Annotated in this window: 53 protein-coding genes (2 of these 53 running past the window's edge); 3 read left to right on the top strand and 50 right to left on the bottom strand. The window is 55.7% G+C overall.

Translation table 11 applies throughout. The features are described from left to right. The 19 genes from ACS3QZ_RS18395 to ACS3QZ_RS18305 form a co-directional block, all read right to left on the bottom strand. Window positions 1–1,172, bottom strand: the 5' portion of a protein-coding gene (locus ACS3QZ_RS18395; protein ID WP_456039120.1) for a glycosyltransferase family 4 protein. The gene continues 109 nt to the left of window position 1, outside the view; only the first 1,172 of its 1,281 coding nucleotides appear in the window; its start codon is at window positions 1,170–1,172; its stop codon lies off the left edge, out of view. An 87-nt stretch (window positions 1,173–1,259) separates the two neighbouring features. Beyond that, window positions 1,260–1,766, bottom strand: coding sequence for a hypothetical protein (locus tag ACS3QZ_RS18390; protein ID WP_456039119.1), 507 nt, complete (start codon window positions 1,764–1,766; stop codon window positions 1,260–1,262). Between the two features lie 129 nt (window positions 1,767–1,895). Next, a complete protein-coding gene (locus tag ACS3QZ_RS18385) occupies window positions 1,896–2,621 on the bottom strand; it encodes a DUF2334 domain-containing protein (RefSeq protein ID WP_456039118.1) in 726 nt (241 codons plus the stop codon). Between the two features lie 13 nt (window positions 2,622–2,634). Further along, entirely contained in the window at window positions 2,635–4,326 is a 1,692-nt protein-coding gene (locus ACS3QZ_RS18380) for an ATP-grasp domain-containing protein (RefSeq protein ID WP_456039117.1), read from the bottom strand. Then, window positions 4,326–4,808 (bottom strand): serine O-acetyltransferase, encoded by a 483-nt coding sequence (locus ACS3QZ_RS18375; RefSeq protein ID WP_456039116.1) that lies wholly within the window; start codon window positions 4,806–4,808, stop codon window positions 4,326–4,328. The genes ACS3QZ_RS18380 and ACS3QZ_RS18375 overlap by 1 nt, the downstream gene beginning before the upstream one ends. A gap of 95 nt (window positions 4,809–4,903) precedes the next feature. Next, window positions 4,904–5,671 carry a formyl transferase gene (locus ACS3QZ_RS18370; protein ID WP_456039115.1) on the bottom strand — a complete coding sequence of 256 codons (768 nt, stop codon included), beginning with the start codon at window positions 5,669–5,671 and terminating at the stop codon, window positions 4,904–4,906. Window positions 5,672–5,699: 28 nt separating this feature from the next. Further along, window positions 5,700–6,752, bottom strand: coding sequence for a glycosyltransferase (locus ACS3QZ_RS18365; RefSeq protein WP_456039114.1), 1,053 nt, complete (start codon window positions 6,750–6,752; stop codon window positions 5,700–5,702). A 297-nt stretch (window positions 6,753–7,049) separates the two neighbouring features. Beyond that, the gene (locus ACS3QZ_RS18360; RefSeq protein WP_456039113.1) at window positions 7,050–8,006 is read right to left on the bottom strand and encodes a polysaccharide deacetylase family protein; all 957 of its coding nucleotides are present in this window, start codon (window positions 8,004–8,006) and stop codon (window positions 7,050–7,052) included. Continuing rightward, the gene (locus ACS3QZ_RS18355; RefSeq protein ID WP_456039112.1) at window positions 8,003–9,163 is read right to left on the bottom strand and encodes a glycosyltransferase family 4 protein; all 1,161 of its coding nucleotides are present in this window, start codon (window positions 9,161–9,163) and stop codon (window positions 8,003–8,005) included. The genes ACS3QZ_RS18360 and ACS3QZ_RS18355 overlap by 4 nt, the downstream gene beginning before the upstream one ends. Continuing rightward, entirely contained in the window at window positions 9,163–10,026 is an 864-nt protein-coding gene (locus tag ACS3QZ_RS18350; protein WP_456039111.1) for a putative nucleotide-diphospho-sugar transferase, read from the bottom strand. The genes ACS3QZ_RS18355 and ACS3QZ_RS18350 overlap by 1 nt, the downstream gene beginning before the upstream one ends. Beyond that, window positions 9,930–10,784: a sulfotransferase gene (locus tag ACS3QZ_RS18345; protein ID WP_456039110.1), complete on the bottom strand. Its 855-nt coding sequence runs from the start codon at window positions 10,782–10,784 to the stop codon at window positions 9,930–9,932. The genes ACS3QZ_RS18350 and ACS3QZ_RS18345 overlap by 97 nt, the downstream gene beginning before the upstream one ends. A gap of 208 nt (window positions 10,785–10,992) precedes the next feature. Then, complete coding sequence (locus ACS3QZ_RS18340) at window positions 10,993–11,766, bottom strand: sulfotransferase (RefSeq protein WP_456039109.1); 774 nt, start codon at window positions 11,764–11,766, stop codon at window positions 10,993–10,995. Window positions 11,767–11,823: 57 nt separating this feature from the next. Next, window positions 11,824–12,720, bottom strand: a complete 897-nt coding sequence (locus ACS3QZ_RS18335; RefSeq protein ID WP_456039108.1) for an ATP-grasp fold amidoligase family protein — start codon at window positions 12,718–12,720, stop codon at window positions 11,824–11,826. Between the two features lie 127 nt (window positions 12,721–12,847). Next, on the bottom strand, window positions 12,848–14,704 hold the full coding sequence (locus ACS3QZ_RS18330; protein WP_456039107.1) for an ABC transporter ATP-binding protein: 1,857 nt from the start codon (window positions 14,702–14,704) through the stop codon (window positions 12,848–12,850). Window positions 14,705–14,864: 160 nt separating this feature from the next. Then, complete coding sequence (locus ACS3QZ_RS18325) at window positions 14,865–15,608, bottom strand: YdcF family protein (protein ID WP_456039365.1); 744 nt, start codon at window positions 15,606–15,608, stop codon at window positions 14,865–14,867. 247 nt (window positions 15,609–15,855) lie between these two features. Next, window positions 15,856–16,986 carry a glycosyltransferase family 4 protein gene (locus tag ACS3QZ_RS18320; protein ID WP_456039106.1) on the bottom strand — a complete coding sequence of 377 codons (1,131 nt, stop codon included), beginning with the start codon at window positions 16,984–16,986 and terminating at the stop codon, window positions 15,856–15,858. An 11-nt stretch (window positions 16,987–16,997) separates the two neighbouring features. Then, on the bottom strand, window positions 16,998–17,390 hold the full coding sequence (locus ACS3QZ_RS18315) for a MarR family EPS-associated transcriptional regulator (RefSeq protein ID WP_456039105.1): 393 nt from the start codon (window positions 17,388–17,390) through the stop codon (window positions 16,998–17,000). A 425-nt stretch (window positions 17,391–17,815) separates the two neighbouring features. After that, window positions 17,816–19,093: a Vi polysaccharide biosynthesis UDP-N-acetylglucosamine C-6 dehydrogenase TviB gene (tviB, locus tag ACS3QZ_RS18310; protein ID WP_456039104.1), complete on the bottom strand. Its 1,278-nt coding sequence runs from the start codon at window positions 19,091–19,093 to the stop codon at window positions 17,816–17,818. Window position 19,094: 1 nt separating this feature from the next. Then, on the bottom strand, window positions 19,095–20,108 hold the full coding sequence (locus ACS3QZ_RS18305) for an NAD-dependent epimerase/dehydratase family protein (protein WP_456039103.1): 1,014 nt from the start codon (window positions 20,106–20,108) through the stop codon (window positions 19,095–19,097). 230 nt (window positions 20,109–20,338) lie between these two features. On the opposite strand from ACS3QZ_RS18305, the gene ACS3QZ_RS18300 reads away from it, so the two are divergent. Then, a protein-coding gene (locus tag ACS3QZ_RS18300; protein WP_456035993.1) for an IS3 family transposase occupies window positions 20,339–21,498 on the top strand; the annotation gives its coding sequence in 2 pieces (ribosomal slippage) (window positions 20,339–20,588 and window positions 20,588–21,498; 1,161 coding nt in all). 165 nt (window positions 21,499–21,663) lie between these two features. On the opposite strand, the gene ACS3QZ_RS18295 is transcribed toward ACS3QZ_RS18300, so the two are convergent. The 4 genes from ACS3QZ_RS18295 to ACS3QZ_RS18280 all read right to left on the bottom strand — a co-directional run bounded on the left by ACS3QZ_RS18295 (window position 21,664) and on the right by ACS3QZ_RS18280 (window position 27,504). Next, entirely contained in the window at window positions 21,664–21,897 is a 234-nt protein-coding gene (locus tag ACS3QZ_RS18295) for a hypothetical protein (RefSeq protein ID WP_456039371.1), read from the bottom strand. Window positions 21,898–22,202: 305 nt separating this feature from the next. Next, entirely contained in the window at window positions 22,203–23,309 is a 1,107-nt protein-coding gene (locus ACS3QZ_RS18290) for an EpsG family protein (protein WP_456039102.1), read from the bottom strand. Window positions 23,310–23,484: 175 nt separating this feature from the next. Then, on the bottom strand, window positions 23,485–25,935 hold the full coding sequence (locus ACS3QZ_RS18285) for a tetratricopeptide repeat protein (RefSeq protein ID WP_456039101.1): 2,451 nt from the start codon (window positions 25,933–25,935) through the stop codon (window positions 23,485–23,487). Between the two features lie 438 nt (window positions 25,936–26,373). Further along, on the bottom strand, window positions 26,374–27,504 hold the full coding sequence (locus tag ACS3QZ_RS18280) for a polysaccharide biosynthesis/export family protein (RefSeq protein WP_456039100.1): 1,131 nt from the start codon (window positions 27,502–27,504) through the stop codon (window positions 26,374–26,376). Window positions 27,505–28,075: 571 nt separating this feature from the next. Between ACS3QZ_RS18280 and ACS3QZ_RS18275 the strand changes: the two genes are divergently transcribed. Then, a complete protein-coding gene (locus ACS3QZ_RS18275) occupies window positions 28,076–29,647 on the top strand; it encodes a hypothetical protein (RefSeq protein ID WP_456039099.1) in 1,572 nt (523 codons plus the stop codon). Window positions 29,648–29,869: 222 nt separating this feature from the next. Here ACS3QZ_RS18275 and ACS3QZ_RS18270 read toward each other — a convergent pair whose 3' ends face one another. The 10 genes from ACS3QZ_RS18270 to ACS3QZ_RS18225 form a co-directional block, all read right to left on the bottom strand. Then, complete coding sequence (locus ACS3QZ_RS18270; protein ID WP_456039098.1) at window positions 29,870–32,518, bottom strand: aminotransferase class III-fold pyridoxal phosphate-dependent enzyme; 2,649 nt, start codon at window positions 32,516–32,518, stop codon at window positions 29,870–29,872. A 514-nt stretch (window positions 32,519–33,032) separates the two neighbouring features. Then, window positions 33,033–33,671 (bottom strand): YdcF family protein, encoded by a 639-nt coding sequence (locus tag ACS3QZ_RS18265; protein ID WP_456039097.1) that lies wholly within the window; start codon window positions 33,669–33,671, stop codon window positions 33,033–33,035. Window positions 33,672–33,948: 277 nt separating this feature from the next. After that, the gene (xrtD, locus tag ACS3QZ_RS18260) at window positions 33,949–35,556 is read right to left on the bottom strand and encodes a VPLPA-CTERM-specific exosortase XrtD (protein ID WP_456039096.1); all 1,608 of its coding nucleotides are present in this window, start codon (window positions 35,554–35,556) and stop codon (window positions 33,949–33,951) included. Between the two features lie 782 nt (window positions 35,557–36,338). Continuing rightward, window positions 36,339–36,677, bottom strand: coding sequence for a RidA family protein (locus tag ACS3QZ_RS18255; protein WP_456039095.1), 339 nt, complete (start codon window positions 36,675–36,677; stop codon window positions 36,339–36,341). After that, complete coding sequence (locus ACS3QZ_RS18250) at window positions 36,674–38,083, bottom strand: FAD/NAD(P)-dependent oxidoreductase (RefSeq protein ID WP_456039094.1); 1,410 nt, start codon at window positions 38,081–38,083, stop codon at window positions 36,674–36,676. The genes ACS3QZ_RS18255 and ACS3QZ_RS18250 overlap by 4 nt, the downstream gene beginning before the upstream one ends. Continuing rightward, on the bottom strand, window positions 38,080–38,379 hold the full coding sequence (locus ACS3QZ_RS18245) for a (2Fe-2S)-binding protein (RefSeq protein ID WP_456039093.1): 300 nt from the start codon (window positions 38,377–38,379) through the stop codon (window positions 38,080–38,082). Before ACS3QZ_RS18245 ends, ACS3QZ_RS18250 begins: the two co-directional genes overlap by 4 nt. Beyond that, the gene (locus tag ACS3QZ_RS18240; RefSeq protein WP_456039092.1) at window positions 38,354–39,454 is read right to left on the bottom strand and encodes an NAD(P)/FAD-dependent oxidoreductase; all 1,101 of its coding nucleotides are present in this window, start codon (window positions 39,452–39,454) and stop codon (window positions 38,354–38,356) included. Before ACS3QZ_RS18240 ends, ACS3QZ_RS18245 begins: the two co-directional genes overlap by 26 nt. Before the next feature lie 63 nt (window positions 39,455–39,517). Then, window positions 39,518–40,516: a TRAP transporter substrate-binding protein DctP gene (gene dctP / locus ACS3QZ_RS18235; RefSeq protein ID WP_456039091.1), complete on the bottom strand. Its 999-nt coding sequence runs from the start codon at window positions 40,514–40,516 to the stop codon at window positions 39,518–39,520. A 36-nt stretch (window positions 40,517–40,552) separates the two neighbouring features. After that, window positions 40,553–41,863, bottom strand: a complete 1,311-nt coding sequence (locus tag ACS3QZ_RS18230; protein ID WP_456039090.1) for a TRAP transporter large permease — start codon at window positions 41,861–41,863, stop codon at window positions 40,553–40,555. Beyond that, window positions 41,860–42,330, bottom strand: a complete 471-nt coding sequence (locus tag ACS3QZ_RS18225; RefSeq protein ID WP_456039089.1) for a TRAP transporter small permease — start codon at window positions 42,328–42,330, stop codon at window positions 41,860–41,862. Before ACS3QZ_RS18225 ends, ACS3QZ_RS18230 begins: the two co-directional genes overlap by 4 nt. 108 nt (window positions 42,331–42,438) lie before the next feature. Between ACS3QZ_RS18225 and ACS3QZ_RS18220 the strand changes: the two genes are divergently transcribed. After that, on the top strand, window positions 42,439–43,374 hold the full coding sequence (locus tag ACS3QZ_RS18220; RefSeq protein WP_456039088.1) for a LysR family transcriptional regulator: 936 nt from the start codon (window positions 42,439–42,441) through the stop codon (window positions 43,372–43,374). Between the two features lie 251 nt (window positions 43,375–43,625). Here ACS3QZ_RS18220 and hypE read toward each other — a convergent pair whose 3' ends face one another. The 17 genes from hypE to hypF form a co-directional block, all read right to left on the bottom strand. Beyond that, complete coding sequence (gene hypE / locus ACS3QZ_RS18215) at window positions 43,626–44,663, bottom strand: hydrogenase expression/formation protein HypE (protein ID WP_456039087.1); 1,038 nt, start codon at window positions 44,661–44,663, stop codon at window positions 43,626–43,628. A gap of 4 nt (window positions 44,664–44,667) precedes the next feature. Beyond that, complete coding sequence (gene hypD, locus ACS3QZ_RS18210; protein ID WP_456039086.1) at window positions 44,668–45,810, bottom strand: hydrogenase formation protein HypD; 1,143 nt, start codon at window positions 45,808–45,810, stop codon at window positions 44,668–44,670. Then, on the bottom strand, window positions 45,807–46,097 hold the full coding sequence (locus tag ACS3QZ_RS18205) for a HypC/HybG/HupF family hydrogenase formation chaperone (RefSeq protein WP_456039085.1): 291 nt from the start codon (window positions 46,095–46,097) through the stop codon (window positions 45,807–45,809). The genes hypD and ACS3QZ_RS18205 overlap by 4 nt, the downstream gene beginning before the upstream one ends. A 2-nt stretch (window positions 46,098–46,099) precedes the next feature. Further along, window positions 46,100–47,584: a sigma-54-dependent transcriptional regulator gene (locus ACS3QZ_RS18200; protein WP_456039084.1), complete on the bottom strand. Its 1,485-nt coding sequence runs from the start codon at window positions 47,582–47,584 to the stop codon at window positions 46,100–46,102. Window positions 47,585–47,588: 4 nt separating this feature from the next. Next, the gene (hypB, locus tag ACS3QZ_RS18195) at window positions 47,589–48,425 is read right to left on the bottom strand and encodes a hydrogenase nickel incorporation protein HypB (RefSeq protein WP_456039083.1); all 837 of its coding nucleotides are present in this window, start codon (window positions 48,423–48,425) and stop codon (window positions 47,589–47,591) included. Continuing rightward, the gene (hypA, locus tag ACS3QZ_RS18190; protein WP_456039082.1) at window positions 48,425–48,766 is read right to left on the bottom strand and encodes a hydrogenase maturation nickel metallochaperone HypA; all 342 of its coding nucleotides are present in this window, start codon (window positions 48,764–48,766) and stop codon (window positions 48,425–48,427) included. Before hypA ends, hypB begins: the two co-directional genes overlap by 1 nt. After that, the gene (locus tag ACS3QZ_RS18185) at window positions 48,759–49,640 is read right to left on the bottom strand and encodes a hydrogenase expression/formation protein HupK (protein WP_456039081.1); all 882 of its coding nucleotides are present in this window, start codon (window positions 49,638–49,640) and stop codon (window positions 48,759–48,761) included. The genes hypA and ACS3QZ_RS18185 overlap by 8 nt, the downstream gene beginning before the upstream one ends. Next, the gene (gene hybE / locus ACS3QZ_RS18180) at window positions 49,641–50,441 is read right to left on the bottom strand and encodes a [NiFe]-hydrogenase assembly chaperone HybE (protein ID WP_456039080.1); all 801 of its coding nucleotides are present in this window, start codon (window positions 50,439–50,441) and stop codon (window positions 49,641–49,643) included. Further along, window positions 50,438–51,277: a hydrogenase expression/formation protein gene (locus tag ACS3QZ_RS18175; protein WP_456039079.1), complete on the bottom strand. Its 840-nt coding sequence runs from the start codon at window positions 51,275–51,277 to the stop codon at window positions 50,438–50,440. The genes hybE and ACS3QZ_RS18175 overlap by 4 nt, the downstream gene beginning before the upstream one ends. Before the next feature lie 11 nt (window positions 51,278–51,288). Further along, a complete protein-coding gene (locus ACS3QZ_RS18170; protein WP_456039078.1) occupies window positions 51,289–51,672 on the bottom strand; it encodes a thioredoxin domain-containing protein in 384 nt (127 codons plus the stop codon). Further along, window positions 51,669–51,989, bottom strand: coding sequence for a HypC/HybG/HupF family hydrogenase formation chaperone (locus ACS3QZ_RS18165; protein ID WP_456039077.1), 321 nt, complete (start codon window positions 51,987–51,989; stop codon window positions 51,669–51,671). The genes ACS3QZ_RS18170 and ACS3QZ_RS18165 overlap by 4 nt, the downstream gene beginning before the upstream one ends. A gap of 3 nt (window positions 51,990–51,992) precedes the next feature. Then, window positions 51,993–52,601, bottom strand: a complete 609-nt coding sequence (locus ACS3QZ_RS18160) for a HyaD/HybD family hydrogenase maturation endopeptidase (protein WP_456039076.1) — start codon at window positions 52,599–52,601, stop codon at window positions 51,993–51,995. A 275-nt stretch (window positions 52,602–52,876) separates the two neighbouring features. Beyond that, on the bottom strand, window positions 52,877–53,653 hold the full coding sequence (gene cybH / locus ACS3QZ_RS18155) for a Ni/Fe-hydrogenase, b-type cytochrome subunit (RefSeq protein WP_456039075.1): 777 nt from the start codon (window positions 53,651–53,653) through the stop codon (window positions 52,877–52,879). Window positions 53,654–53,663: 10 nt separating this feature from the next. Then, a complete protein-coding gene (locus ACS3QZ_RS18150) occupies window positions 53,664–53,858 on the bottom strand; it encodes a hypothetical protein (protein WP_456039074.1) in 195 nt (64 codons plus the stop codon). Window positions 53,859–53,872: 14 nt separating this feature from the next. Next, window positions 53,873–55,663: a nickel-dependent hydrogenase large subunit gene (locus ACS3QZ_RS18145; RefSeq protein WP_456039073.1), complete on the bottom strand. Its 1,791-nt coding sequence runs from the start codon at window positions 55,661–55,663 to the stop codon at window positions 53,873–53,875. A gap of 3 nt (window positions 55,664–55,666) precedes the next feature. Next, window positions 55,667–56,755 carry a hydrogenase small subunit gene (locus tag ACS3QZ_RS18140; protein WP_456039072.1) on the bottom strand — a complete coding sequence of 363 codons (1,089 nt, stop codon included), beginning with the start codon at window positions 56,753–56,755 and terminating at the stop codon, window positions 55,667–55,669. 306 nt (window positions 56,756–57,061) lie between these two features. Beyond that, window positions 57,062–57,671, bottom strand: partial view of a carbamoyltransferase HypF gene (gene hypF, locus ACS3QZ_RS18135; RefSeq protein ID WP_456039071.1) — the 3' portion only. Its footprint extends 1,628 nt past the window's final position; 610 of the gene's 2,238 nt are visible here — the last part of the coding sequence; its start codon lies off the right edge, out of view — the gene reads right to left on this strand; it ends in the stop codon at window positions 57,062–57,064.

Below are 57,671 nucleotides of genomic sequence, written 5' to 3'. Positions count from 1 at the left end.
AAGCTTCGTGCTTGCTCCGGATTGTCCAACAATCCTGCAATTGCTGATTGTAGGGCGTGTACGTCTCGAGAAGGATAGAGAATACCCACATCCGGGGTGACCATATTGGTGACGCCTGAAACGGCGCCCGCAATTACTGGCAACCCGACCGCCATGGCTTGCATGATCGAGTTGCTCATTGTCTCCCCAAGGCTGGCGTGAACGTAAATATCAAGGCTGCGCAACAAGTCGCGAACGCCCTCGGCGCCCAAAGTGCCATGCAAGGTAACGCGGCTTTGTAGTCCACGGCTTTCAATCTCGGCTTCGATTGCGGGAAGCGTTGCGCCATCTCCCGCGATCTCCAGCCGTGCGTCGAGCGAAGGACGATCTGAACAAAGTCGATCAAAAGCATCAATCAGAGTCAGATGATCCTTGCTTGGCTGAAGCCGTGCCACCATACCCAACCGCACAATATCTCCCTCAAGGATCGCATGACTACCTTCCCGCTCCGGGCTAAAGAAATCGATGTCGAGGCCATTCCCTATTATATGGACTTTGCCCGGTCGGTGCAGGGCACGCAGTTTGGCCGACGCCGTCTTGGCAGCATCTTCCGTAAGATGAACTATGGCATCCACATTGGCGTGGGCAACGGCCAACGCTCCCCAGTCCTTTATTGACTTTGTCGATTGAGGTTCAGTTTCACGAACCAAAACCACGGCACGCGTTCGATTCCACACAACCGAGGGGATCGTGGCCAGACCATGGACAAAAACCAAGTCTGGATCGGTTTCGAAAATGGCCCTACGCAAAGCCTTGTAGAACGATGCATAGGCACGTCCGGGCTGTTTGCGAACATAGCGCCACTCAATATTGCGCCGCTCAAGACGGTCGACATAGTCTTGAAGAGGGGGCTCAACGCCCGTCAACAAGACCAGATGGTCGGCATCGGAGTAAAAACCGGCATCCAACATCCCAAACATGACGGCACCATGCCCGCCAAGCCCCGAAAACAGGACGTGGACTACGCGTTTTACTCTTTTCTTCATATCTTCATGGAACTCCGTTGAGTTGTCGTGAGCCGCGCCGTCCATGGCATAAGCACTCAAAAGATTAGAGATTGCCAGGATTTGCCCATTGCATCGAGAAGTGGTCTTGTGCCGATTGCATTTTTTTTCTCCCAGCAGATCAAACAAATGGGTGCGCCACCGATCCGGCACTTTTTTGGCACCCGATGGACTCGCTGCCTAAACCAAAAAGGTAACAGAAGCGGCCGACATGCATCACACCTGAAGTTGTTCGGACTTTCGCGGACGGCGAGGTGGAAACTCATTCAAAAACCGATCGTCTTCTATCGCAAAGAATTCAGCTATGTCCTCTGCACGCGCCCAAATATCGTCAAAGGACAACAACATGAGATTTTCTGAGTTATGGGAATGAAACGAGTCGACTTGCTGCTTAACGACCCTCTCGAACAGTTTTTGTTGTAAACCACCCCACGTAAACTGACATGCAACGGAACCTAATTCGCCGGCATGTTTGTGTAAAAACTGCCTCCGCCTCACTGACCGAAATACGGCTTCGGGTTCATCAAATAAGTAAAGTACCCGCCGATCATTGAGCCATCCAGCCGGAAGTCTAGGCAGATGCTTGAGATGGTCCCTGTCGAAATAGTCGTTGATATGCACAAATTGCGCCAAATGCTTCATGAGAAAAGTTGTGCCTGCCCCCCCCGTCGAAATCACCAAGTTTGGCGGGATCTCGCGCCGGAAGAAAAGTCGCTCCAGCATGACTTGGCGCGCAATCGCAACTGCCCCGTGCCGGAGTGGCCGGAGTGGCACCTTGACTACTGAGATGATACTGTTCGACATCGGAATTTTGGATAGCGTTTTGATATTATGACAGAAAAGAACATCGGATTATTGAAGTCTTCGCTTGGCCGTCAATGCAAGTTTTAGCGACATTCCCAGGGGCCAGACCAATGCAGCGGGCCACTCGCTCCTTTTCGCTTCTTCAAAATCTATGAAGCGTGATGAATTGGCAGTCATGAAGTGGCCGAGTTCGTCAATCTCATTCATTGTCATGTTATTGAGATGAAGACACATCGTGTAAATGCCGATTCCAAAGTTTGCCGGACGTTCAAATAATTGAGGCACAAATCTGAGTCCTCCCGCGCGCCAGGGAAACAACCCATATCCATCAGTCAATGTAGTGAACCCCAAAGATTTCAATGCCGCCAAGGTTTTCCTGTCATAGCTGTGAAAGGGCGCCATGAAATTATCTGTTCCGAGACCTTCACTTACAAGTATTGCTTTCCCTTGAGCCAAATCCTCTCGTTGGACTTCCAGGCTACGGCCAGCAAACTCGCTACGTGCCGTAATGCCAAGCAGTCCGCGATCGTTTGTGTGTATCCGGTGTCTGTAGCCATGTTGCGAAATACCCCACCCACTTGCAGCAAGATCTCGCATCATTTGCCAAAAACTTGGGTCAGGGCCGTGGACGATCAGATCGGGATCCATATTGTCCGGAACGATTCCCATGAGCGGCCTCACGCCAGCAGCTTCAAAATGCGCCCGAGCGCGCGCAAACTTCTCATGATCCATCGTGGGACATATGTCATCTAACCGGATCACGAAGCGTGCCATTGGATTGGTCCTCTTACTCGATTTGATCTTGCAGGGTAACGGAGATACGCTCGAAACATTCAACGTAATTAGCCTCCGACGCGCCGTGGGGATCTGGTAGCTCTCCAGTTTTTTGGCGGGCGAGATTGTCAAAGAGTATGACTTGCTCGCGAAACTCCGGAAACATCATCCAAACATCTGCCATAGTGCGAAAATCGAACACGATAATCCGCGCTCCTTTGGAAACAAACGCCTTGCAACTATGCAAATTGCGTGACCTGTGCTTGGTTCCATCCATTCCCTGCATCTCTAGAAAGCGGGCCGCCGCCGGACTGATCCCGCGTCCATGAAACGGCAGTACCCCGGCGGACAAAACGTGTTCGAAACCGGCCTGTCTGAAGAGGACATCCGCCACTGCACTCCGATTAATATTGCCCTGACACAGAAACAGAATCGGTTCTCTGGGATCAAGCTTCTGAAAGTGATGGCGATACCCAAGACGCGCAGCCGCTATTTTCATCCCCAACTGCCCACGGCGCCAAACCCGTGCGAATACTGGATTGAACTGGCCAATTGCTGGCAACGGATCATTGCCCCGCTCGATATCGAGATATTCCCACCCAAGCGCGGCGCGCGGCAAGGCCCCTAGCCAATCAACCAGCGGCGAGGATCGCGACAACCAACGCCGACGTTGACCAAACACCCATCGCAAATCGTTTTTCAGATTTCTCACTCGAACCGGACGGTCGCTAGTGACCAGGCTTTCAGGCAAGGACAGGCGAAGCGCCTGAGCAACTGCAAGCGCCGGAAAGTCGACCCCTGCGCGAATGGCCGTTTCTATCGATCCCCATGGGCGGCAATTCATCTCCATGATTGTCAAGTGTCCGTCATTGCCTTTCAGTTCGACCATCATCAGGCCGGACCAGTCCAGCCGCCTAGCAATGTCGCGGGCGATTTGTATATCCTCTTCCGCCATTGGAACATTGCACCGAAAACTGCTGCCGCCGCCTTCTGGGGGTTCATGCAGCCGCCGATTCATACTTGCCGCCACCAAGCGTCCACGATCCGCCAAAATGTTCAGCCCAACACCATGCCCTTCCACAGGTCGCTGGACCAGAACCGGCAACCTTGGCAGATCTTCGGAAAGCTTCCGTTCGAGCTGTGATCGTGTCCTGCACTTTTTCACCTCGAAAGAGTTAACGAAATCATCGGTCACCAGGCAGCTTCGTACCGGTTTGCCATAAACCGGACCCTCAGACAAAATGTCAAAAGCGGGCGTGGGATCATCACCGGGATACAAAAGAATGCCGCTCGGGGCATTCAACCCTGCTTTCTTTGCCAGTTCCAATGCCTGAGCCTTGTCGACAGCTCGGAGGTAGGCGTCAGGCTCGGGTCCCACAATCACGGCACGCGACGCCAATGCCACATAGTCGGCATATACCAGTTCGCATGCCATGTCGGTTATCGGAAAAACCGCATCGTATTGATATTTGTCCAAATGTGCGGCCAAGCGTTTGCGAACGTCGGCCATTTCAGTCACCGGCGATCCAAGAAAAAAGCGCTTGCGGCAGTACCGCGACAATTCTGCTGGCTGGCGAACAGGGTCGAATGTCGCGATCTCAACGATCGCCCCTTTTTTTCCCAAAGATCGGCACGCCGACAATGCGGCACGCTCGTTGCTTCCCAGTAGCAGAATTCGCCTGCCGAATAGTAAATTTTCAGACATCAGACGGCCTCATTGGCCGGTGTTTCCTCATCAGCTTTGTTCCCAATCAAGCGCGCTGGCACACCGGCCAGGATTGCACCGTCAGGAAAACTTCGGTTTACCACAGCATTCGCGCCGATCCGAACGCCGTTGCCCAAATGGATCCCTCCAAACAGCTTTGCTCCGGGCCCAATATAGACATCATCGCCAAGATGTGGGGCCTTCCCGTTTTTCAACCCGATATTCACACAGATATTCACACGCGCCCGCGCGCCAATCCGCGCCTCAGGACTGATCACAATTGTTCCCCAATGATTCAGCCGCAATCCGGGTCCGCATGTATTGGGGGGGATCGTGAAACCCAAATAAATCGACAATAGGCGGAAGTAGACAGACACAAGCAACCGCTCAGCTCTGCCAATCAATCCGTTTCGACAGTTCTTCAAGTATTCGACCCGCCGAAGCACTCTCAGGAAATGAAGGTTCGGATAGCGAAGCCCCATTTAAAACCGCCAACAGCTCAATCCAGCCCCATCAAGATCAGCAATCAGCCAATTCCGATAATCATTCTTCGAACGAATAATGTTGTTGTGTTCCATTACCGCACCCCGCGCCGTAACCCGATCAGGTATTGCCAAAGTGTAGGATGAAACCATTGCCGCCCAGCGCCGGTTGTCGGCACAGGGTCAGGGAGCGTCTTCCTTTGATCTAACTTAGTTAGAGTGTTGACCAACGCGGGCAGCGCCGCACCAAGTTGCAACAAAGGATACGTAGCAAAGTTATCTTGTGCTGTAGGGACTGGTCGCACATGCGACAACACCGCGCCTGAATCTACGCCGGCGTCGACTAAATGTAACGTTGCACCGAACTCCTCTGGCCGCCCCATCCACAAAGCCCAGTACCCGCCATGCACACCACGATACTCCGGCGTGATCCCGGCATGAATATTCAGCACTGGCGCATCTGCTGCAACCAGAGTTTCGCGCTTGACAATCCGAGTACCGCTTAGCACCACAACGTCCGGTGCAAGGCAACGCAAGAGTTCTTGAGCCTCCGACGAGTTTACTGAGGTAATTCGTGTTATGCTAGCTGCCGATAGGCGAGTTGTACGTAATCCATAAGCTTCCTGGATGCCTTGCAGCCGCGCACCTGCGCTCCTCCGCAATAGTGGCTGAACAAGGGCCATGAACAACACCTGTCCGATTACCATACGCCAGCCCACACGCCGCACGCGCCCGCGCAACAACACCCAGCGCGACTGAGGGGGTTCTTCAAACACATGAATGTCACGAAAACCATCATCGATCAACCGGTTGACGAGGATATTGGTCGAATCCCCGGGTGAAGCCATCACAAGCAGTTTCATTATTGCCGTACTATTTGCTCGAACTGGACTAGGTTTGGCAAAGAGACGTGGTCTCATCTTCCGGGAAAATCGCCGCGCGCAACTCATGCGCATGTGCATCGACATCATATAGCCGCTCATAGAACTCACGCCCACTTCGAGCGATTGCGTCGCGGATTGAATCGTTTCTTGCGTAAAAACGAACCTTGTCAACCATGTCGTCCCAATTTTCGAAAAACACATAGTCGCGTCCTGCGACAATGGCTTCTCGCAGCCAAATCGCACCGAGATCCGTTTCAGACAGACAAAAGGCACCGCTCCAAAACAACTCAAGATGACGGAAAGTAAAGGGGCCAATACCGTCAAGCGCCAAATTGACTCGAGCCTTTAGAATATTGCGTCTGTACGCTGCTGAGTTGATCGGCTCCGCGATGTGCTCTGTTGACACACTAAACCCAACTTCTGTAGGTATTAGGCCCCCAACGGCATCGACATCTTTTGCCTCAAATATTTTGGTCCACGCATCTACTCGGTTATTGTAACGATTCTTTCCAACACGCCCTAGAAAAAAGGTATCATGTTGCTTCAACGCTTCATACCCAAACTGGGAAGGCCGTGCGCCGATTGTCAACCATGGAAGGCGATTAAAGAGTGGATTGAGAGGATTGGCAAGAATTGTCGGGACAATCTTATCAAGATTGTCTGGTGAAAGGTCGTAGCGACTTAAATCAATGAATGGCTCACGCTTAAAAATCACAGAACAATAATCGGCAATTTCTTCCTCAATCATAAATTGAGGTCGAGCTTCGTGAACCAAAACGGCAATAGGTACCTTTAACTTTGAAAGAAGTTGTTTCATATCCGATGACGCCATTTTCCGAATACCAGACTTCGAGCTAAAAACGACGGCATCACACTCACCCAAATAGCGACTCGGTTGTTTCAGTACGTTGTTCATTGAAGTGAACGTAGTGTGAGACGCTCTTGCCAATGCGTGCTTAAAGAAGCCGGCCTGCCCTGCACAGTATCCCAACGTGCGGCGAGCAAATTCATGTTTCAGAGAGTGTCTCTCCTCCGCCTCTACATAAAGTACACGATACATATTGGGTTTCCATTCTTTTGAGTGTTTGTTAGTCTGACATATTCCCGACTAGTGCGCCAAGTCCGGGCCGTCTCTAAGTATCTTTCTTATCCCTTTATGATACGAAAGCGCCCCGGTACTCACTTCAGCCAACAGATCAAGCGTGTTGCGCGCGCAATATGTTGTAAAATTCACTTACTTACTCGTTTTTCATCACGTGCGTGAGCGCCACTTCTGGGAAACTCACGACACATGACAAAACTTGTGTTATCAAAAAATGCCCATTGCAGTTTTTACTTGTTTTCATTTCCTTGATTCTTATTCTTCCTCTCCACTGTTGACCACGCTTCTAGAGCACATTCCATATTCTCCCTCCAACCGAGAAAAATGTGTAAGGATGCGAGCTAGACCAGAGAGATTAGCCTCCATATCAACCCCGAAGTTGTGCGGATGCCACCACAAATGAAAACCTGCACCTGTTTGGGCTGCACGGGTCATCGCACTCTCGATCACCGAAAGATGTCTGGAATGATACGCCGCGAGACGCCCTGAGCAGGGGCGAAGAAAATGGCTGGCTGGCACATTCGCAGTTCCGGGGACATAGAGATGAGATCCGAGCATGCCGGTATGCGCATCGATCAACCGTAACATCCGACGCGGTAAAGTTTGATTGGCGCCTGCCGATGGGCGATAAGGCCAAGCGCTCTGGTTTCCCCGATATCGTTTGATGCCTCGTTCGCGGACGACCGACAAATGCGGAGCGGCATACTGATTTCGCGGGAATACTATTGATCGCAATGTGATGCCACGGTTCGCAGCCAATTGGCAGGCTGCGTCAATATCAGCTGCAAAGGTCTCAATGCAGGCTCCGGCCTCAAGACAATAGAAATGCGACATTGTATGCGTCGCAATTTCCTGACCCGGGCAGGAAGCTATCTGCGTGACTAGTGATGCTCCGAAGTAATAGGGGTCATGCGCCTCATCTAGACCGATCTCGTCCAGGTAGCGATAGTTCGACAGCGCTGGATGAGCATAGCGCGGACGCAGTTCTTCAGGTGGCAACGCGTCCAACAACTCTTCGCGGGAAGCACAAAACACCGCTCCAACCGTGGCCCAGGTCGCTTGGATGCCGTGCCTATCAAAACTTTCCAGCATGCGGGGTATGGCCGCGCGACCTCCCAGAATATTCTTCCCGTAAGTTTCGCGGGTTGCATGATCGCGAACCCCCCAAAGCAACTCGAAATCGAGTGAAAGAACAAGTTCGCCGCCACTCACTCTTGCAGCTCCCCCTCTGGAAGACCCAGAACCCTGCACCACGCATCCAGCACAATGCCCGGAGCATAACGCTCCGAAACTTGCGGTGCCGCGGCCGCTAGGCGCAACCGCAACTCTTCATCATTCATTGCTCGAGACATAGCCGCGGCAAGCGCTTCGACTGTAAGATCGCGGACAAGAATTCCGTCAATTTCATTCTGGATGATCTCAGCCGGCCCGGTATCACAGTCAAACGCCACACATGCCCGCCCAGCGCCCATCGCCTCGACCAAGACGTTCGGAAAGCCCTCAAATCGTGAACTAAGCACAAATAAGTCGGCCGCGGCATACCAGTCAGGCATGTTACCCAGGTGCCCCGGCAAAACCACCCTTTCGGCAAGCCCTGACCGAGCCGCCTCATCAAGAATGTCCTGGCCGGATATCCCCTCTTCCAGTCGCCTTGGTAAAAGGCCGGGTATCGCCAGATCCCATTCCGGGTGGTTGTCCGCAATCCGAGCGAAGGCCGCAACCAGCAAATCAAACCCCTTTTGATAGGGTTTGGTTCCGACGGCCAACAATAGTTTGCGCTCCGGGGAAATGATCTGTGCGGGACAAACTATCGGTGGCGCAGAGGGCAAATTCGGTTGTACCGCATTGGGAATGATCGAGACGCTCCGACTTCCTGTTTCCCGGCGCAACCAATCCGCGATGGGCTGAGTCTGGGCTACTTGGACATCGGAAAACCGATATACAATCCGGCGCAGGGCCGACCATATCTTGTCCTGCTGACGATGCCAGGGAGCATTGCGTTCCGAAACAACCACGCGCAGTGGCATGCCAAAGGCGGAGACGACAGCCATCACAGATTCGTGCGGCATCATCGCCAGAACAGCGGTCGCCCGGTGACGTCTTAGAACCCTACGAACCTGCAAGCAACGACGAATATTGATAATCAATTTTCCCGGCAGGCTGTTTCTTCCCTCGTCCAACCCAACGGTCTCGCGCTTGACACCATCCGGCAAATTGAAAAAGTCAGTTCCCGGCTCAGAATGCGTGAGAACCACAACGTCGTGGCCACGCTTGTTTAGCTCACTTGCCAGCCAGACTGTCACGCGCTCCGCTCCACCGGCTTTGAGTGTACCGATGAACAGACACACACACTTGCGAGACGAACTCATCAAGCGCCACCATTTCGCTTGGACCAAAGCACGCGCGATGCCATCCGGCGGGGCCATCCGACGACGCGTTTCGCCAAATCGAAGAGCCAGTCTCTTTTGTTCACAAAGGAGTAGCGCCGAAAGTGGCAAATTCGCGGTCTAGCTTCGCGGCGGCTCCACAGCCAAAGGTTCTTGGGATAGCGAATATTGTACTCTGGGGGCAACGTCGAAAGCCGCAGATCAGAAGCCCAAAGGAGTTCACGCAACGTTACCTGATCCTTTCGAAAGCCGGCGAGCTTGTAGCTGTCTGACCAAGCCTGCAATAGGGCTTGCGTTCGCGGGTTACGGCGCACCGCGATTACCCCAGTATTGAATTGCGGAAACGCGTCTGGCAACTCGTGCTTCCAGACCGCACGAGTAGCGGGGCGATTGCGGGCATGAGCATGAGCCATGGCTATGTCAAAACGCTCCAGCAACTCGAATAGTTCGCTCACATCCTCTCGAACTCGAATGTCTGCATCCAGAAACAGTGTTTGCTCAAAAGGTGAATTCATCAAGCAATCCACTTTTGAACGATGGTGAACTGTCTCTAGTTCAATCACTGGGTCAAACACTTCACTCAAGGAAAAACCAAGTTGTGAGGCATCCGTAAAAAGAGCGATGGGTACGTCAGGCATGAAACGACGAACGGAACGCGCGGCGGCTTCGGCGCATGCGATGTACCTTGCACCTGTAGCGACGAAAACGACACCACATAGCGGCTGGGTCTTGAGAGAAGAGTCTGAAGTCACGATTGCAGTAGCATTTTTTTCATAGACGTTCTGCCAATCGGGTAACCAAATTGACGTAAACCGGATAAGCACGAAAGTGTCGAGGTTGCCCAATCGATTGTTGACATTTTGCTAAGGTAGCCGACGTCAAGTTCAATCATCCGGCCTTTGCGTTTGGCAGGATGACGCATCACGTTCCCCCCGTAAATCATGTTGTCGAAGATCGGGTCGTCAAGACCACGCTCTCTAACATCTTTCGGGATTCCACTGCACAGATTCAACCCTACGCGTTCTCCGGCGCTTTTCAAAACCCGCAAGGTATGGTGCCAAGGATCCGCCGCGAGATCCTCGTATCGAAGGACCATCGAATTTTCGCGTCCATCAAGAAACGAGGAGATGGCCGTGCTACTGATCTGCCACGAACGCTGTTTGGCCAGACTGAGTTTGTTCATGCGTGAGTAACTGTGTGCTACCGCTCTTGGATCTCGAACCAAATGTACAAAAAATGGATCAACCAGCCCCGCATCGCAGAGCAGACGAACAGTTTGAAGGTGGTTAGACTTATCGACAACAACTGGTTGGGGAGAGATATCCGCAACAATATTGATCCAGCTGCGCCACAAATTCGTGCCCGCCCCGAGGACCGCCTCCGGTGTCAATCGCGATGCAGGCCACCCGTTGGCCTCTAGTCGTGACACTGCCTGCTGCCAGAATAGACGCGTGCGTTCATCTTGACGGTGGAGATTTCTAAGGTTCCATAAATGCAGACTTTCTCCTGCAGCAAACGTTCTTGGGCTAGCACCCAACAACAAATTCAACAGGGTTCCACCGGAGTGCCCAGTTCCCAATATGAAAATGTACGGTGCAACCATAATCTGGTCTCCTAGGGATTAGCACAGCATTGCGGCCCGTGCGGCGAAAATCCTGATTGAAAACAATGATCAGCCCTGCGGTGCCCGAAACCTTCGCTCCGAGTGCCAAAATGGCTTGCTGAACAATGTGCTTTCGCATGCGCTCTTGGTACTCATCTGATAGGTTTCTCCAAGTGTAGATCTTCGACGACCCTTTGCCTGCGTCAAATCAAAAAACACTCCTGGTCGCCGTTCGAGCCTCGGAAGGATCAGCACATGCATCCTTCAACTGAGCATAGATTTGATCCGGATTCAGCCCGTCGCGCAAGCGAACGACTAGCTTTGCCAAACGATAATCGGCCGTCGGTATCGCCACCGCTCGGCGCATAGCGGGTTGACGACAATCCACCAAAGGACGCCCCAGATGTATGGCCATGCGTTGCAAGCCCATTTCGGAGGTCATGAACTCGGCGTACTCCAGTAGCAACATTTGCGGATGCTTGTGCTTCAAGTCCAGCAAATGGTTGTTGTATACACACCAAGCCCGAAGTGCATCAGGAAGGAAAGTCGGGTCGCGACTGATCCAACGCCGACCAGCTCGGCGCAAATAGTGGCCGAACACTTCTACAGGATTTCGGAAGATGCCTACTAGGATAGGATCCTCCAGAACATCCTGCCAAAAACCAAACGTCAGGAGAGTACGCGGATCTTTGAACCCCCAAACGTCAAGCCCGACTGCGTCAATGACCGCTCTGGCCTGATCCCTTTGCGCAGAAGTCACGTTACGAAGCGCAAGGGGTTGAATCACCCGCATGCTTTGTCTGCCATTGTCCCCCAATAGCTCCATGTTGAGCGCGCGGGTTTCGTCGCGCTCCATCTTATTCCCATCATCATAGCCAACGTCGAGCTCAGCGCCAATCATCGGAATGCCGCTACGATGAAGGGTGTCAGCAATCAGAGTAGTGCCCGACTTGTGCATACCTAGAACGACAACTACTGACATAGGCTCTCCATAGCAGGCAGAGATATTGCCAGCATTTCACGCCAAATATTCAATCTATTAAGGAAGATAGTTTTCTCCGATCTGCTCTACGAGGCGGGCCTCCGCTTCTTCCCACATTTCCCCTAGTTTTCTGTCCCACTCGGGAGTGAACTTTTGAAGATATTTGTACTTCCACAAACTACCTGGACGGAGTGTTACCTCTCCAAGACTTACTCCCTTATCAAATTCATAGAGGTCAACCCTAACAAAAGGCGTTGCGATACTTAGAGAAACTGCCTTGGCTGCGCGAATTAACGCGTCAAAATCCTTTGGAGCAGGCAAATCGGCTTCATAAGGAAAACTGTGTTCGTCTATCTTACCTAAGTCGTGACCTCGCTCCGACCACATCTTGTAACACTTGGCATTTAGATCAACCTGCCTGACAAAGCCGATCTCTCCAAAAAAGGCAAACACCTTCCAGTTGGCTGTCGGAAGTCCATCTAGTTCAATCAGTTCTTCCGCAATGATCGGGGTACCTGCAAACCTTTCAAGTCCATCTGAGTTCAAGCAAGTCAAATCAAACGCGTAAGTCTTGCCAGAAACAATATTGAATAAGTTCCCGTCTCTCTTTTCCAACAAAAAAACCCCGTTCGAGCTAGAACCAACTGTGGGCTTGACAACAAACCTCTCAGGCAGCGAACCGAGATCAAATTCTCGCAGATTGTCAAACGGTCCCTGGAAAATTTCCGCTGTGTGAACGCCGGCTTTTTCGGCAACCGTCTTTTGGCCCATCTTTGTTTCGAGATCGTAGATGGGACCGCTCAAAACGCCCCGATGCCGCCGAACCCGGTCCGCCAGCCGCTTTCTTGCCGCAAGCTTGGTGTGGAAACTGGCTTGAGGTAGTTTTCGCCTTCTCCGCTTTTGTTGGTAGCGGATTAACCGGTCTCTGATTCTTTCTGTCAAAACCAGGTTCATCAACACAGTCTCCAAGTAAGGGTGTTTCCAACGAGCTCCACGCAGTTTTCCGTCGCTCGCAATTAGGGCTGTCGAAAAGGACTAGACGGCCCACTCATTTGCACATAACCGATCACCGCGATGCCACTTAGGAATGTCCCTCGGCATGAATCAAGCTTCGGAATATTGGGTTATCAGCCTCCAAAGACTCCCAAGTATCGAAACCTGCGACACGACCATTATCCAGTACAAGAATCCGATCACAGCCGCGCACCGTGCTGAGACGGTGTGCGATCAGCATTACGGTCTTTTCACCAGGCAACCCGTCTGTGGCTGCCATCACTTCTTTTTCTGTCACATTGTCGAGCGCAGAGGTCGCTTCGTCGAATATAATCAAATCGGCATCGCGATAGAGCGCGCGCGCGATCCCAATCCGCTGACGCTGCCCGCCCGATAATCGCAACCCACGCTCACCAATCAGTGTGTCATAGCCCTGCGGCAAGTCGCTTTTTACGAATGCATCTAGTTGCGCAAGCCGAGCTGCCGCCTCGACCCGAGTGCGATCAATCTTTCTGGGAGGGAGACCGAAGGCAATATTCTCTGCCATGCTGGCATCAAGCAGGTATATGTCCTGCGGAACATAGCCCACTGTGCGGCGCCAGGCAGGCAGGCGGCCTTCGGTAACTGGTCTACCGTCGACTCGAATTTCGCCAGTCTCCGGCCTTAGGAGACCCAGCAATACGTCTGCCAACGTGGTTTTTCCTGCACCGCTGGTCCCCACAACCCCGATCCGCTCGCCGGCGCGAACCTTCAGAGACACTCCTTCCAACCCAGCACGCTCAGCATTGGGATACCGATAGCCAATGCTGTCCAACACTAATTCACTGCGGAAAGGCAGCAATTCGCCCCCGTCCTCCTCACCGCTTGGTTCATCAGAACCAACACGCATCCCTTCATACACGGCGTCAACTGCGGCGCGTCCATACCGCAACAAGCCGACATTTGTAAACAGACGGCTAAGTTCGGGCATCGACCGTTGCGCAGCAAGGCCCAAGACGCCCAGAGTAGGCACTAGATTTTTGATTTCTCCAGCAGGATTGGCTGCATCGGGATCCAGCATCAGCATGCACATCAGAATTACCCCTGAGAACATTATTGTCTGAATCAAATAGGGCGGAAGCTGGGTCATCACATTCTTATCGACATTGGAATGGGCCATCCTCAATGAATGCCTGTCAAAGCGCGACAGGAACACATGTTCACTATCCAGAAGTTTGATGTCCTTGATCCCGGTTAGTGCCTCTCCAGCCACTCTGAACCGTTCCTTGTTGGCGGCATTTCGGTCACGTCCCAATTTGCTCAGACGTCGACCGCTCAAAAGAAACGCCAGGACAAACGCAGAGCCTAAAATCGCTATCGCAAGAAACGCAATGATAGGATCAACCCAGATGACAACCGAGAGAACCATCACCAACGTGAACACGGCAGAGATGACTTCTGTAGCCGGGCGCAGGAAAATCTGCACAACCTGTGTACTTTCCTGCAGGATCCGAGAGCTCAAGTCGCTTGAATTGGAGGCTAAAAAGAACTCGTAGGGCTGATGCAAATAATGCGCCAGCAGACGGTGGCTGATGCTATGGTTTCGCATCATGGTGTATCTAGACACCACATAGACGCGCAGCATCTGCATTGCGTTGGCCAACACGATCATCGCAATGCTGGCTACACCAAGCGCAATAATAAACTGATACTGCGAAGAGAAGCTGAACCTCTCATATGCCCAAGCCAACTGCGAATTACTCACAATGCGCGAAGGATCCGACAAAACTGTGAGAAATGGCAGGATCGACCCGACCATCACGGCAGCGCTAATCGCGGAAAGGATGACAACCCCTAATACAAGCCAAGCCGCGCGACGCTCCCGTGAATCCAGCAGCGAGATGCCGCGTCGCCAAAGCGAGAAATCGAAACCGCGACCTGAAAACCTATTCGATGGCCCGCTCATGTGAGATCCCTTGATCTTGAAATTTCCATTCGCCTCAGCAGATCGCTCAATTGCCTTTCCCCCAACATCCACACGCCTCAGCAAGCAACTTCTAATGCAGGAAGAAGCGACTTCCCGCGCGCATATCTATCGTTGCACGTTGCATGGACGTTGCACGCCTTCATCGCCCAGCCAAGGAATAGGCAGCTCGTCCGGCCCATTCTCTCAGAGCCAAATTCGTCACACCCAAATTCCGACTGAAATTCCAACCGAGCCCATCACGCCAGCGCCGTGTCCGGAAATCTACGGGGAACGGAGTGATCTCATGCCAGCCAGCCGCTTTGAAACTGGCTACGGCGCGCGGCATGTGAAAAGCGCTTGTTATCAGAACCCATCTGTCACCCTTCTTCGGCTTCACCAGAGCATGGCTCAGACGAGCATTCTCAGCGGTGTTCCGAGACTGGTTCTCAAAAAGAATGCGTTGGTTCGCAATTCCATGTGTCCGGAATACCTCTGTTGCGATGTCCGCTTCCGAAACATCGTTATCGACCATGTCCCTCAGCCGACCACTCCCACCTGCAAAAAGCAGGCGCGCTTCAGGGTAGCTTTTTGCGAGCGCTATGGCAGCAACATAGCGATCTCCGCCCTCCCCGAGTTGCGGCTGCCCCGATCGCCGACTGGCCGGTACGTCCTCTCCTCCGCCGAGTACTACGATCCCATTCACCCTGCTCAAGCCCTCTCTGACGGGAAATCTTGTCTCAAGCGGATGTAAAAGGACATCTCCGATTGGAAGAAGTCCAATCCCGAGGATCAACAAAGCCAATAAGGCCGACGCGAACTGCGCAATCCGTAACCGGCCGCGCAGACTAGCCCAGAAAGCCAACACGGCTAGGCCTAGAAACCATGTCTCTAGCTGAAGAACCATTCCAAGCAATTTTGAGACAACAAAAAACGCCGTATCCATGGTCAGAAGCCGAATTAAGGAGTCGGAGATAACAACTTTATCTTATCGAAGGAAAATGGCCGCGCCCCGTCCTGAATTTGCGGAGAGGTGCACACGCAGTGCGCTGTTAGTCGCGAAAGTTGACCTTTCCCACGCAACAACAATCCGTCGCGCCTTGCACCGCCGGAGCACTGCATTCTGATTTGTTTCTCTCTTCTTGATTGCCCTATCACGCTGCCACATCGGTTGTCTTGCGTGCCAGATCTTGGAGCGCGCGGCGATAGGCATCGACGACAATGCTCTGGGCAAACTCGTTCTCCATTTTCTGACGCCCGGCGCACCCCAATGCCACGCGCGCCTCATGCGAAAGAGCGATAAACGTTTCACAGGCAGCTGCCAGACTCTCGGCACTTCGTACCTCGCAAAGAAAGCCAGTGATTCCATCGTCCACCACCGCACGACACCCCGGAACATCGGTCGAGATGAGCGGGCGGGCCATGGCGGCTGCCTCGATAAGTGTCCGCGGGGCCCCCTCTCGATAGGAAGGCAGCACAACGCAATGCGCCTTCTCAATCAGTGGCCGGACATCTTCCACCGTTCCGAGGTACTCGATCACACCTTCTCGCTCCCAGCCCTCAACGGTTGCCCTATCTATTGCGGTCCGGTTCTCGGCGTCCGTCGCGCCAAGGATTTGGAAGCGCGCCTGGCTATGAACCGATTTCAACCGGCGCGCTGCGTCGACGTATTCCAAAACCCCCTTGTCGCGAAGCAGTCGAGCAATCATCAGGAAGACCGGCGCGCCGTGCTCCAATGGGTATGGGGCCGCCGCGAACCGGTCGAGGTCGATACCCGAACCTGGCAGGCACCTCGCTTGATCTACCGTCACGAGGCCGCGCTCAACAAACAGGCTCCGATCATCCTCATTCTGAAAGAAGATGACCGGGAGATTCCGGAACGCTCGTTTGTACAGCGTGACCGCCACCATTTCGAGGATCCCCCGCGAAAGAAAAGCCGTACCCAGCCCAGTCACATTGGGAATAAAGGCGATTTTTTCGGATTTGGCAGCAATCGCACCGAAAATGTTGTTCTTAATTGTGAAACTCAGTACCGCGTCGGGCCGAAGCTCTCGAAAATGCTGGCGCAAGCGCATCAAAAGCTTGAAATCTTGAAGGGGATTAAGCCCCTTAACATCCATCTCAAGATGGCGGACGGTACAACCCAGAGCTTCAAGCCTCGGCGCAGAGTCGTCCCTCGGCGCAAGGATTGTCACTTTGTGCCCGTCAGCGATCAACGCCTCCACCAGCGGCCTCCGGAAGTTCCAAATATTCCAGGCGGCATTAACGGAAAAAAGGATGTTCATACGTGCCGCCATCACTTGCGAGACCCAAGCCCACTTGGCGCTGCAGGAGCCGGAGCCATGTCGGCCCCCAATTCCAACTCATTTTGCAGGCTCTCGATTTCGGCTTTCAACGCATCGTATTCTTTCAGTTTGCGCTGAAGAAACCGGCTTGTAAGGATCGTTTTTTCCGCGACGCCTTTTGGCGTCAAGACATAGGCGTAGCGAAGCTTCTTATTTGAATCTCGAAAGTTTCGAACCTTTAGTTGCCCTTTGTCCATAAGAGCTTTGAGACAGTAGTTTACGGCACCCAGACTGACGCCCAACTCGTGAGCCAGCGCGCGCTGGCTCGTATTAGGATTACTAGCAAGCAATCGCATAATGCGAAAACGCACATCTTTTTGCAGTTGCTCTCTTTGTGAGGACATGAAGTGACGGTCGTATCAGGTAAAAGCTACCGCAGCGAGACTGGCGATAGCACCAACTCGAGATATCAATACGGTGACACTCAGACGATTTAGAATGCCTAAGTTCATAACTGAACGATGATCACAATTCATTTAGGAATTCCAGTAAATTATGCTCATTTCTGACTACTGAGACAAAACAGTCTGTTTCGCCTGCCAGAGTACGGCACATACAAGTAACACTGTCTCCAATCGCAAAACTTTCACAACACTCGAGCCAGCAAAAAAGACCGCATATTTGATCTCCTCCAGAGAACAAAAGGCGGACGTAATGACGACGCGATTACAACTTGTTTAACATGAAAAGTGCTGACTACGGTTCCTCCAGATAAGAGGAGGCCGGTATCGCGGAAGCGTTGTCGCTGTTGGCCTGGACCTCTCTGACGTCAAAGCCGAAGATCGCTGTCAGCGGCTGGCAGGACATGTTTCAAATCATAAAGCACACAGCCCGGTCGGCCGAATTTGCGAAGGCCGTCTGCCCCGGCGTCCCGAAATTGCTTGTGGGCCACTGCCAGTAGAATACCGTCGTAAGCAGACAGTTCGGGGCGAGAAACCATCTTGATGTTGAACTCGTCCAGTGCTTCTTTCGGATCAACCCAAGGATCATGCACATCGATTTCCACGCCAAACTCTTCGAGTTCCTTGATAGCATCGATCACGCGCGTATTTCTCAAATCCGGGCAGTTTTCTTTGAATGTCAAACCGAGGACTAAAACCCTAGCCCCCCGGATCTGAACTTGTCGGTGGATCAGCGCCTTGACCATTTGGTTGGCGACATAGGCGCCCATCCCGTCATTCAGGCGGCGGCCGGCCAAGATAATCTGCGGGTAATACCCAATCTCCTCAGCCTTGTGAGTGAGGTAATAGGGGTCGACTCCGATGCAGTGCCCGCCGACAAGACCCGGGCGGAATGGTAGAAAATTCCATTTAGTTCCGGCCGCCTCCAAAACCGCTTCGGTATCAATATTCAATTTGTTGAAAATGATCGCCAGTTCATTCATCAAACCGATGTTTAGATCGCGCTGCGTGTTCTCGATTACTTTCGCCGCTTCAGCCACCCGAATGCTCTCTGCCTTGTGAGTACCCGCGGGAATGATCGAAGCGTACAGCGCATCTATTCTTGCAGCCGCCTCTAAAGTCGATCCAGATGTCACCTTTATAATATTTGGCAGGCGCCGCTCGGTGTCTCCGGGGTTAATTCGTTCCGGTGAGTAACCCACGACAAAGTCCTCATTAAAGCGAAGACCGGATGCGGCTTCCAAGATCGGCACACAGACCTCTTCGGTCGCACCAGGATATACCGTCAACTCGTAGATGACCGTGTCACCCGGCTTCAACATGCTACCAACTGTCTGCGACGCTCGGTGCAACGGTGTCAGATCAGGCCTATTCGAACTGTCGATGGGTGTAGGCACGGTCACAATGAATATTGTGCAGTCCTTGAGATGCTCTGCTTCACCGGATGCCGTCAAGTAGACCGCATCGCGAAGTTCGCCTTCCGAAACTTCCTTGGTTCTATCCTGCCCATTGTTGATTTCCGTGACACGAGCCGGGTTAATGTCAAAGCCCACCGTCTCGAACTTCTTTCCGAATTCCACGGCGAGGGGCAGCCCAACGTATCCGAGGCCGATTACAGCGAGTTTTGGATTCTCGGATAGTTTCATATCATTTGTCATAATATTCCCTGAACCATTTCACAAAGGTCGCAATTCCATCTCTGATATCGGTCTTTGAGCAATAACCCGTCAAATGCTTTAGAAGGTCAGCGTTGGCCCATGTCGCAGGTACATCACCCGGTTGGATATCCATATAGTTGCGGATCGCCTTGACGCCGAGCTCCTGTTCGATTGCATCCACAAAATCCAATAGCCGGACTTTTTCGGAGTTACCGATATTAACAATGCGGAACGGAGCCACAGGCGACAGACTATCACCCTCATTTACATCCTCCCCTTCAATGGGCCGCTTCGGAGGAGTGTCAATCAACAACCTGATTCCGTGAACAAGATCATCAACGTATGTAAAGTCCCGATACATGTCACCGTGGTTGTAGATATCAATAGGCCGGTGATCAAGGATAGCATCCACAAATTTGAAAAGAGCCAAATCCGGGCGGCCCCATGGCCCATAGACGGTGAAAAAGCGGAACATCGTTGTAGGCAATGCCCATAGATGTGCGTATGAATGCGCCATGCTCTCATTCGCCTTTTTCGTGGCCGCATAGATCGTGAGTTGCGTATCCGCTTTATCTGTTTCCCGAAACGGCATCTCCTCGTTGGCGCCATAAACCGAAGAAGTCGATGCCATCAATAGGTGTTGGACCTTAAGCTTGCGAGCTGCCTCCATGACATTGAAGGTTCCGATGACGTTGCTGTCTAAATAAGCCCGCGGATTTTCAAGGGAGTACCTTACTCCAGCTTGCGCAGCGAGATGCACAATCACATCAGGTCTGAACTCCTCCGCGACAGACCAAAACAGAGCTTCATCCTCAAGCATGCCTTCGGTTGTCGAAAACCTTTCATTCTGCAAAAGCATCGCGTGACGCTTTTGCTTGAGCTTCACGTCATAGTAATCCGTCATCCCGTCATACCCGTGAACCCGGAAGCCTTCCGCCAGCAATAGCTTCGCCAAGTGAAACCCAATGAAGCCGGCAGTACCCGTGATCAAAACACGCGTCATAAACATTAATCCTTTGTCATGTCACTCGTTGCATCTTTTCGAGCCGGCAGTCTGCTTGCCAAGGCAATGCTTGACTGCGATTGCCCGCAAGACGTCGACGCTATCTCGCCACTGTCAAATGGAGAGTTTGTTTTTTCAAGTCACGGCAGACAATAAAACCGATGACCTGCCCCCCAAATTCTCCCTCGTTCTGATGTAGAGTTTGCTCAACCTTTCGAAGGAGCAAACAGATGCGAAAGAGCCGTTTCACGGAAGCGCAAATCATTGGGATGATCAAAGAGCAGGAAGCAGGCATGCCGACAGCGGAGGTGTGCCGCAAGCACGGTCTCAGCCAGGGCACGTTCTACAAGTACAAATCGAAGTATGGCGGCATGGAGGTGTCGGATGTCGCTAAGCTGAGGGCGATGGAAGACGAGAACGCCAGGCTCAAGCGCCTTCTGGCAGATACGATGCTGGACAATGCCGTTCTGAAAGACTTGCTGGGAAAGAACTGACGACGCCAACCGAACGGCGGGATGCAGCGCTCAAGGCGATGCGGGATCATGACATCTCGCAGCGCCGAGCGTGCAGGCTCGTTGGTGTCGATCCCAAAACTGTCAGGCGTGAACGCCCGCCCGACAATCCTGAGATCAGGGAGGAGATGAAAGCCGTCGCAGTCCAGCGGCGCCGGTTCGGCTATCGGCGGATCGGCGTTATGCTGGAGCGCAAGGGGATGATCATGAACCACAAGAAGCTGTACCGCCTCTACACGGAGGAGAAGCTGGGCGTCAGGCGACGAAGGGGTCGCAAACGGGCGCGGGGATCGCGGACGCCAATGCCCGAGGCTCTGAGGCCCGGCGAACGCTGGTCTCTGGACTTCCTGTCCGACACGTTCGGGGCATCGCGACGGTTCCGCATTCTGGCGGTGAACGATGATTGCTGCCGCGAGAACCTGTGTCTGATGGCCGATACCAGCATCTCGGGTGCCCGTGTGGCGCGGGAACTGGATGCGCTTGTCCGGGTCTATGGTAGGCCCGCCAGCATAGTCAGTGACAACGGCACCGAGTTCACCAGTCGGGCGATCCTGAAATGGGCGAACAACAACGGCGTCGATTGGCATTACATCGATCCGGGCAAGCCCCAGCAGAACGCCTTCATCGAGTCCTTCAACGGCAGCCTCCGGGACGAGTTGCTGAACGAGGAGATGTTCGACAGCTTGGAAGATGCACGGCGAATTCTGGCCCTCTGGCGCTACGACTACAACAACGTCAGGCCGCACTCATCGCTCGGCAATCAAACACCCGCGGAAGCGCGCCGGGCGCTTGAGCCAAATGAGGGCTCCGCGCCCGGCGCGCTTGCCCAAACCGAAACCGAAGAATATGAAAACCAGACCCGCAGACTCTCGTTTTGAATGAGGGACCATCGGGGGGCAGGTCACCGACACCGCGCTCGAAAGGATGGCTCACCCATCCGCCCCATGGCTACCGCACCGAACCTCACGATAGCGAACCGGTAGAAAAGCTTCAAAACACGAAGACTTTCTTCAATTTCGAACTGTTATCAACCGTAAATGCACTCAGGAAGCAAATATTCCCAATTTCACATCAGTTTTGGCTGAGCTTCCCCAAGTTTCCTGGACGCCTGCCTGGTTCAGCTTCTGCTGTCTCAATTCGAAGTCAACGGGCGACGGCATGCCGTTGCTTGTGTGCTTGCGTTTCGCGTTGTCGAACTCTGGTTCGGCCAGCAGTTTCTTCTGCTTCGCATTCTCGGCTTCCAGAGCAGGCAGCTTCTTGGCATCCGACGGCTCCATGCGTCCATACTTCGATCTGCATTTGTAGAAAGTGCCATGGCTGATCCTCTCGCAATACCCTGACGGGCAATGCATCGCACCCCCACACGTCCGCCCCTACTCGACAGCTTCCTGTTCCTTGATCATCCGAATGATCTGTTCATCGGCGAATCCCGCCTTCATTTGACCGTCCTTCAGTTGGGCTCACTCAAAAAAAATCAGGAGGAGATTCAGGGGATCAGGTCAAGACGCCAGCGATCCGCCTTACGCGGCTCAATGCAAGTTTCTTTGACAGTGCCCGCCTTCTTTTTATGACGACGGACACGTCACCTTTGCATGTCATACGCCTCCTGAATGTCGAGCGGCGGGAACATGCGATAAGGTAGCCACCAATGAGAGAAATTTGCAAAGTTAAGCCAGACAAATAGTGCAGCGGTATAAAACAAGATAATCAAAAAAATTATTGTTTGCTTATGAATTTGCATGCGGGCCAATGAATCCGGGAGGCTAGAAAAGACAAATACCTGCAATGGGATAAAATAAAGGTTCATTCTATCAAGCGCCGTCGAGGGAATGATTTTTGAGATAACTGCGACAAGAGAAATAATCGAAAAAAATGACATTATGGAGTAAATCTGGCGCTGCCCCCTTGGGATATTCATTCGTTTCCTGAGCGCCAGAAACAAGAGGGCGGGTATGGTGTTCATAAGTATTCTTACTAATGCGCCATCTGATTGCATCTTCTGCGTCAGATATTGTTCAGTGAGATTATCTGTTTTCCCTTCCAGAAGTGCCGTGAACATGAGAAAGGCGACGACAAGAATTACGGGGGCATTTCGCAGTTCCCGAAAGTTCAGAGTAAGCAACGGAATACAGACAAGAATGACGGCGCTGCGATGAAATGTAGCGCCAAGGAATATCCAAAATACAAACCAAAGCAGGCGTTTTCGGGATAGCGCAACGAGTCCAATCATAGCAAACCCAAGGGCAACCCCTTGGCGGGAATATCCCATCGAAACGACAATCGTCATGTAAGGGATAGCCACAGTGAGTGCCAACCACGGTCTCGGCATCGAGAGTGAGTAAATTACCAACCCCAATGAGAACACAAAGCCGCAAAAGAGGTTTACGCCAACTATGCCTAAACCCATATTTACGCTGATGATGTTAATAATTTTGTAAGATGGGTCAGGTTGGCGAATGGCCTCCGCAAAAGTAAGAAATTCGGCTTCAAACAAGTCCCTGAAATAATTGAACCAATCACCGCCGACGCGGTCACGAAAACCGATCATCAACGCAAGTGTGATCATGACCAGAAACCAAACCGCGCTGATTTTTATGGTGCGCGTACCATCTTCTCTAACACTTTGAACAGGCTTGGAAACAAAGCTTGCAATCGCTGGTATCAGAAAGAGTATCCAGTATGGCCACATCTTTTTCTACTTTTTGCCCGTCGTTGAATTTGAAAGTTTCATCCGAGGTTAATCCAGATTGCGCGGGGGATCGGCCTTGTGCGAAGCCGATTTTTCGTTGCTTCGCTGACCGATCCTTCCCTTGGACGTGATGCATACCGTCATGGATTGACGCTTCGCTAAGTTCAGCTGAGTCTCAATTCTCGGAAGAGCCATCGTTTTTCAGGCTTTGCACCAAGGCTCTGGCCTCTTCGATCTGAGGACTTGTATTGGCTGGACCGGCGAGCTCGACGGCCTTGCGAAATTGCTCAAGAGCATCCTGAGGACGATCCAGAGCCATTAAAACGTGGCCTAGGTGGAATTGAACAATTGCGTCACGGGGAAGTCCTTGCGCAGCGGCTTCAAGGTAGGGCAGCGCATCGGCGCTGTCGCCGCGTCTGTGAAGGATCCAGCCATAGGTGTCCTTCAGCGCCGGGGCGTCGGCGTCACGCAGCCGCCGACCGATAATCCAGGCTTGTTCCAAGCTGGCGTCGTCGTCACGATAAGTGGCGAGCAAGCTTGCCAGATTGTTGGCCACGACAATTGAGTTTGAATTGATCTCGTACAGGGTTTGGTAGATTGCGATAGCCCCATCAATATCACCATCTTGCTCAGCAAAAGAAGCCTTGGACCAGAGAAGGTCCGGGTTGTTGGGAGTGTGGACCAGACCCTCGTCAATCATGGCCTTGGCCGCTTCACGATTTCCCTTTAGCTGCTGCACCCTGGACAATTCACGCCAAATCCCTGGCCGAGCTGGGTCGGAATCGAGCAACTCGCGATACAACGCCTCGGCTTCGGGCAGATTTCCATTCGCTAAGTGAACCACTGCAAGGACAACGTCCAGCGTCTCGTTGTCCGGGTTCTCCTGTTTCAACGCGCGAGCGAGCTCAAGGGCGTCAGCAACATCACCGGCTCTGAGTTTGGCGCGAACCAGGAAAATCTTTGTGCTGAGCGTCGCGTCGGCATTGCTCGCCAAGTCCTCGAGGAATGACATGGCCTCACCTACACCCTGCTGTCGGGCCAAGCGCTGAGCCTCGATAGTGTTGGCGGCTTGGATTGCAGCATCTTCGCCAGTGCGCCGCAAGGCACCCACGACACTTTGAACGCGGCCGAAATCTTCCATCTGCAGATATAGCCCGCCCAAAGTGACCAAGATATCGACGTTGGACGGCGCGAGACGCAGTGCCGACAGCAAAACATCTTCTGCAGGGAGGTAGGCTTCCTCTTGCATCAGTAATTGGGCGTAGCGAAGAGATTCTTTCGGCGCATTTCCGGATGCTTCTACTGCTTGGGCCAAGAAGTCCTTGGCCAACTCCGGCTGCCCCGCACGCGCGAAAGCTCCGGCCAACAAGGTCATCGCCTCAGCATCACGCGGAGACTGATCCAAAGCCGTTCGAAGGCCCAGAATAGCCGCGTCGGTGTCGTCGGCGTTGATCTGCCAGAATGCCTTTAACTTGAGCGCCTCAGGATGAGTCTTGGATTCTGCCAATACCTCTTCAACACGGGTGCGGGCGCCAACTTCGTTGCCTGTGGCGAGCAGCATTTTCGCCAGGGTTATCTTGATGTCATGAGTCTGTTTTGAGGGTTCGGCCTCTTCCAAAACCGTTTGAAGCGTCTCGATTGCTTCCGCACGGTTTCCTTGAGTGAAGTCGAATTGTGCTCTTATGACATGAAAGGGGACTGGATCAGAACGCTCAGCAATAGCTTTTTCAATTTCCGCCTGCACGGCTTCTGGCTCGCGAAACTCGCTAAGAAAGCGGATCAGATCAAGTGTCGGGCCGGTTTCTTCTGGCGGAGAATCGTTGGAAAAGTCCCGCAAAACTGCTTCGGCCGCGTCCAAGTCGTTTCGTGATACATAGAAGCGAATGAGCGTATCCTTGTGCGCTGGTTCATCCGGGAAAATTTCCATCATTTCGATGAGTTGCGCTTCCAGTGCAGCCATGTCGCCAAGCGTTGCCAATAGCCGCAAGCGCTCTTGGTAATATTGGCTATTTGTCGGATCGTGAGCGATCAACCAATCAGTTTCGGCCAGCGCTCGGGTGAAATCTTGCTCTCTAATTGCATGATCAATGAGAACGTTGCGCAACAGACTATTATCAGGTTGCTCGCCGAGCATTGCATCAGCTTGGCGCCCAAATTCTCGCCGCTCTGCAGGCTTGTTACTTTCGATGGCTGCGCGATACTTGCGCACCAAGGAAATGGCCTTCACTCGGGGCATCTCTGGCGCCAGTTTCTCAGCCTGAGCTCCGTGCCGATCCAATTCATCCCAATTGCTGACCAGGAAGGCCAACTCGGCTAGTACAATCCGGCTCTCCAGATCTTCTGGATACTTCTCTGCCAGGAAGAGATACTGTCGATACGCGCCCCTGCGGTTCCCTCGTTCGAGTTGAAGCTGAGCCATGGCGCGGCGCGCGGCTTTGTGGCTGCTATTGAGGTCAAAGACGTTTCGCAATTGAACGATAGCGCGGTCAGTGTCACCTTCTTCTATCAATGCAATAGCGCTCTGAAAGTGCTCCTCTGCTCTTTCCTCCGCTGATTTACAGGCGGAAAGTGAGATGGTGCATACTAACAGAAGGATCGCGGGAGAAATTTGGCTTCGAATGCGCACAGTAAAACCTCAGTATGAGTTGTTCAGTTCAACATATTTCTTTTTTCTGATCATGACGGCAACAAAAAGACGATCTTACGCTGAATTTTCGCCCTTGCACATGGCTCGCTCCTGTTTGGCTCGATTCCGCGCGTGCTCGATGCTCTATTTTGCCATCTGACGGGATCTTTTTTCGTTCTCAGTGTCCGGAAAGAGCTGAAACATTTGGTGCGTTCTCCAGCTCTTACCAATGGCGGTCCAATGGCGGTCGCAATTGGACCGCCGTTTTCGCTCTCTTCTTGAAAAAAGTTAGCGTAACCTGATCCGATGTCGTCTGATCGTAGGGCTTTATTCAGCCAACCTGAGATTAAAGCGGCGTTTGTCGCCCGGACGTTTGGCCTCTAGCATGAAGCTGCTTCCCGCTTCCCCTTATCAAACAAAGGAAACCGGGAAGCGCGGTTAGAAACCAGCAGCTTGGAACGTGGCCGCAACTCGTGTCGTTCCGGTAATCGCGTCAAGTGTCTTGGTCCACTGCGTAAACGGCGCTTCGGTTACGTAAATAGTGTCGCCGTCTCGAATGTCGAACGCTTGCGCGAGCGGCAGGCCTGCAGGCTCAGTGAGGTTAATTACGTAGACAACAGTTTGATTGCCGGCGAGGTCATGTCGACCGAGCACTTTGTTGGTCATTTGCGGTCCTTGCTCTCGGATCACAAAAAAGCCGGTTGGATTGGCAGTTCTGCCATCCAGGCCACCCACCTGCGCGACCGCTTCAAGCGCCGAAAGCTCTCGTTTTTCGAAAGGTACGTTCGCCTGTTCTGATGTTGCGCCAAGGACGGTAAACATGCGTGGGTCCCGTTCCACTACGACACGGTCGCCAGCCTGCAATGCAATGTCATAGGCTGGATTGTCGTAGATGTCCTCAAACCATATTTCGCCTTTGGTTTGGTTCCGCAAAACGATAACTCTCGTGGTTTCTGGCGCTGCGGCAATACCACCAGCGTTTGCGAGCATCTCCATCAACCTGCGGTTGGAGCGCTGAAGCGGATAGACCCCTTGCGAGGCAATGCCGTCTCCGAGCACAGAGACTGTCGCATCGTCGCCAGCTGCGCGCCGAACCAAAACCTGCGGCTCCGGTGTCAGGGTGCTCAGCTTGGAGGTGATCAGCGTACGCAGCCGCTCAGGTGAATTGTCAATGGCTCGGATGCGGCCAGCATAAGGTATGAAAATGAAACCATCTTCGTCCACCTGCAGGGACTCAAGAGACGAAACCCCCGCGCCCCCTCGGCTGAGCACGCCGTCATCGACATTTTCAAAAATGCTGACTGATAGCGTGTCGCCGGGACGAATTCGATCAGCTGCATGGTTTTGGGCCCGGGTCAAGCTCGAGGGAAATCCGCTTACAGGAGTAACTGCGACCGCTTTAGTAATGCGCCTGTCCACAAAAACGACGTGTGTATCCGTAGTTGGGTTTTCCTGGAGGCTAAGAATTTCTTGATTGTTGGGGCCGGGCCGCGGGATGCCGCAAGCGCCGAGTGTTGCTACCATCGTGGCAATAATCAGGTGCTTCGAAATGCGGGGCATGCGTTTCATATGCACTTCCATTTTATGACATCCGATCATTCTGGTTTACGCATCCGGCGCGTTTCGTCAAGAATTCGCCCGCTGCGCCGCGAGTCTCGAGTTCAACATAGTTGTGAGCAATTTGGCGCCATTTTGGCAATTGCCGCGCAGTCGGATTTTTGGATGTGTTGCACATAGGAATCAATTGGCGACCAAATTTAGAGGTTCTGAAAGCAATGCGAGGCACATTCATTCGGCTACCATTGGCTCTGGAACAAGCCGGTCGACGATCTGAAGTCTCGCCTGTGCCGCACCAGTGGCTCATCGTGGATGGCACGCTCCTTGGACACGGAATGTGCAACGATGGGAAGGTCCGGCGCGCGGACGTCGGGTTTAGCTGGAAGTGTTTTACGCCTTGCACGTCGCGAATGATTGCGCCCAGTCAAGCAATGCCGCTTGCCCCCTTTTGCGACCTGGGCGTTCGGTGCGGTGGAAGAATTGAAACACGAAAGCCAAGGTTTTCGGAACGCAGCCTCAAATGCGGCCTCACGATGGACACAGGCCAATGGACACAAGCTGGGGATTTTGCCAAGCTTAAGGTATGATTTCTCTGCTCAAAGCGCTGCAGCTTATCTTTTTCAGTTTCTTTTTGCCCCTGGTAGCTCAGGCCGCTGAAGTAGTTTTAACAGAGAGAGAAGTCGTTCAGTTTCGCCCCGGGATTTGGCTGGCATCAGGACTGGAACTCCCGGCTTCTGGCGCGAAACTGCCTATCGTAGCCGACCACCACACCGATGAAGGTGCACGGTTGTTGAGAATTATTGCGGGGCGAAGTGAAATAAGTGGACTTGCGGGGGTGCTTTATGACAACCGCGATCGTGGCCACTCTTCTCTGGATCTGGATCTTTACCCCAGACTAACCGCTCTGAAGTACAGTTCTGAATTCTCCGAGGCCGGGCTCGACGTTGGCCTCGCGGGTCGCATATTTCTCCCGGCGGTCGTTTTGGGCAATTCGTCCACTGCGGTCAGGAAGGGAGCTGCGCCGCGTAGCCTGCCCCGTCTGGCAATGACCAGTGCTTTTTGGCGTGCAGTCACGCCAACTCTGTACGAAAACAATTGTATCTATGTCTATCCTGAGCACCGTGATCACGACGCTGAGGACCGCTATCCTGTAAACTGGCCATACATGATCATTAGTCAGGGGTCATCTGGCTCGGACAAGCGGTTTCTTCACGCCGTAGCGATGACGCTGGCGGCTCTGCCAAGCGACACTTTTGAATTCCTGCGCAAAGAACGTCTTGTTGCCCCAACAGTTCAAATGATCTTGCGCCGCAATTTGAAGAATGTTGCGACCCGAGAGGATTACCTTTCAGGCAAGGCACATCCGACTGTGTTCGAAGGTCGACTTGTTCAAACGGGTAGAATGGTGGCTCAGGCAGCGAGTTTGCAACCTGATGACATTCCGCCATTGGTTCGGTTGCGGGTCGTCGACGAGGAGTTTTCTGAAGCCGGGGGACTGGCCGGACTGGAAGAGCGCCTTGTAAACACGCCTTCCGCAATCGGACGAATTTGGCGGAGTTTTGCCTGGGAGCGAGAGTTGCTCGTTACCGCAGAAGATACATCCGAACCAAATGATCGGCCTCTAACCTTTGAGTGGCGGTTGTTGCGAGGCGATCCGCAGCGCGTCTGGATTGAACCTCAAGGAGGGAATGGAGCCACAGCCAAAATTCGAGTTGCGTGGCACGATCCCTGGACCGAACCTGTTCCCGGCAAGAAAAAGAAACAGAAACTGCGCCAGTATTCGCGGGTGGATATCGGGGTTTTCGCGAATAACGGCAAACTCGATAGCGCCCCAGCAATTATCTCTATTGATTTCCCTGAACATCAAGTTCGGAGATATGAAGCCGTCGATCAGGCTGAGAAGCGGCTTGTCTCCATCGATTACGATGCAAAAGTGCGAGGTGCATACTTGGACCCGCTACTCTTTTGGTCGGCTGATTGGACAGACACAGCGCGTTACGCCACAGATGGCAAGCTGTTGGGGTGGGAGCGTCAAAACACAGGGGATACAAGCGCTAGCTTTGTTCCTCATGACGAGGAAAACCAATCTCGCTTCTACGAGATCAATCGTGGCGACGCGCGAATGCCGACTCTTCGTCGCAAGGAGAAGCCATGAAATTCAACGAGGCGTCGTTAGGCGGAGCGTGATTTTGCCGGGGCCAAAAGCCCATCAATGTCCCTTGATTGGTTGCGGCGACAGAGAGAGCTGCCCAGTTTTCACACCTCTGCCGCCTTTCGAGACCTTCAGTCTTGCAAGAAATCATCAAGCGCATGTTGGTTCGCTTGAGGAAGGCTTCCGAAATGCCGCGTTGAGAGCAGGCATTTCGAAGAGATTGACTTACTCGGCAGCCTTCAAACTTGCATAAACCATTTGAGAGTTGTCGGGGGCCTGACGCTGCATCGCTGCTATTGCCACACGTTCATAGTCCGCTTCCTCCAGATACTCTCCGTACCATTGCGGTTCGGCCGGCTCGAAACCGTGTCGACGCGCCATCTCGGAAATTCGGTCCGCATCGCTGAGGTCCAGATCCCGTCCGAGGCTGTAATCGTTCGTCTCACCCTCAAGAGCCAGAAGCATCGTTTCGCCAAGGCAACCCCAGCAGAGATCATCCGGAAGGTTCTGGAAGGGGCCGAGGTTTACGGAAAACGGGGGTTTGACAAGGCCACCATCGAACACGAGCACGCCTTTGTCTGACAGATCTGCGTATTCAACATTGGCGGGCCGCGCCACGTCACACACAATTGTGCCCGGGCGGAGTTTCGTCGGATCAAGTACTGCGACGTCTGCACTGGTCGCGACCAGCACCAAGTCTGCAGTTTCAAGCGCGCCGTCCAGATCGGTCGTCGCGGCAATTGGGACTGCCCGACCATTTTCAGCGCAGGCTTGTGCGAATGCTTTTGCAACGCCTTTTTCCATTGCCGTGCCTTGCGGAGGAAGCAAGTCACGTACACTGGAGCTCAGTCCACCGGCTCTCAGGGGCGGGCTCTCCTTGGACAGAGTAAATACAACTTCGTCAGCGACCCGGTCCAGGAAGTGATGGGCCTGTCTGTTGTTGGCATTGCCTACCAGAGTCAAACGGTCTGCTCGACGTGCAAGCATCAGACTTGCCAACCGGCCGATCGCGCCGGTGGCGCCGATCACGACGACATGCGCGCTAGCTGGGTCAATTCCAACGCGCCGTGCAACACGTTCAAGAGCAGTCACGCCGGATACCGTGGTAAGAGTGTTGCCGCTGGTAACGGGCACACCGCGGCCTGCAACCGCGGCGCCACCATTGGTCACGATAGACGTGAAGGCACCGAGACCAAGACGACTTGCTCCGAAGCCAGCCGCCATATCGGCAGCTGTCTGAATCATGTTGCGCGCATTTTTGCGGCCTTTGCCCATCATGTCCGTCGGCAAAAGCGGTACAGACATGATCATGCCTTCCGCTTTTGTTCCTGCACGAGAGGTTCCTCCGGCGACGGGCCAAGCGAAGCCCGGACCAACCCGTTTGACCCACTCGAGCCAAGTGGCGCGTTCTTCCGAGGTGAAACGGGCGAAAGAAGGGTCGGACCGCAGGATATCTTCTTCCTGAGTGTAGTGGATAAGGAAGCAGAAACGCCCGGGCTCGGCCTCTGGCACATTCCTCGCTGGCCCCTGCTGGGGCAACAACGGCGCGGAAGCGGCCAGTTTTTCGCGACGCTCTGGCGTCACGAGGTGCAACATCAGCGCGCGGTAGTCGCCTCGATCAAGCAAGTCACAGACGATATTCAGCGCTTTGACACACTTGTCGATGTCTGCCCAACCAGCGACAAGCGGTGGCTGCAGGCGCATCACGTTGGCATCATTGAAAACCGGAGCCGTCAAGACACCTTCAACATTCAGGAGGTAGGAACTGAGAAGCCCGATGAATCCTCCGTTCAGTCCGCAAAATGCCATGGATGCGGAATCGCCCCGTTCGTATGGTTTGCGAAATTCAATACCGCGCATGAAGCCGCGCCCGCGCACGTTTGCCAGAACTCCGGGATAACGCTTTTTGAGTGATTCAAGGCAGTTTTCAAAATAGCGGCCCTTGAGTTCTATGTCCTTGATCAACGCGCGGTCGTCCTTCAGGAGAAGATCGAGCGTGGCATTTGCCGCAGCGCATGCAAGGTTGTTGTTCGCAAAGGTCGAGCTGTGCAGGAAGCCGAAGCGGTCGTCCCAGACTTCCGGTCGGACAACAACTGCAGAAATTGGCATCAAACCACCGCCCAATGCCTTGCCGAGAAGCAGCATATCTGGCGCTTCTGCGCAGTCCTCGCACGCGAAGAGTTTGCCTGTTCGACCAAGACCTGTCTGGATTTCGTCAACAATGCTTAGCACGCCATACTTGCGGCAGAGTGCGATAACACCATCGAGATAAGCCTCATCGGACGGGCAGACCACGCCGCCTTCGCCCTGGATCGGTTCGACAATGAATGCAGCGATGCTGTCTGCGTCGGCGGCGAGCTTGGTCTCAAGCGCTTCGAGCGTGCCAAAGGCGATGTACTCAAAGCCGCGGGCTGGTCCGCCGAAGTCATTCTGGTACATGGGTTTGCCAGTCGCAGAAAGCGCGCCCATCGTTTTGCCATGAAACCCATTACGGGTCGAGAGAATGGTGTCTCGTCCAGTGCGCGCGCGGGCAAGCTTAATTGCCGCCTCGACCGCTTCAGCGCCCGAGTTCGCCAATGACACGACGCCGAGATCATGAGGGGTAATGTCTGCCAACCTGTCGGCCAGGCGCTCTGCTTCAAGGGCGCGCAGCGGTTGCACCATGGCCGGAGCCATTTGAGCCCCCTGGTTGTTCAGGGCCTCCCAGACTTCCGGAGGGTTGTGTCCAAATGGCAATGCACCGTACTGTGCAAGAAAATCCAAAAACTCACGACCATCAGTGTCATATAGCCGACAGCCATCGCCGCGTACCAGCTCAAGATCCAAGCCGAAAGTTTCAAGTAGGTTCGCGCGTGTTGGGTTGAGACTTAACATCCTGCCCTCCGATCTCATCTGGTTGCATAAATAACCTTGATGCCCAGTGTTTATTGGTAGTTGGGCAAAAATGTGACGGAAAACGTGAGTTATTTTGTATTCATTTTTTGACAGCGGCGTCGCGAAAAATGCGCTAGTTTTGCATCTTCTGGGATGCAAACCGTGCCAACATTGCGTGCTAAGACACTACCGGTACAACCGCACCGGAACGTGCCTCTGTCTGAACTGGAAAATTTAGCTGCGGATTTGCCAGGTACGCAGCGCCCACGTGCGCGCTCCGTCCTAACAAGGTGTCTTTTTGCACCATTTTGTCTTGCCTGTGTCGATCTGTCCCCGTGTTGCATCGGGAAGTATCTTCAATCAGCGTGCGTGGCAAGGCGGGCCTTGGCTGGGAAGCAAAAACCCGCGCACCACGGCGAAAGTGCACAAAAATGCCGCAAACACGTCTGCCGCCCTGTGAATGAACCACTTGTCGCCGCAGCTTGGGATGAATGGCTGCTTGAAGCGCACCGCTTCAACGATTTTCGCAGATCCTTGGTTTATTTCCAGGCCATAGTGCACGAGGAAGCAGAGTGACGACCCATGTAGCGGTGAATTTGCTGAATTCGACTAGATCAATTTTGAACCGGTCATGTTTTTTGGGGTCCCCTGCAGCCAGACGGAACACATTCACAGGGGCAATCCCCCGCTGCAACGCGATCGACGCGCGCGCCATGTGCTCGGGCGAAGTGATAAGCGTAACTGCGTCGGGTTGACGTTGATTATCCAACCAGCATGCGGCTTCGAGAGCGTTTTCAAAAGTCGTATGTGCATCTGGGGCAAGTACGATCTTCCCGCTTGTGATCCAACGTGCTTGGTCGGGGTTCAACCCAAACTGCTTGGCAAAGCGGTCGGTTTTCAGTCCTGCATCTCCGTTCACTCCGGTAATAAACACCCGCTCCACCTGCTCTGCAACAAGTAGCTCCAGACCCAGATGGATGCGGTCAAAGTCCCCTGTGAAAACAATTGCTGTCGGTGGAAGCTCTACCCGCGTTTCATACTCGTTGGTCCGATACATGAAGGTAAAAAGAAGAAAGGCCAAAAACAACGCGGCGGCTCCAACAATAGAAAGTAGTCTATAGGCAAGAACGATTGTGTATGAAATCAGTCGCACAAGCTGTCACCCATTCGATGTGGCCTCATAATTGTCTGCCCTCATCTCGTATTGTAAAATGCCTGGGTCGACGCTCTGCAAGAGAGAACGCACAGCGCCATCGGAAAGGTCCCACCGGCATGCTGGCAAACTCGCTTGGCGAAACCAACCCGCCACGCTGAGAGAAGGCAGAAAGCTCTAGCCCAGAACGGCACAAAGTTGGACCTCAGAGCAATCCTATTAGCGCAGTCCAGCCCCAAAGTTTGGCGGGGTCAAACTTCCAGAAGCCCTGAGGCAATTATTTGCCCGGAACGAACCGCGGCAATTCAACTAGGATCTCATTCAGCAGATCATTCATCTGTACTTTCACTTCGGATACCGGCTGATCTTTCTTGATCGGGCTTATCAGTCTGACAATGGCCCCATCCAACCGCCCCGCAATTACACCTCGCGTCAGAACACTAAGTTTGGCGGATGAGTTCCGGGGCATGGCCCGGCCCATGTGAGTAAACCAGTAATACACCAACATCCGTTCTTCGTTTTTCTGGATAATGACCTGATTGATCGCAAACGGGTATTGCAACCCCAGTTCGCCAGAAATATCGACTCGTTCCACTTTGGCAATTTCCCAGCCCGCGCCAGGCAGGCAAATTTCGGGCGTATGTTGCACGCCATCCGCTGACAAATCCCTGTACCATGCAGAAAAGAAATCAAGTTTCGGTGCACTTGGCGACTGGCTGAACTGCACAGCCAAATAGTCGTCTGCAGCCAAGGTTTTTTCTACAGCGGGGGAGAACTTACGTTCATCTCCAAATTGACGCCAATCGCCAATTTGCGAAGGGAACAAAGCAAAGTCATATCGTTCAGGTGCGACAGGTTCACGATCCGGCACCAAAGGCCAAGTACCTACTGATATGATCATCAGTAACGCCGCCGCAATCAGCGCAGGGGAAGGTTGCACAAGCTTGAGACGCGCAATTTGCGGCAACCACCCTTCCGTATCGAGATCGAGCGCCTCGGTCAGTTTCATCTTCCGCGGATTGAGTTTCAGCAAAACCCAAGCAATTCCAAAAAGGAGCAACACGCTGCACATGAAGATGACCCACCCCTCGAAGAAATGAGTGAAGCCTTCGAGCCACTCGGCTCCAAAACGCTGCATCAAGATCCCAGCCATTGCGATCCGCAAGGAATTCATGAGTACGGCGATAGGTGCGGCGGCAATCAGCAACAAGGCTTTATGCCATCTCGGACCTTGGTAGAGGAACGCAAAAACATACGAAAAGCTGAGGATTGGGAAAAGGTATCGAAGACCAGAACAAGCCTCCGCGACGTGCAACTTGATGACACCAAGATCAATGATATTCCCGTCGAGATAGACCGGGACGTTGGCGAGCCTGAGAAACCAGACCCCCAACTCTGAAGAAACAAGCTGCAGAAAAGCGGATACCTCGTAGTACAGCATACCCGGTAAAGGCAGCATGAACACGAGATGAAGCACAGGCGGCCAAAAATGCTTACCTGTCTGCCAGCCGAAACTGATCAGAAGGACTCCGCCAACCCAAACAATGATTGCATAAGCTGTAAGAGAGTCAGCATTAAATATCCTCCCCATACTTGCGATGACAATTGAGAGGACAACAACGAGAAGACCTTGCCAGCGGCCATCCTTTGGTCCGGGCTGGGGAGGATACAGCTTCAGTTCCCGCAGGAACATAAGCGCCGAGAGCACAGGGATCAGCGGGCCGTGGCTGTATTCCGGTTTGCTCCATGCGTCGAGTAGTACGTCGAATCCGTCACGAAAAAACAACCCCGAAGAAACTGTTAATACAACCAGCCATACAAGACCCCAAGTCAACCATCCCCCCGAGGCCCCCTTCGGATAATCTTGATCTGTAATGACCGTCATGAAAAAATCTCCAACTGGAACAAAAAAGCGACATTGCGAAGAACATGACCTGACTATGATCTATCACCAAGTCACGTTTGTTCAAACCCACATTCACGCCAGCGGCCTTTGTTCCGCCCCCGGCATACCGCTGTTTCTTCGACTGAACCTGACCTGATCCCCTGAATCTCCTCCAGATTTGTGCAGAGTCCGCACAACTGAAGGATGGTCAAATGAAGACGGGATTCACCGACGAACAGATCATTCAGATGATCAGGGAGCGGGAAGCCGGAGAGAAGACGGCGGGCGGGCGCTGTCTTGAACCCTGATCGCTCAACGGTTCGATATCGGTCGTGCCGGTCGGACGATGGCGATTTGCGGGATGCCATCAAGCGTGTATGGAAGGAGCGCGTCGGTTTGGTTGTCACCGCATCCACGTGATGGTCCGGCGCGAGGGCTTCGAGGGGAACCACAAGAAGCTCAGGCGCATCTATCGCGAGAACCTGGCCCTGGTAGCCGACACGTTCCTGTCCAGACTGCGGGTCATGCGGGAACTGAACCGGGTTTTCGCTGAGCACAGAATGCCGGGAACGATCGTGTCTGACAATGGCATCGAGTTCACCAGCATGCCCACACTGCGATGGGGGCAATACATCAAGATTGAGGTGCCCGTAGCTTCCTGGAAACCTGCCTGGTTCAGTTGCTGCTGCCTCAATTTGAAGTCAACGGGCGACAACATGCCGTTGTTCGTGTGCAAGCGCGCGCGCCCCTTTCTCAAGTTCGCTTTCTTCGAAAACACAGCTTCAACATGCAGCAGTCACGATAATTTCGACCTTCAAATCTTCGCGGGCGAGCTTGGCCTCGCCGCAAGCGCGGGCGGGCGCGAAACCTTCGGGAACCCACGCGTCCCAGACAGAATTCATCTCGGCAAAATCCGCCATGTCTGCAAGCCAGACGATGACCTGCAGCATCTGTTCGCGCGACGATCCTGCCTTTTCCAACAGAGCATCCACGCGCGTCAGGCAATCGCGGGTTTGGTCTGCCACGGTGGCGCCCTCCCCCACCTGGCCACACAGGTAGGCCACGCCGTTGTGCTTGACGATCTTGCTCATTCGGGTGCCGGTGTCGATGCGTTCAATCATGTGCTTTTTTCCTTCTCCGCCGTGTCGGGCGCAGTGTTGTTCATACCAGCCAGTTCGCCCAGGGTTACGGGCTTGAGTGGCGGGCGAATGCGATAATACCCGGTTTCATCGGGCGTTTTGCCGGTAGAGTCGGCCAATAGAGCCGTAACGCTGAGTCCGCAATAGCGTCCCTGACACGGGCCCATGCCAGCGCGGCCAAATGCCTTGGTCTGGTTTGGGCCAATGCATCCCAGTTTGGCATAGCTGCGGATATCGCCTGCAGTGACCTCCTCGCAACGACAAATCAGCGTGCTGTCATCAGGCAACAGGGCCTTGGCGTAGGGCGGATAGGCCGCATCAAGGAACGGTCGCGCCGCCAATTCATACGCAAGTCTTGCACGCGGCGCAGCCGCGCGGCGATCACGCTCCTCACGCGAAACGCGCTCCGCCTCAAAGGCAATCTGAAGCGCGGCGAGTGTTCCTGCATGTTCCGCCGCTTTCGCCCCGCCAATGCCTGCACCATCACCCGCAATAAACACGCCTGCCTTGTCACTCTGGCCCCAGTCATCAAGCTGGGGAACAAAACATTGCTGCGCCATATTCCATGAGTGCGTGACGCCAAGTGATCGCGCCGCCTGGGTATTGGGAACCACCCCATGGTGCAAAAAGACCGTGTCACAGGCGATCCGGTGGGACCGCCCTCCACTCTGAAAGGTCACAGCCTCTGCTTTGCCCGTCCCCTCGACGGCAATATCCGTGACGCCGGTATGACGTGGCACGCCCGCGCGGATAATGCTGGCCAGCATCCGCAAACCTTTGACAAGATAGCTCGCCCCTCGCAAAGCACCGCCAATATGCCGTGTTGCGCCTATGAGGTCGTTGCGGGTTTGCGTCTCGATAATGGCCTTGGGCGGGGTTCCCGCCCGCAGCATCTGAGCCGCAATCAGGTATAGCAACGGACCGGAACCCACCAATACAGCATTCCGCGCCAGAACACCTGATTGCTTGAGAAGGATTTGCCCCGCCCCGGCGGTCATGACCCCCGGCAGCGTCCAACCTGGCAAAGGCATTGGACGTTCGAGCGCGCCGGTGGCCAGGAGAATGCGATCGGCCTCGATCTGCGCGCCGCGCCCTTCACGCGTGTAGGAGATACGGAACGCATCTTCTATCGCCCAGACCACCGCGCCGGTGACATGCGTAATGGCTCCACGCCGCAATCCATCCGTCAGTGTAGTGCCATGCACATAGTCCGCGCCCAGTATGTCACCGCGCAAAGGTGCGACGCGGTCCACGTCTCGGTATATTTGCCCGCCTCCACAGGCTTGCTCATCGAGCACCGTGACGCTGAGGCCGAGCTCGGCAGCCTGTGCGGCGGCGGCCATGCCGGCTGGACCTGCTCCAACGACGACAAGATCTGAACGTGTCATTTCAATGCCCCGTCGCGGTGGGCGCGCGTGATCTCGAGGCCATCCGTGACCACGGTCATGCAGGCCTGTTTCGTGGTACCGTCGATCTCGACCAGGCAATCAAAACAAGCGCCCATCATGCAAAACGGGCCGCGTGGGGCGCCCGACACAGGCGTTTGGCGAAACACCTTGACGCCCGCCGCCATGAGTGCCGCGGCAAGATTGGCTCCTTCTGGCAAGCTGAGCGCGTTGCCATCGAAAACCACGTTTACACGCGGCTCATTGTCAAGCTCAAGAAACGGAGAAGCGGTCTTCACTGAACACCTCCAGGTCTGGCGCCACATCGGTGCCTTCCAGCCACTCGGGCAAAAGGCGCGCATGCGCAGCAGCAAGTGTGATGCCACTGTGACAGGTGACAAGAAAGGCACCCGGCATCTCGGCGCTTTGTTGATAAATCGGAAGACCATCGGGAGAGAGCACGCGCAACGCGCCCCAGCTGCGCACCAGTTGCGCCCGGGCCAGAGCCGGATAGGCGGCAATCGCTTCGGCGGCGAGGCCCGACAAGCCCATCTGTGTGACCTTGTCGTCAAGGCCAACCTCTTCATTCGTGGCACCGATCTGGATGCCGCCTTCATCCACCTGCCGGGCAATCAGCGAAGGACGGTTGATCATCTTGGGCAGTTTTTCGGTGATCAGAACCTGACCGCGCTGCGGGCGGACTGGCGCTTTGAACCCCATCTTCGGGCCAAGCTGCGCCGCCCCCAGACCCGCAGACAAGACAACCTTGCCAGAGGTGACGATCGTGCCGTCCGCGCATGTGATGTGGAAACCGTCCGGCTTTGATACATCAGTCACGGTCTTGCCCACCAGCACATGCCCCCCCATTCGGCGCACATCAGCGGCCAGCGCTTTCAGCAGTTTCAGCGGGTTCGCATGACCATCCTGGTGATGCAGGATCGCCCCAACCACCTTGGGGCCGATATGCGGCTCTTCCTTGCGTAACGCATTATGACCAAGCACCTCGTAGGGGTAATTGCCGCCAAGCTGCGCCTTCAGCTTTTCGTATTTTGCGACGGTGGCTTCCAAGGTTTCTTCAGAGAAATGAAGATCGTAGCCTCCGATTTGCTCAAGCGGGATGGGCTGTCCGGTGTTGCCTGCGACCTCGCTGGCGAAGTCGGCCCAGATTGCGGCGGATTGTTGGGACCAACTGGCATAGCGCGGTTGGTTCATGCCCTTTGACTGGACCCAGACCAGCCCGAAATTCCCACGGCTTGCACGGAACGATCCGTCATCACCGTCCAAAACGGTCACCGTGCGCCCGCGCCGGAGCAAACCCCAGGCGACCGAGAGGCCAACAATCCCCCCTCCGATAATCGCGTAATCGGTTTCCATCTGTTTCGTTCCGATGTTGAGAGATGGTGTCAGGGCGACGCAGGCCGCCCTGACGGATTTGGCTCAGTTGCCTGCAGCGGCAACCTTGTCGAGGATCGCCTGCCCCCACTCGACGCCCACATCTTCGAGAACCTGCGGCCAGACGTCAGCCCGCACCTTGGCAGCCATGCCCGCCAGATCATCGGCGCTCAGCTTGGCAACGGTTGCGCCCAGTTCGTCAACAAGACGCTGCTCGTTCTTGGCTTGATCGCTCTCGGCTACGCTCCAACGGGTCGCTTCGAACGCGGCGGCCTGCTCACGCAGCGCGGCCTGGTCTTCATCGGACAACTCCGCAAGGCTTTCGTTCGAAATGATCATGTACCAGACTTCGAAATGCGTGTTGGCCGGGATATACGTCTTGGTCACGTCGCGGAATGACGCATAGTAGCCTTCGGCGCCAGACCCGATCACACCGTCAACCACACCGGTCTGAACCGCCGTGAACGCTTCGGAAAACGGGATCGGAGCCGGGATGTAGCCCAGAGCCTCGCCTGTCAGCTGGAAGCTCTTGATGCCCGGCACGCGCACCTTGATGCCGTTTGGCTCGACCGAACCTGCATTCTCATTGGCAACATTCAACGAAATGCCGCCGAAATAGACCGGATAGGCTGCCAGCATGGTGATGTCCTGCTCGGCATAGAGCCCTGCCATCACGTCGCGCACAACGCCGCCGGGGCCATAGACCGCACGTGCCTGTTCCCAGTTACCGGCAAGGTAAGGGAACGAGCTGATCTGCATGCGGCGATCCGCGGCAGCAGCGGCGGGCTGCGTTGCCATATCGATTGCGCCAACGCTGATCCGCTCCTGAACGGTCGTGTAATCGCCAAGCGCAGAGGCCGGGAACAGGTTGATCTTCACGTCGCCGCCGGTGGCTTCATCGACGGCCGCGGAAAAGGCGCGCAGCTCGACGTCGATCGTGGCGTCCTGCGGTCGCACGTGGCTCATCTTGAGGCTTTTTGCTTCGGCGTAGCCGCCAAGCGCCATCAGGGCGGCAACGGCAGTGGTCAGGAATGCATGTTTCATTTTGGTTTTCTCCGTGTTGATTTGCGTTTTCGTGAATTAGGGGCCTACGGCGTATCCGAAGAAACGCGGCAGGAAGAGCGACAGGTCGGGCCAAAGCGAAGTCAGGAAGACCACGGGCACATAGCCGAACAGGATCAGTTTCATCGCGGGCGGGATGACCTTGGTCACTTTCACGTTGCCGATCCGTGCGCCCAGATAGAGGATCGAGGCATAAGGCGGGGTCACGCCGCCCATCGCTGTGTTCACACCCATGATCGCGGCAAACTGCACGGGGCTGACACCGATCGCGTTCATCAGCGGCAGGAGCAGTGGGGCGATCAGGATGATCGCGGTCACGTCGTTGACGACCATGCCGACCAGGAACAACATGATATTGATCATGATCAGCAGCAGGACCTTGTTCTCGGTGATCGAGAAGATGCCCTGAACCAACTGTTGAGGGATGCTTTCATAGACGAACATTTGGCTGAGGATCATGGAGAAGAGGATCATCATCATGATCGCGCCCACGGCCGTCGCAGCCTCTTTCCCCGCGAGGAAAAAGTTTTCCCATTTCAGGCCCTTGTAGATCAGGAAACCAACTGGCACGGCGTAAATTACTGCAACAGCCGCTGCCTCGGTCGGGGTCATGACGCCACCGTAGATACCACCGAGAATGATCACGGGCATCAACAGCGCGGGAAAAGCATGAAAACCGCGGCGCGCGATCTCTCCGGACAGCTCCGAGAAGGAGGGCTTGTCATCGAGAACCAGATCGAACTTGCGCACCATGAACAGGTTGATCACGGAGAAGGCGGTCATGATCAGCAGCCCCGGCCCCAACGTAGCCAGGAAGCATGCCAGGATCGACGTGTCCGTGACCCAGCCATAAACGATCATCGTGACGGACGGCGGGATCAACAGGCCGAGTATCGAGGAGTTGGCAATCAGGGCCGTCGCGTATTCACGCGGGTAACCGCGCTTCTCCATCTCCGGGATCAAAAGCGGACCGATGGCGGCGATACCGGTCAGACCAGACCCCGAGATCGCACCGATCACGGCGCAAGACACCGCAGCGACAACGCCCAGACCACCGCGCACGTGGCCGATAAAGGCGTTCACGAAACGCAGGAGAGACGCGGCGATCCCACTTTCGGACATGACCGTGCCGGCAAGGACAAACAAGGGAATGGCCAGAAGCACCGGATTGCCAAGCTGCTGGACGCCCCAGAGCATCATACCCTTCATCGTCACGTCGCCGAGGAAATACATGACCATCAAGGCCGATCCAAAGCAGTAAGGCAGCGGCACACCCAAAGTCAGGGTAATCACCAGCAAGGCAATGGCAAGAAGGGCGATCTCGATCATGCGATTTCTCCGGTCCGCAGATCGCGGATATGGCGCACCAGATGCGATGCGGTGTAGATCATCATCAGCGCCAGGCCGACGACCAGCGCGACATCGGAATAGAATGTCGGGATGTAGAGCGTCGGGCTCTCCCGCCAGACGCGCCAAGCATATTGCGTGTAGTTCCACGCCCATGAGAGCAGCCACAGACCAACGATCAGGCTGATGACTTCTCCGATGATGGCGAGAATGGTGTGGCCGCGAGCCGTCTTGATGAAGATCTCAAGAACGTTTGCGCGGATATGTGTGTTCTCGCGCGAGGCGTTGACCGATCCGAGGATGTACAGCCACACCGTCGGGTAGGCCATCGTCTCTTCAAGACCCATGACCGGAACCTGCAACACGTAGCGCGTGATGACCTGAACAAACTGGCCCAAGGCCACAGATATGATCAGAGCCGTTAACAGGTATTTGGCGAATTTATCCATGTCTCCCCCGAACCCCTTCAGCTTCTGCGCGTGGGTTTCGCACTTACAACACTGGACAAGCGCCATTAAATCAATTTAATATTTTTTCTAACCTCATAAAATGATTTTATGCCGATACACCTATCCCTCAGACAACTCTCGACTTTTCGGGAAGTTATGCGCTCAGGTTCCATAAGCCAGGCCGCTCGCTCGGTGGGTCGAACGCAACCGGCGGTATCGACCATGGTGCGCACCCTCGAAGATCAGCTTGGCTTTGCGCTCTTCCTGCGCTCACATGGCAAGCTGACCCCCACGCCCGAAGCCCAGTTTTTCCTTGAAGAATGCGAGGATATCCTCGGGCGGGTCGAGCGCACCGAACGCACGATGGAGCGGATCAGCTCGCTGCAGTCGGGCAAGCTCAAGATCGCTTGCCACCCGGCGGCTTCAAGCGTGTTTCTGCCCCGGCTTCTGACAAGGTTTCTCAAGGACCGGGGCGATCTCGATGTATCCCTCATCATGAGGTCCTCGGGCGTGATCGAAGATCTGATCGCATCGCAACAATACGATCTCGGATTTGCCGAGACACCGCAGCCGCGGACATCGATCCGACAAACAGACTATGATCTTGAATGCGTCTGCGTCCTGTCCTCGGATGATCCGCTGAGCCAGGCGGATATTGTGACGCCAAACGACCTTGATGGGCGCCCCATGGCCGTTTTGTTCGACGAGCACGGGACGGCCGTACAGACCGAAGCAGCCTTTCGCGCCGCCGGATGCCGTTTCAACAAACGGATTGAACTGCGCACGTTCCTGCCCGGATTGCAGTTTGTCGCGGCGGGTGTCTGCGTGATGGTCTGCGACATGATCACCGCCTATAGCCACCTTTCGCAGGCTCCCGAAAACGAACGCCTGTCGATCCGACGTTTTCGGCCACTGATTTCCAACAGCGTCTCTATCCTGACACCCGGCTACGCTACCCAATCCATGGTGGGCCAGGCCTTTATCGCCGAGCTACAAGCCGCGGTTCAACAGATGCAGGCAGATATCTCCGACGTATTGAACTAGCGATCAAAGAGCTGGCACGGGCCCTCGGTCAGCTGCCCCTCTGGTGGAAACCTGCACCTAACGCACAGGTCTTGGAGTTTGAGCGCCCGATTATTTCTCGTTCACGAGGCCCAATTGGAGCGAATTAAGCAAGACATCCGGGATTTCGACAGACGCCGCCGACAAGCATGTCAGGGGGCGCCGCCCGCTGGATGAGAAAGTGTCTCACCTTCAACTTTGGCTGCCCCTCAAGCGCTGAAAACCAGGCGCCTTCAGCAAATCCTCGGAAGTTGCTCCCCCACCAGCATGTCAACGATCCTCACCCCGCCAAACAGCGTCCGCATCGTGACCCTGCCTGCCGTTCCATCGACAACGCGCCCGATGACCGTGGCCTCGCGACCTTCGGGCATGGCGCGCATCGCCGCAAGCGCGGCATCGGCTTCATCTTCGGGAACAAACACGACCAGCGTGCCTTCATTGGCAAGGTACAGCGGATCAAGGCCAAGAATCTCGCACATCCCCTTCACCTCGCTGCGCAATGGCAACGCTGTCTCTTCAATTTCAATCGAAACACCGGCTGTCTCCGCGACTTCATTCAAAACCGAGGCCACCCCGCCGCGCGTGGCATCTCGTGCGGCCCGAACGCCGGGTGCGGCGTGCATCACGGCGTGCATGAGATGCCCAAGCCCCTGACAGTCCGACTGTATTTCGGCCGAGAGAGCCATGTCTCCCCGCGCGGCCAGAATGGCGGCGCCATGATCGCCGAGAACGCCGTTCACAATGGCCACATCACCCATCTGGACACGGCCCGCCGCCAGATCGCATCCCGGCGCAATCACACCGACCCCCGACGTTGTGACAAACACCTTGTCCGCCATGCCCCGTCCAACGACCTTGGTATCCCCGGTCACGATCCGAACGCCTGCCTTGTCCGCCTCCTGCTTCATCGACGTCACGATCCGCATTAGCAAAGCCACCTCGGTACCTTCCTCGATGATGAACGCTGCCGACAACCACAGGGGACGCGCGCCCCCGACTGCGAGGTCATTGACCGTACCGCAAACCGCAATCTTGCCAATATCCCCGCCCGGAAACTCGACCGGATCGACCACGAAACTGTCGGTGGTAAAGGCCAACCGCGCGCCCGGCTCTTGCAAGGCAGCATCCATCAGCCGGGCCTGGTCTTCCATCGCATCCGGCACAAAGGCCGAGGTGAACACACCCTCGATCAGATCGCGCATCGCCTTGCCACCGCCCCCGTGGGCCAGCGTCACCCGTTCATCACGCATCTTGCCCGTCATCATGTTCATGGCCTCACTCCGCCGCCTCGACGGCGCGCGCTCCGCCATATTGATAATAGGCCGCGCACGCCCCCTCGGAACTCACCATCAATGCGCCAAGAGGCATTTCCGGCGTGCAGCCCGTACCGAATTGCGGGCAATGCATCGGCTTCATCCGCCCGGTCATCACCGCACCACACGCACACCCTTCGGGTTCTTCCACGTGACGACTCTCGGCGCTGTAGCCGATACCGAACTTGGCTTCGGCATCAAATGCCTTGTAAACATCGCGCACCCGCAAGCCGCTCTCGTCGATTTCACCGAGACCGCGCCACTCGAAAGTCGGGCGTTTCTCGTACACATCCGCCACCGCGGCCTTGCTGACCGCATTGCCGTGCTCGGGCACGACGCGGCCATACTGGTTTTCCACCTCGGCGCGCCCGTCACGGATCTGCTCCAGCACCATCAAAACCGATTGCAAAAGGTCGATCGGCTCAAAACCCGCCACCACGATCGGTTTGCCGTAATCTTCCGCAATGAAATCATATTCATGCGTTCCGATCACCATGCTCACGTGTCCCGGACCAACAAAGCCATCCAGCACCATGTGCGGATCATCCAGAAGCGCCTTGATCGGGGGCGGCACGGTAATGTGATTGCAGAAGACCGTGAAATTGGTCAGCCCCTCACGCGCCGCCTGCTGAATCGACAGCGCCGTCGACGGCGTCGTGGTCTCGAACCCAAGGCCAAAGAACACCACCTCGCGCTCGGGATGCCGACGCGCCAGTTCCAAAGCATCAAGCGGCGAATAGACCATGCGGATATCCGCGCCCTCCGCCTTGGCCTGCATCAACGACTTTTTCGTGCCCGGCACCCGCATTGCATCGCCAAAAGTGGTGAAAATCACCTCGGGCTTCTCGGCCAGTTCGATACATTCATCCACCCGGCTCATCGGCAGGACACAGACCGGACAACCTGGGCCATGAATGAACTCGATCCCCGCCGGCGTCAGCTTGTCCAGCCCATAGCGGAAGATCGCGTGGGTATGCCCACCGCAAATCTCCATGATATGCACCGGCTTTTCCTTGGTGGCACCAATCTCATCGACCACCTTGTTGATTTCCTTCAACAGCGCCTTGGCTGCCTTCGGATCGCGGAACTCCTCGGTAAACCTCATTGTGTGCCCTCCAACGCCGACACGCCATGTGCCATCGCTTCCAGTGTTTCCTGCGCCTCGCCAAGCCCGCGCAACGCCTCAAGCGTCTCTGCGGCCTCGTTCTCGTCAATCACGCTCATGGCAAAGCCGACATGAATCAGCACCCACTTGCCCACCAGGTCCTCCAGATCACCTTGCGCGACACAGGCCACGCTCACTTCTCGTTTCACGCCTGACACATCGGCCATGGCCATCTGGCGTTCACCGTCGGTCACCTCGACGATCTGGCCGGGTATTCCCAAACACATGGCTATTCCTCCTCGTTACCGCCGGTCCCGGTCTTGTCCGGTTCCGCGATGCCATATCTCTCGATTTTTGCGCGCAGACCCACGCGACTGAGCCCAAGCTCGTTTGCCGCACGGCTCTTGTTCCATTTCAACCGGGTCAGCGTTTCGCGCAAAATTCGCATCTCGATCTGCTCCACACGGTCTTTGAGCGTGCCTTCACCCACCAGAACCATATCGACGCTGTGGTCGGTTTTGTCCGGCCGGGGGCTGGCCTGAAGAATATGGCGCGAGATCAGTTCGGGCCCCAGAAGCGGGTCCTGCGAAAAGATCAGCATCCGCACCAGTTCGTTTTCCAACTCGCGCAGGTTGCCGGGCCACCCATAGCCTTGCAGGAACTGCACCGCGTCATCCGACAAACCATGCACCGGCTTGCCATGCGCCTTTGAGGCTTCGAACAACAGGTTCTGTGCAAGGATCGGCAGGTCTTCGGGGCGTGCATTCAGCGGTGGCACCGTCAAGGTTGCCTTGGCCAGCGCGAAATAAAGGTCAGAGCGGAACCGCCCCTCGGCCACGTCCTGACGCAACTCGCGATCACTGCCCACCAACAAACGCACATCCGAACGGATCATCTCGTGGCTGCCGAGCGGGCGAAACGCGCCCTCTTCGGCAAACCGGGACAAGACCAACTGCATGCGCGGCGAAAGCTCGGATATCCCATTGAGGAACACCGTCCCCTGATCCGCCTTGCGCAACAGGCCAAGCTTTTGCGTCTGCTGCCCGGCCACCGCCCCCCGCTTGGCTCCGAACAACTCCATTTCGAGAATGTCATCATCTACGCTGGTACAGCTGATCTCGTAAAAAGGCTTGTCCGAACGCAGCGAGCTATAATGCATCGCCCGCGCCAACGCCGCCTTCCCCGTGCCCGGTTCTCCGGTGATCAACACGGGAACATCGAAACTTGCAAACTGTCGCGCCTGCGCTACCACTGCGTTCAATGGCGAATTGGGCGAACGCAGTACATTCTCAAACCCCAGCCCCTCGCGCAGGGCGCGGCGGTGATCTTCCAGCTTGCTTTCAACGGAACGGGACAGGTACCGCATTTCCAAGGACATCTGGTCATGCTCGCGGTTGAGCCGGAACAGGTCCGCAGCATTTTTCGCGGTTATCATCAGGTGATCCGGATGCCACGGCTTGGTCAGGAACTGGTAAATTCCCGCCTCATTGATCGCGGCGATCATATCGTTGGTCTCGGTATAGCCCGTGATGATGATCCGCACCGTTTCCGGCCAACGGTCCCGCACCTCGGTCAGAAAATCGACCCCGGTCTTGCCCGGCATGCGCTGGTCGCAAAAGATCACCTGCACAAAATGCTCTTCCATCAGCGCCTTGGCAGCATCCGCCCCGGTCGCCGTCAGACACTCGAAATCGTCTTCAAGCGCCATGCGCATGGCGGCAAGCGAATGCTCTTCGTCGTCGATCAACAGGATGGTGGGCAGGTTCTCGGACATGGGATTACTCGGCCGCCGCCTTGCCTGACTTACGCGCAAGGCTGCCCCGTAGCCAGTTGAGCCAATTCTCCATGCCTTCGCCGGTGCGCGCCGAAATGCGGATCACCTCGATACCCGGGTTCACCCGCCGCAGGTTCTTTTCATAAAGGTCGAGATCAACATCGCAATACGTCGCAAGATCAACCTTGTTCAAAAGCGCCAGCCGCGACGCGGTGAACATGTCCGGGTATTTCAAGGGTTTGTCTTCGCCTTCCGTCACTGAAAGGATCGCGACCTTGCAATCCTCACCCAGGTCGAACCCCGCCGGACACACAAGGTTGCCGACATTCTCGATGAACAGCAAAGACCCCTCTTTCAGGTCCAGGTGTTCCATCGCATGTCCCACCATATGCCCGTCCAGATGGCAGCCCTTGCCGGTGTTCACCTGCACCGCGGGCGCTCCTGTTGCCCGGATGCGGTCGGCGTCGTTGGCTGTCTGCTGGTCGCCCTCGATCACCGCCAATGGCTGCTCACCCAAGGCCTCGATCGTCTTGCACAAAAGCGATGTTTTGCCCGATCCCGGTGACGACACGAGGTTGACCGCAAACGCCCCCAGCCCGTTCAGCACCTTGCGGTTGGCATCGGCATAAGCATCGTTCTTGGCCAGAATATCGGTCTCGATCTCGATCAGCCGTTCCTGGCTCATGCCAGCCACTTCGACTCCCGCCGGCCCATGCCCGAAATGCAGATCATGCCCGTGATCGTGACTGTGATCATGGCCATGCCCATGGTCATGCGTATGATCATGGCTGTGGCTGTGGCCCTCGACACTTCCTGTTCCGCATCCGCAAACGCTACACATCAGATCACCTCCAGATCTTTTATTCTCATTTCATCGCCCGCGACGGGCATCAGCTTGCCTCCGTCGCACTCCGGGCATGGGTCAAGCCGATCTTCGATCTCGACCTCTTTCATACAGTCGTAACACATGGCCCGCCCCGGCAAATCGATCATCTCAAGCACCGCGCCTTCGGCAACCGAACCGCGCATGACCACGTCAAAGGCAAATTCCATCGCCGGTTTCTCGACACCGGCAAAGCGCCCGATTTCCAGCCGCACACGCTTCACCGCCTTGACGTCATGCGCGCGCGCCTGATCCTCGATCACGGTGCGGATGCCTTCACAAAGCGACATCTCATGCATCGGCCATCCCCCTCACTTCCAGCGGTGTGCACGGGTCGAGAATATCGACCAACAGCCCGGCCTGATCGTGCTTGGCAACCGGCAGACTGGCAAGGCTGCGCTGCATGATCCCGTCGGGGGCCAGCATGTAATCCGTTGGCGTGGCCCGGCGGAACTGTGTGACCTTTCCTCCTTGGACTTGCGCCGCCACGGCATAGGTTCCCCGCGCCGCAGGCACCATCGCCACGCCTTGTGTTGTCATGCGAGGTTCTGGCAGATCGCCATCCAGAACAGCCTGCAAATCCACCGCCCGCGCCACGGCCCGCCACAAAGGGCCGCGCCCATTGTGTTCCGCGACGTGACCCAAGACCGGATGATCCGGATGGCGCGACGCGACGCTGTTTTCCATCGCCACACTGTCAAAAACCGCGTCATCCACAAGCCTGGGCAAAATGCCCGAGACCGCTTCGCCAGCCCCAAAGGCCGCGCGGATCGCGGTAAAAACCGGCGCAATCCCTGTGCCAGACGCTAGAAACGCCTCAAACGCCTCCGGTGTCTCGGCAAACCGCTCCGTCCCAAACAATCCCGCCGCAACGTCATCATCGCGGCCCGGGATCCCCAAAGGCGCCACCTTCAATCGCGCGGGCAGGATCACCGCCAACCGCAGAAGATGCTCGCGCTTGATCTCATGATGCAGGTCATGCGCCCCCTTCACCGGCACGCCCAGCGCCATGCGCACCGCAACCGCCTGCGCCGCCCGGCACAGGTTGAACAGGCGCGGGATCAGGGCGCAAACCTCGTCCACAGGTTTCCCCAACACCAACTCTGCCACCGGCAAGGGCGCTGGCATCACGACGCGCAGGCCGTTTTCATGGGTATGGGGGCTGCTAAGCATCTAGTCGGCATCCTCAACCGCCAAGCCGCCCGAGATCACCTGGCGGCGTGTTGGTGCATCACTTACCTTCACTTCATCCTCCTCTGACGAGGACTCTTCTGCTGCTGCAATCTCAGCCTCCCGGTTGGCCCGAATATCCGCCGCCCGATCTGTCTCGGCCCGGTTCTCTTCATCAAACAACGCGACCATGACGGCCTCGGCCACCTCGACGGCCTGCGCCTGTGTGTTGAAATCGCCCATTGGCGAAAACAACGAACACGCCTTGTAGCCGCCGGTCATCTCGCGCGTGTTGTGGATAAACTCGTAGTCGCCAGACGGGAAACCGATAACCTCCTTCACGCCCGCCATCAGGTCCGACCAATCCTCGCCCTCGGCAGGCAGCATCACAAGGTTCATGAACCACGGGGATATGAGCACACCCAGCGGGCGCCCCTCATGCAGCCGGAAACCCACTGCCTGCACATGCAACACCTTGTTCACCATCGGCACGTCGCGCATCTTGGCATGCCAGACCTCGGTGAAATCCGTTACCAGCGCCTCGGTTCGCCCACCGATCCAAGCCGCTTCGAGCATGGCGTCCGATCCGGGGTCTTCGCTGACCAGAAACTGCTCCTTGGGTGCATCGCAATTCGGGCAGGACCAGTCCTCTGGCAGCGCAATGAATGGCGTGCCTTCGGAAATCTGGCGCGTGTCGTCCCCCTCGGTCGGATCGTAAGGCGTCCAGCAGATCTTGCATTCCATGATCGCCTGCAGGCTGATCCGGTCATTCGCGCCCAGATAGGATCCTTCGAACCCGCTCACCGCAACGCCTCCAGCACTTCGACAATGCGCTCGGCGCTGTCCAACAGGTCTTCCTGCGCCGCCAAGGCAACTTCGGGCATTGCCGTCACTTCGAAAGTGTCAAGGATCGGCACGTCCATCGAGTTGAAAAACTGCACCCGCCACACATGCGCCGTGGCCGTCGCCGTTACCCGGCAATTGCCATAGCCGCGCGACAGGATATCAACCGAGCCCTGCCCCATTGCAGACTCCAGCCACATCAGGTCTTCCTCGGTGTGCGGCAACAGCGTCAGGTTCACCACATGCGGCACATCACCGGCAGTGAAGTTTGCCGATTTGTCGTTCAGCTCCACGATCAGCGGCGGTGCATTCACCACGCCGGGTTTCAGTGGGGTCGCCGACCCACCCGCCGCCTTGCGGGGCGCAAACGCCCGCGCAAAGGCCATTGCAGGCACAGGTCCGACCTCAACAGCATCAAGCCCGGCCCCCTTCAGCCCCCAGACCCCGGCAAATACGCTCTCTTGTGCCGCCACCGCCGGAATACCGTGCATCCGCACTGACACTTCGCCCTCGCCCATGGTCTCTGCAATCAGCGCGCGATTGGCCTCGTCCAACCCGCTCAGGTCAAACTGTTGCGACCCGCCCCCCTTGGCCGCCGCCTCACAAGCCCGCGCAATCTCTGACAAAAGCGTCAGCGCCGGGGCATGTGTTTCGCCCACCTCGATCTCGGGGATATGCAGCGTGTAGGCCCGCATATCCTGAGGCATGGGCATATATTCCAGCTCCTTGCCGTCTTCTCCCAAAGGTTGCGAGCCCGGCCCGTATCCCGTCGGGGGCATGTGAAAGTTGCCGACCATTCCTGTTTTCCTTATTCCGCCGCGACCGGGGTCGCGAGAATCTGCGCGATCCGTTGCATGTATTCGTCCCAATCCCGCACCCGCGGGAAGCCCCCGATCACCTGCCCGTCACGATAGAAGATCAGGCTCGGCGTCTTCAGAACGCCAGTCTGCTCGCGCACGGCTGTTTCAATCGCGTCATCCACGACCGCACAGTCAAACCGCCCCTGAAACGCCAGTTTCAACTCGGGCAGGATCACCGCCACATCCGCGGTTTCAAGATTGCGTTTCGCATCGCCCGGCACAAACAACACATGCACACCTTCACGGCTTGTGAAGTCGGCCAGATCGCTGTCATTGGCGAGATGGGGCCAGCCCATCTCCGTGCTCAGACGCTCTATCAACGGATGGCTCATGCGGTGGTTTCTCCCTTGTCCAGGGCCGCCTGCAAATGCGGCGGCAACTGTGGCCCACGTTCTTCAAGATCAGCAAAGGCGTCGCCCAGATCCCGCCCCTGCATCAGGTTTTTCAATCCGCCCAGCGCGGCCCTGATCTTCAAGGCTTCCTCTTCGTCAAGCACTTCGCGCGCCGCCCCGAGAAAGCTCAGCACCCAGCCACCGATCTCGACAGGCCCGGTCAGGGACAAGTCGATGACCTCTTCGCATTCCCCGTCCGTGGCTCTGGCAGCAATGCCATCGACCGACAGGATCTGCACCGGAACTCCCAGGCACATCGCTCAGGCCCTTTCCGGAAAAAAGCGATCATCGCCAATGCGACAGGCTTCGTCTTCGCTCGGTCGTCCGCCTTCGTAGGCATCGCGCTTGATCGCAGCATCTGCCAGATCATTGGTGCCGGTTCGCCCCTTGCGGGCACGCACTCCCAAGGCCGCCAGCTTTTCCAAAGCAATCTCGATCGAGGGATCAATCTGCGCAGCGACCGCGTCCCGCAACCCTCCGCCATAGTCTTCAAGCTCAACCGGCTGGCACCCGATCAGCAACAGCGTTTCGGGGCATTGCTCCATCAGCTGCGCCGTGGCAATCACATCCTGAAACCCGGTCTGATGCAGGCTCATTTTCTTGGCGCCCATGAAACGCGGCACCTCGTCCCCTTCGACAATCTTCAGCGTGCCCGGCTCCAGCCCGTAATCAACGGCATCAAACACGACCAGCACGTCGGCCGCTTCAAGGAACGGCAAGAGGTAGAGCCCCTGCGTGCCCCCATCCATAATCCGCACGTTGTCGTCAAAGGCAAAAGTTTCGGCCAACCGCTCGACACAGCGCACGCCAAAGCCCTCATCGGCCCAAAGGACATTCCCAATCCCAAGGATCAGCACGTTCGTGGTCAATTTGCCCTCCCTCATCCCACAAGGTGGATGGTAGCTTTCCGATCTCCCGTTTGAATGAACGTACCCTTGTTGGTTTCCGCGAATACAGAAAAAGCGGAATACAACGGCATACCGATTAACCTTTGGAATTGCTTAAGATTTCGGCACGCATTCAAGGCCCTGCATAGCTAAAAGTGGACAGCTATCTCTCACTTTTGTACAATATTGGAAGGTATTCAAACAACAAAAGGGCAGAGACCTGCTCTGCCCTTTTGAAATCTTGTTCTGATTCACCCTTATTCGGGGCGATCATCCTTGAATGTCCGGGTGCCGGAAATCATCGTGGAAACCATCGACTGGCGGCTCATGATGTCCTCGCGGATGGCGGCATAGATGTGGATGATCATGAAGATCACGATGGCCCACATGCCCAGATGGTGGATTGAATGCAGCGCCTGGCTATTGCCGACCAGCGGGATGACCCAGCCGAACAGGCTATCCCAGAAACCACCCTGCCCCGCGCCCTCGGAATAGAGCGCCAGCCCTGTGACAATCATGAAAGTGATCCCCAGCGTCATGAAAAAGAACATGGCAGCCTGCGCCAGCGGGTTGTGACCCACATACTTTTTCGGCTCTCTTTCAAGGAACAGGTACCACCGCAGTTCAAAGAACACCTCGGACCACCAGTGCTTGTTCCAAACCGGAAGGATGAACAACTGCTTGGCATGGTGATTGCCGACAAACGCCCAGTAGATGCGCCCGAGGAACCCCACCGTCAGGATCATGCCCGCCGCGAAATGGGCAAACCGGATATAGCCGAAAACGAACTGATGCGTGGCCTCGGCGATCTGCATCGAAGGGGGCGGATTGCCGATGAACCAGCCCGTGCCGCATAGCACCAGTATCGCCAGCGCATTGATCCAGTGCCACAGGCGCACCGGGGTTTCGTAGACATAGACAGACGTGCGGCGACGGATGCTGTCGAGATCCTCTGCGGTGGCGTCCCCGGTCAGGGTCGCCGCCTTGAGAATTTCTACGTCCGGGTTGGCTTCGTGGATGGATTTCTCACTCATCACTCCACCCTCACGCGTCTTTGGTCTTGCGCCCTCTGCGTTTCAGCAGAACGCGGGCGCCAAAGCCCAGAACAGCCGCCGTCAGCACGACCACCGCTATGTGGTCGCCCTGGCTCAACCAATGCGCCTCTGTTTCGGCGCCGTGCCCACCATGGGCGCTTGCCGCGCCTGCCGACAGGATCAGGAATGTTGTTGCCTTCTTCATCGCTGTATCCTCCCTCAGCGTACTTTGACTTGGGTGAGTTCTTCGCCATCCGGCGACATCACGTGGGTTGAGCAGGCCAGGCACGGATCGAAACTGTGCAGGGTCCGCAGGATTTCCACGGGTTCGTCCGGACGCTCCATCGGCGTGTTCAGAAGACTTGCTTCAAACGCTCCGATATTGCCCTGGCTGTCACGTGGCGACCCGTTCCATGTGGTCGGCACGACGCATTGATAGTTCTCGATGCGTCCGTCCTTGATCTTGATCCAATGGCCCAACGCGCCGCGCGGCGCTTCAGTCATGCCCACACCCTTGGCCTCCTTGGGCCATGTGCTCGGGTCCCACTTCTCGACATTTGCTGTACTGGAGTCGCCATTCTTAATGTTGGTGACCAGCTTGTCGAAGAAATGCTTCTGAAGTCGCGCGCAATACTCCGCTTCCAGTGCCCGCGCCGCGGTCCGGCCCAGCGTCGAGAACAGCGCCTCAACCGGAAGATCCATCGTTCTGAGCAACCCGTCGACCTGGTTCTTGATGTCCTCATGCCCCTTGGCATAACCGATGACATAGCGGCTGAGCGGCCCCACCTCCATCGCATTGCCTTTCCAGCGCGGCGCCTTGATCCAAGAATACTTTGCGGCCTCGTCAAGCTCCTCGATATTGGTGCGCGTGCCCTTGGCATTCGGCCCAAGCTCGTATTTCGGCTCGGTCACACCATCCCAGGGATGCAGTCCTTGCCCCGGCGTGCCATAGTCATACCACGAGTGATCGACGAACTCCTGCACCTGCTGCGGGTCGCGTACATCGACCTCGTGCACAGTGCTCAGGTCGCCATTGATGATCGCCCCCGCCGGCAAATGCAGCTGCTCGGGCGAGAAATCATTGGGATGCTCGGGGATATCCCCATAGGACAACATCGATTTCCCGGCCAGACCACCACCATAGCCCCATTGCTTGTAGAACCCGCCGATGGCCACCAGATCGGGCAGATAGACGTTGTTCACAAAGTCGGTGCAAAGCTGAATGATCGAGCTGACCTGGTTGAGGCGCTCCATGTTGATTGCACCGGTTGCACCAACGCCATGCACGTTGATCGGACAAGGCACACCGCCCACCAACCAGTTCGGATGCGGGTTCTTGCCGCCAAAGATCGTATGAATCTTGACGACCTCTTTCTGCAGGTCCAGCGCCTCAAGGTAATGGGTGGTCGCCATGAGATCCGCCTCGGGTGGCAACTTATAGGCCGGGTTGTCCCAGTAGCCGTTCTTGAACAGCCCCAGTTGCCCGCTCTCCACGAATTTCTTCAGACGGTTCTGCACATCGCGGAAATAACCCGGCGATGACAGCGGATGCGACGGGCTCACCGCCTGCTGCAATTCACTGGTGGCTTTGGGATCGGCGCGCAGTGCATTCACCGGGTTCACCCAGTCCAGCGCATGCAGGTGGTAGAAATGCACGATGTGGTCGTGAATCTGCAGGTTCAACTGCATGATGTTGCGGATTGAATTGGCGTTGTCGGGGATGGTGATGCCCAGCGCATCTTCCACCGCGCGAACAGACGTCAACGCATGCGTGCCGGTGCAGACCCCACAGATGCGCTCGGTAAAGGCCCAGGCGTCGCGCGGATCGCGCCCCTTCAGGATCACTTCCAGCCCGCGCCACATGGTCCCTGTGCTGACGGCGTTGCGAATGACCCCCTCGTCATCCACGTTCACTTCGCAGCGCATATGCCCTTCGATGCGCGTCACCGGGTCGACAACGATCCGGCGTCCCGAATTGTCGAGGTCAAAACCGTTTGGAGTAGCAGCCATGTCTTAGACCTCCTCTTTGCTGGATTGCGTTTTCTTCTGCGCCGATTTCAGCGCGCTTATCGCCGCGTGGGCGGCAACCCCGGCCCCGACGACCCCCGCCGCCGCAAGCCCGACCTTGTCGGCATTGGCCTCCACGCCAAACTGCGTGAGGTCCGTCACCCGGTTGTAGAAAGACCCGTGATCCCAGAACCCGTCCTCGGAACAGCCGATACAGCCGTGGCCCGATTGAATGGGGAAACTGACACCCTCGTTCCACCGCACGGTCGAACAGGCGTTGTAAGTGGTCGGCCCTTTACAACCCATCTTGTAAAGACAATACCCCTTGCGCGCGTTCTCATCGTCCCAGGCTTCGACGAACTGGCCCGCATCGAAATGCGGACGGCGATAGCACTTGTCGTGAATACGCTGGCTGTAGAACATCGCAGGGCGCCCCTGCCGGTCCAGCTCTGGCAGTCGATCAAAGGTCAGCATATAGGTGATGACCCCGGTCATGACCTCGGCAATCGGCGGACAGCCCGGCACCTTGATGATCGGTTTGTCGGTGATGACCTTGTGCACCGGCGTCGCCCGCGTCGGGTTCGGCTTGGCGGCCTGCACACAGCCATAAGATGCGCAGGCGCCCCACGAGATGACCGCCTTGGCGTGCTCTGCGGCATGCTTCAACTGCTCCACAAAAGGCTTGCCGCCCACGATGCAGAACATCCCGTCCTCGTTCAGCGGCGGGTTCCCCTCGACCGCGAGAATATAGTTGCCCTTGTATTTCTCGATCGTGTCCTGCAAAGCCGCCTCGGCCTGATGCCCGGCAGCCGCCATCAGCGTGTCGTCATAATCAAGGCTGATCATCGACAGCACCACATCCTTGGCCAAGGGATGGGCCGAGCGAATGAAGCTCTCGGAACAACAGGTGCATTCCAACCCGTGCACCCAGATCACCGGCGTGCGCGGTTTGGTCTCCATGGCGTGCGCAATCTTGGGCACGTAAGCAGGGGACAACCCCAGCGCCGCTGCCGTCAGTGAACAGTATTTCATGAAGCTCCGGCGGGTGATCCCCTGCCGCCGCATCACATCATAGAAGGTTTCGATCTGGCTCAATGCTGGTCCTCCCGCGCCTAAGCGATTCTGCTTGAGTGCACCTTGGGCGCACCACTTCGAGACCAAGAGACCAGAGACCCTACCCCACAATCAAAGATATCGAGAGGATCAGTGCATTTAATAATTTACGCATATATGTCAGAATGTTGTGCGCGATTTCCGTAGAAATCCCAGCCTCGCAACCGGCCAGTGATCGACCACCTTCCATTGGCTCCGGTTAGGTGCTTACCGGTGAGAGTGACCGGGCGGAAAGCGAAGGCCCTGCACTGAAAACAGGCCCAAATCGGGCCGAACACTGCGACACCATCAAGCCCGGCGCTCATCCCACCGCGCCGCCGCAACCAACGCTTGACCAAGTGCCAGCCCGCCATCATTGGCCGGGGTCTTGGTGTGGATCAGCACGGGCAGATCCCGCAGCTCTCTTGCGACCAGATCCAGCAGCAAGGCATTCTGAAAACACCCACCAGACAGCGCAATCGCCTTGGCTTGGCCATTTTCGACCAGCTCCCGTGCACACCGACCAAATACCGACGCAATACCGACGTGAAACCGACGTGCCATTTTGGCCGTTTCAACGCCACTTTCCCGATCCCGAAGCCACGCCCGAAACAGCGGCGCCGGATCAATTTCCCCATCGCGCATGTCAAACGGATAACCCTCAACATCGGCCTCCCATTCCAGCGCCAATGCCTCCAACCGCATCGCGGCCTCGCCCTCAAAACTCTGCGCGCCCGCGACCAGTTCCAACGCTGCGGCAAAGGCATCAAACAGCCGCCCTGCCGAAGAGGACATCGGGGCATTCACTCCTGCGACCACGGATTGCCTTATTAAATCAAGTGGATAGCCCCCAAGACGTGCATCTGCCAGAGCCCCCATTCCGGCCTGATCCAACCGCATCAACAGGTTGCGCCAAGGA

It is taken from the genome of Shimia sp. W99 (assembly GCF_053851455.3).
Note: the sequence above shows the minus strand (reverse complement) of the source record. Positions and strands in the feature narration are given on the sequence as shown.

Coding starts and splice junctions, on each gene's coding strand:
- ACS3QZ_RS18390 (WP_456039119.1), bottom strand. CDS start 1,766: ATGCTGGAGCGACTTTTCTTCCGGCGCGAGATCCCGCCAAACTTGGTG.
- ACS3QZ_RS18385 (WP_456039118.1), bottom strand. CDS start 2,621: ATGGCACGCTTCGTGATCCGGTTAGATGACATATGTCCCACGATGGAT.
- ACS3QZ_RS18380 (WP_456039117.1), bottom strand. CDS start 4,326: ATGTCTGAAAATTTACTATTCGGCAGGCGAATTCTGCTACTGGGAAGC.
- ACS3QZ_RS18375 (WP_456039116.1), bottom strand. CDS start 4,808: ATGGGGCTTCGCTATCCGAACCTTCATTTCCTGAGAGTGCTTCGGCGG.
- ACS3QZ_RS18370 (WP_456039115.1), bottom strand. CDS start 5,671: ATGAAACTGCTTGTGATGGCTTCACCCGGGGATTCGACCAATATCCTC.
- ACS3QZ_RS18365 (WP_456039114.1), bottom strand. CDS start 6,752: ATGTATCGTGTACTTTATGTAGAGGCGGAGGAGAGACACTCTCTGAAA.
- ACS3QZ_RS18355 (WP_456039112.1), bottom strand. CDS start 9,163: ATGAGTTCGTCTCGCAAGTGTGTGTGTCTGTTCATCGGTACACTCAAA.
- ACS3QZ_RS18345 (WP_456039110.1), bottom strand. CDS start 10,784: ATGGTTGCACCGTACATTTTCATATTGGGAACTGGGCACTCCGGTGGA.
- ACS3QZ_RS18340 (WP_456039109.1), bottom strand. CDS start 11,766: ATGTCAGTAGTTGTCGTTCTAGGTATGCACAAGTCGGGCACTACTCTG.
- ACS3QZ_RS18335 (WP_456039108.1), bottom strand. CDS start 12,720: ATGAACCTGGTTTTGACAGAAAGAATCAGAGACCGGTTAATCCGCTAC.
- ACS3QZ_RS18330 (WP_456039107.1), bottom strand. CDS start 14,704: ATGAGCGGGCCATCGAATAGGTTTTCAGGTCGCGGTTTCGATTTCTCG.
- ACS3QZ_RS18325 (WP_456039365.1), bottom strand. CDS start 15,608: ATGGTTCTTCAGCTAGAGACATGGTTTCTAGGCCTAGCCGTGTTGGCT.
- ACS3QZ_RS18320 (WP_456039106.1), bottom strand. CDS start 16,986: ATGAACATCCTTTTTTCCGTTAATGCCGCCTGGAATATTTGGAACTTC.
- ACS3QZ_RS18315 (WP_456039105.1), bottom strand. CDS start 17,390: ATGTCCTCACAAAGAGAGCAACTGCAAAAAGATGTGCGTTTTCGCATT.
- tviB (WP_456039104.1), bottom strand. CDS start 19,093: ATGAAACTATCCGAGAATCCAAAACTCGCTGTAATCGGCCTCGGATAC.
- ACS3QZ_RS18305 (WP_456039103.1), bottom strand. CDS start 20,108: ATGACGCGTGTTTTGATCACGGGTACTGCCGGCTTCATTGGGTTTCAC.
- ACS3QZ_RS18295 (WP_456039371.1), bottom strand. CDS start 21,897: ATGGAGCCGTCGGATGCCAAGAAGCTGCCTGCTCTGGAAGCCGAGAAT.
- ACS3QZ_RS18290 (WP_456039102.1), bottom strand. CDS start 23,309: ATGTGGCCATACTGGATACTCTTTCTGATACCAGCGATTGCAAGCTTT.
- ACS3QZ_RS18280 (WP_456039100.1), bottom strand. CDS start 27,504: ATGAAACGCATGCCCCGCATTTCGAAGCACCTGATTATTGCCACGATG.
- ACS3QZ_RS18275 (WP_456039099.1), top strand. CDS start 28,076: ATGATTTCTCTGCTCAAAGCGCTGCAGCTTATCTTTTTCAGTTTCTTT.
- ACS3QZ_RS18270 (WP_456039098.1), bottom strand. CDS start 32,518: ATGTTAAGTCTCAACCCAACACGCGCGAACCTACTTGAAACTTTCGGC.
- xrtD (WP_456039096.1), bottom strand. CDS start 35,556: ATGACGGTCATTACAGATCAAGATTATCCGAAGGGGGCCTCGGGGGGA.
- ACS3QZ_RS18255 (WP_456039095.1), bottom strand. CDS start 36,677: ATGATTGAACGCATCGACACCGGCACCCGAATGAGCAAGATCGTCAAG.
- ACS3QZ_RS18250 (WP_456039094.1), bottom strand. CDS start 38,083: ATGACACGTTCAGATCTTGTCGTCGTTGGAGCAGGTCCAGCCGGCATG.
- ACS3QZ_RS18240 (WP_456039092.1), bottom strand. CDS start 39,454: ATGGAAACCGATTACGCGATTATCGGAGGGGGGATTGTTGGCCTCTCG.
- dctP (WP_456039091.1), bottom strand. CDS start 40,516: ATGAAACATGCATTCCTGACCACTGCCGTTGCCGCCCTGATGGCGCTT.
- ACS3QZ_RS18230 (WP_456039090.1), bottom strand. CDS start 41,863: ATGATCGAGATCGCCCTTCTTGCCATTGCCTTGCTGGTGATTACCCTG.
- ACS3QZ_RS18225 (WP_456039089.1), bottom strand. CDS start 42,330: ATGGATAAATTCGCCAAATACCTGTTAACGGCTCTGATCATATCTGTG.
- ACS3QZ_RS18220 (WP_456039088.1), top strand. CDS start 42,439: ATGCCGATACACCTATCCCTCAGACAACTCTCGACTTTTCGGGAAGTT.
- hypE (WP_456039087.1), bottom strand. CDS start 44,663: ATGAACATGATGACGGGCAAGATGCGTGATGAACGGGTGACGCTGGCC.
- hypD (WP_456039086.1), bottom strand. CDS start 45,810: ATGAGGTTTACCGAGGAGTTCCGCGATCCGAAGGCAGCCAAGGCGCTG.
- ACS3QZ_RS18205 (WP_456039085.1), bottom strand. CDS start 46,097: ATGTGTTTGGGAATACCCGGCCAGATCGTCGAGGTGACCGACGGTGAA.
- ACS3QZ_RS18200 (WP_456039084.1), bottom strand. CDS start 47,584: ATGTCCGAGAACCTGCCCACCATCCTGTTGATCGACGACGAAGAGCAT.
- hypB (WP_456039083.1), bottom strand. CDS start 48,425: ATGTGTAGCGTTTGCGGATGCGGAACAGGAAGTGTCGAGGGCCACAGC.
- hypA (WP_456039082.1), bottom strand. CDS start 48,766: ATGCATGAGATGTCGCTTTGTGAAGGCATCCGCACCGTGATCGAGGAT.
- ACS3QZ_RS18185 (WP_456039081.1), bottom strand. CDS start 49,640: ATGCTTAGCAGCCCCCATACCCATGAAAACGGCCTGCGCGTCGTGATG.
- ACS3QZ_RS18175 (WP_456039079.1), bottom strand. CDS start 51,277: ATGGTCGGCAACTTTCACATGCCCCCGACGGGATACGGGCCGGGCTCG.
- ACS3QZ_RS18170 (WP_456039078.1), bottom strand. CDS start 51,672: ATGAGCCATCCGTTGATAGAGCGTCTGAGCACGGAGATGGGCTGGCCC.
- ACS3QZ_RS18165 (WP_456039077.1), bottom strand. CDS start 51,989: ATGTGCCTGGGAGTTCCGGTGCAGATCCTGTCGGTCGATGGCATTGCT.
- cybH (WP_456039075.1), bottom strand. CDS start 53,653: ATGAGTGAGAAATCCATCCACGAAGCCAACCCGGACGTAGAAATTCTC.
- ACS3QZ_RS18150 (WP_456039074.1), bottom strand. CDS start 53,858: ATGAAGAAGGCAACAACATTCCTGATCCTGTCGGCAGGCGCGGCAAGC.
- ACS3QZ_RS18145 (WP_456039073.1), bottom strand. CDS start 55,663: ATGGCTGCTACTCCAAACGGTTTTGACCTCGACAATTCGGGACGCCGG.